General features: G+C 63.8%; 58 protein-coding genes and 1 tRNA gene (1 of these 59 running past the window's edge). 30 read left to right on the top strand and 29 right to left on the bottom strand.

All coding sequences use genetic code 11. From position 1 onward, the window contains the following. Window positions 1-97 precede the first annotated feature (97 nt). The 4 genes from GR167_RS01110 (at window position 98) to GR167_RS01095 (ending at window position 3,527) form a co-directional block, all read left to right on the top strand. The gene (locus tag GR167_RS01110; RefSeq protein WP_160971595.1) at window positions 98-1,237 is read left to right on the top strand and encodes a bifunctional 2-C-methyl-D-erythritol 4-phosphate cytidylyltransferase/2-C-methyl-D-erythritol 2,4-cyclodiphosphate synthase; all 1,140 of its coding nucleotides are present in this window, start codon (window positions 98-100) and stop codon (window positions 1,235-1,237) included. After that, window positions 1,234-1,725: a phosphatidylglycerophosphatase A family protein gene (locus tag GR167_RS01105; RefSeq protein ID WP_160971594.1), complete on the top strand. Its 492-nt coding sequence runs from the start codon at window positions 1,234-1,236 to the stop codon at window positions 1,723-1,725. Before GR167_RS01110 ends, GR167_RS01105 begins: the two co-directional genes overlap by 4 nt. Continuing rightward, window positions 1,722-2,198: a CinA family protein gene (locus tag GR167_RS01100; RefSeq protein WP_160971593.1), complete on the top strand. Its 477-nt coding sequence runs from the start codon at window positions 1,722-1,724 to the stop codon at window positions 2,196-2,198. The genes GR167_RS01105 and GR167_RS01100 overlap by 4 nt, the downstream gene beginning before the upstream one ends. A gap of 150 nt (window positions 2,199-2,348) precedes the next feature. Beyond that, the gene (locus tag GR167_RS01095) at window positions 2,349-3,527 is read left to right on the top strand and encodes an ammonium transporter (protein WP_160971592.1); all 1,179 of its coding nucleotides are present in this window, start codon (window positions 2,349-2,351) and stop codon (window positions 3,525-3,527) included. Between the two features lie 50 nt (window positions 3,528-3,577). On the opposite strand, the gene GR167_RS20390 is transcribed toward GR167_RS01095, so the two are convergent. Further along, window positions 3,578-4,879: an MmgE/PrpD family protein gene (locus tag GR167_RS20390; protein WP_370741211.1), complete on the bottom strand. Its 1,302-nt coding sequence runs from the start codon at window positions 4,877-4,879 to the stop codon at window positions 3,578-3,580. A gap of 37 nt (window positions 4,880-4,916) precedes the next feature. Continuing rightward, window positions 4,917-5,369 carry a type II toxin-antitoxin system RatA family toxin gene (locus tag GR167_RS01085; protein WP_160971591.1) on the bottom strand — a complete coding sequence of 151 codons (453 nt, stop codon included), beginning with the start codon at window positions 5,367-5,369 and terminating at the stop codon, window positions 4,917-4,919. Between the two features lie 69 nt (window positions 5,370-5,438). Here GR167_RS01085 and hpt point away from each other — a divergent pair, with 69 nt between their 5' ends. The 4 genes from hpt (at window position 5,439) to GR167_RS01070 (ending at window position 7,619) form a co-directional block, all read left to right on the top strand. After that, complete coding sequence (gene hpt, locus GR167_RS01080; RefSeq protein WP_160971590.1) at window positions 5,439-5,990, top strand: hypoxanthine phosphoribosyltransferase; 552 nt, start codon at window positions 5,439-5,441, stop codon at window positions 5,988-5,990. Window positions 5,991-5,997: 7 nt separating this feature from the next. After that, on the top strand, window positions 5,998-6,171 hold the full coding sequence (locus GR167_RS20085; protein WP_212769788.1) for a hypothetical protein: 174 nt from the start codon (window positions 5,998-6,000) through the stop codon (window positions 6,169-6,171). 84 nt (window positions 6,172-6,255) lie between these two features. After that, window positions 6,256-6,714 carry a c-type cytochrome gene (locus GR167_RS01075; protein ID WP_160971589.1) on the top strand — a complete coding sequence of 153 codons (459 nt, stop codon included), beginning with the start codon at window positions 6,256-6,258 and terminating at the stop codon, window positions 6,712-6,714. Between the two features lie 14 nt (window positions 6,715-6,728). Next, a complete protein-coding gene (locus GR167_RS01070; protein ID WP_160971588.1) occupies window positions 6,729-7,619 on the top strand; it encodes a c-type cytochrome in 891 nt (296 codons plus the stop codon). A 180-nt stretch (window positions 7,620-7,799) separates the two neighbouring features. On the opposite strand, the gene lipA is transcribed toward GR167_RS01070, so the two are convergent. Then, window positions 7,800-8,750 (bottom strand): lipoyl synthase, encoded by a 951-nt coding sequence (gene lipA / locus GR167_RS01065; RefSeq protein WP_160971587.1) that lies wholly within the window; start codon window positions 8,748-8,750, stop codon window positions 7,800-7,802. A gap of 253 nt (window positions 8,751-9,003) precedes the next feature. Between lipA and GR167_RS01060 the strand changes: the two genes are divergently transcribed. Continuing rightward, window positions 9,004-9,555: a peroxiredoxin gene (locus GR167_RS01060; protein WP_160971586.1), complete on the top strand. Its 552-nt coding sequence runs from the start codon at window positions 9,004-9,006 to the stop codon at window positions 9,553-9,555. A 57-nt stretch (window positions 9,556-9,612) separates the two neighbouring features. On the opposite strand, the gene GR167_RS01055 is transcribed toward GR167_RS01060, so the two are convergent. Continuing rightward, window positions 9,613-10,575 carry a hydrogen peroxide-inducible genes activator gene (locus GR167_RS01055; protein WP_160971585.1) on the bottom strand — a complete coding sequence of 321 codons (963 nt, stop codon included), beginning with the start codon at window positions 10,573-10,575 and terminating at the stop codon, window positions 9,613-9,615. 137 nt (window positions 10,576-10,712) lie between these two features. Here GR167_RS01055 and GR167_RS01050 point away from each other — a divergent pair, with 137 nt between their 5' ends. Continuing rightward, window positions 10,713-11,447 (top strand): VIT1/CCC1 transporter family protein, encoded by a 735-nt coding sequence (locus GR167_RS01050; RefSeq protein ID WP_370741210.1) that lies wholly within the window; start codon window positions 10,713-10,715, stop codon window positions 11,445-11,447. On the opposite strand, the gene GR167_RS01045 is transcribed toward GR167_RS01050, so the two are convergent. Further along, a complete protein-coding gene (locus GR167_RS01045; protein WP_235915805.1) occupies window positions 11,444-12,535 on the bottom strand; it encodes a DUF6456 domain-containing protein in 1,092 nt (363 codons plus the stop codon). The two genes, GR167_RS01050 and GR167_RS01045, sit on opposite strands and share 4 nt — an antisense overlap. 230 nt (window positions 12,536-12,765) lie before the next feature. Here GR167_RS01045 and GR167_RS01040 point away from each other — a divergent pair, with 230 nt between their 5' ends. After that, a complete protein-coding gene (locus GR167_RS01040) occupies window positions 12,766-13,068 on the top strand; it encodes a DUF6477 family protein (protein WP_160971584.1) in 303 nt (100 codons plus the stop codon). 6 nt (window positions 13,069-13,074) lie between these two features. Here GR167_RS01040 and GR167_RS01035 read toward each other — a convergent pair whose 3' ends face one another. Continuing rightward, window positions 13,075-14,619, bottom strand: coding sequence for a trimethylamine methyltransferase family protein (locus GR167_RS01035; RefSeq protein WP_160971583.1), 1,545 nt, complete (start codon window positions 14,617-14,619; stop codon window positions 13,075-13,077). Between the two features lie 270 nt (window positions 14,620-14,889). Here GR167_RS01035 and GR167_RS01030 point away from each other — a divergent pair, with 270 nt between their 5' ends. The 10 genes from GR167_RS01030 to GR167_RS00985 all read left to right on the top strand — a co-directional run bounded on the left by GR167_RS01030 (window position 14,890) and on the right by GR167_RS00985 (window position 25,369). Then, window positions 14,890-16,128: an OmpP1/FadL family transporter gene (locus GR167_RS01030; protein WP_306419538.1), complete on the top strand. Its 1,239-nt coding sequence runs from the start codon at window positions 14,890-14,892 to the stop codon at window positions 16,126-16,128. A gap of 139 nt (window positions 16,129-16,267) precedes the next feature. Then, window positions 16,268-17,839: a glutamine-hydrolyzing GMP synthase gene (gene guaA / locus GR167_RS01025; protein ID WP_160971581.1), complete on the top strand. Its 1,572-nt coding sequence runs from the start codon at window positions 16,268-16,270 to the stop codon at window positions 17,837-17,839. Window positions 17,840-17,933: 94 nt separating this feature from the next. Then, entirely contained in the window at window positions 17,934-18,800 is an 867-nt protein-coding gene (locus GR167_RS01020; RefSeq protein WP_160971580.1) for a DMT family transporter, read from the top strand. A gap of 178 nt (window positions 18,801-18,978) precedes the next feature. Next, a complete protein-coding gene (locus tag GR167_RS01015) occupies window positions 18,979-20,058 on the top strand; it encodes an OmpP1/FadL family transporter (RefSeq protein WP_160971579.1) in 1,080 nt (359 codons plus the stop codon). 134 nt (window positions 20,059-20,192) lie between these two features. Continuing rightward, window positions 20,193-21,053, top strand: a complete 861-nt coding sequence (locus GR167_RS01010; RefSeq protein ID WP_160971578.1) for an ATPase — start codon at window positions 20,193-20,195, stop codon at window positions 21,051-21,053. Between the two features lie 45 nt (window positions 21,054-21,098). Beyond that, the gene (locus GR167_RS01005; protein WP_160971577.1) at window positions 21,099-22,043 is read left to right on the top strand and encodes a homoserine O-succinyltransferase; all 945 of its coding nucleotides are present in this window, start codon (window positions 21,099-21,101) and stop codon (window positions 22,041-22,043) included. Window positions 22,044-22,055: 12 nt separating this feature from the next. Further along, window positions 22,056-23,006 (top strand): alpha/beta fold hydrolase, encoded by a 951-nt coding sequence (locus GR167_RS01000; protein ID WP_160971576.1) that lies wholly within the window; start codon window positions 22,056-22,058, stop codon window positions 23,004-23,006. Window positions 23,007-23,053: 47 nt separating this feature from the next. After that, the gene (ppk2, locus tag GR167_RS00995) at window positions 23,054-23,923 is read left to right on the top strand and encodes a polyphosphate kinase 2 (RefSeq protein WP_160971575.1); all 870 of its coding nucleotides are present in this window, start codon (window positions 23,054-23,056) and stop codon (window positions 23,921-23,923) included. Further along, window positions 23,916-24,536, top strand: coding sequence for a TetR/AcrR family transcriptional regulator (locus GR167_RS00990; RefSeq protein WP_160971574.1), 621 nt, complete (start codon window positions 23,916-23,918; stop codon window positions 24,534-24,536). Before ppk2 ends, GR167_RS00990 begins: the two co-directional genes overlap by 8 nt. Before the next feature lie 188 nt (window positions 24,537-24,724). Then, window positions 24,725-25,369 (top strand): TorF family putative porin, encoded by a 645-nt coding sequence (locus GR167_RS00985; RefSeq protein WP_160971573.1) that lies wholly within the window; start codon window positions 24,725-24,727, stop codon window positions 25,367-25,369. A 143-nt stretch (window positions 25,370-25,512) separates the two neighbouring features. Here GR167_RS00985 and rpsI read toward each other — a convergent pair whose 3' ends face one another. The 3 genes from rpsI to GR167_RS00970 form a co-directional block, all read right to left on the bottom strand. Then, complete coding sequence (gene rpsI / locus GR167_RS00980; protein WP_160971572.1) at window positions 25,513-26,001, bottom strand: 30S ribosomal protein S9; 489 nt, start codon at window positions 25,999-26,001, stop codon at window positions 25,513-25,515. A 3-nt stretch (window positions 26,002-26,004) separates the two neighbouring features. Further along, window positions 26,005-26,466 (bottom strand): 50S ribosomal protein L13, encoded by a 462-nt coding sequence (rplM, locus tag GR167_RS00975; protein WP_160971571.1) that lies wholly within the window; start codon window positions 26,464-26,466, stop codon window positions 26,005-26,007. A 178-nt stretch (window positions 26,467-26,644) separates the two neighbouring features. After that, window positions 26,645-28,021 carry an aminotransferase-like domain-containing protein gene (locus GR167_RS00970; protein ID WP_160971570.1) on the bottom strand — a complete coding sequence of 459 codons (1,377 nt, stop codon included), beginning with the start codon at window positions 28,019-28,021 and terminating at the stop codon, window positions 26,645-26,647. Window positions 28,022-28,117: 96 nt separating this feature from the next. Here GR167_RS00970 and GR167_RS00965 point away from each other — a divergent pair, with 96 nt between their 5' ends. Further along, window positions 28,118-28,351 (top strand): DUF1127 domain-containing protein, encoded by a 234-nt coding sequence (locus GR167_RS00965; RefSeq protein ID WP_160971569.1) that lies wholly within the window; start codon window positions 28,118-28,120, stop codon window positions 28,349-28,351. Window positions 28,352-28,391: 40 nt separating this feature from the next. Here the strand turns inward: GR167_RS00965 and GR167_RS00960 are convergent, their stop codons facing one another. Both GR167_RS00960 and GR167_RS00955 read right to left on the bottom strand, forming a co-directional pair. Beyond that, window positions 28,392-29,522, bottom strand: coding sequence for an acyltransferase family protein (locus GR167_RS00960; RefSeq protein WP_370741208.1), 1,131 nt, complete (start codon window positions 29,520-29,522; stop codon window positions 28,392-28,394). Between the two features lie 60 nt (window positions 29,523-29,582). Further along, window positions 29,583-30,002 (bottom strand): PaaI family thioesterase, encoded by a 420-nt coding sequence (locus tag GR167_RS00955; protein ID WP_160971568.1) that lies wholly within the window; start codon window positions 30,000-30,002, stop codon window positions 29,583-29,585. A 31-nt stretch (window positions 30,003-30,033) separates the two neighbouring features. Between GR167_RS00955 and GR167_RS00950 the strand changes: the two genes are divergently transcribed. The 4 genes from GR167_RS00950 (at window position 30,034) to gluQRS (ending at window position 34,554) form a co-directional block, all read left to right on the top strand. Then, window positions 30,034-30,846, top strand: a complete 813-nt coding sequence (locus GR167_RS00950; RefSeq protein WP_268894203.1) for an enoyl-CoA hydratase — start codon at window positions 30,034-30,036, stop codon at window positions 30,844-30,846. Between the two features lie 168 nt (window positions 30,847-31,014). After that, window positions 31,015-32,316: a cytochrome-c peroxidase gene (locus GR167_RS00945; RefSeq protein WP_235915804.1), complete on the top strand. Its 1,302-nt coding sequence runs from the start codon at window positions 31,015-31,017 to the stop codon at window positions 32,314-32,316. 40 nt (window positions 32,317-32,356) lie between these two features. Then, a complete protein-coding gene (gene trmFO, locus GR167_RS00940; protein ID WP_160971565.1) occupies window positions 32,357-33,700 on the top strand; it encodes a methylenetetrahydrofolate--tRNA-(uracil(54)-C(5))-methyltransferase (FADH(2)-oxidizing) TrmFO in 1,344 nt (447 codons plus the stop codon). Next, window positions 33,700-34,554 (top strand): tRNA glutamyl-Q(34) synthetase GluQRS, encoded by an 855-nt coding sequence (gene gluQRS, locus GR167_RS00935; protein WP_160971564.1) that lies wholly within the window; start codon window positions 33,700-33,702, stop codon window positions 34,552-34,554. Before trmFO ends, gluQRS begins: the two co-directional genes overlap by 1 nt. Before the next feature lie 75 nt (window positions 34,555-34,629). On the opposite strand, the gene hisI is transcribed toward gluQRS, so the two are convergent. Then, a complete protein-coding gene (gene hisI, locus GR167_RS00930) occupies window positions 34,630-35,007 on the bottom strand; it encodes a phosphoribosyl-AMP cyclohydrolase (RefSeq protein ID WP_160971563.1) in 378 nt (125 codons plus the stop codon). A gap of 48 nt (window positions 35,008-35,055) precedes the next feature. On the opposite strand from hisI, the gene GR167_RS00925 reads away from it, so the two are divergent. Beyond that, window positions 35,056-35,511, top strand: a complete 456-nt coding sequence (locus tag GR167_RS00925; protein ID WP_160971562.1) for an iron-sulfur cluster assembly scaffold protein — start codon at window positions 35,056-35,058, stop codon at window positions 35,509-35,511. 219 nt (window positions 35,512-35,730) lie between these two features. On the opposite strand, the gene GR167_RS20330 is transcribed toward GR167_RS00925, so the two are convergent. From GR167_RS20330 to sciP, 5 genes are all read right to left on the bottom strand, one after another. Beyond that, complete coding sequence (locus GR167_RS20330) at window positions 35,731-35,853, bottom strand: hypothetical protein (RefSeq protein ID WP_268894202.1); 123 nt, start codon at window positions 35,851-35,853, stop codon at window positions 35,731-35,733. A gap of 153 nt (window positions 35,854-36,006) precedes the next feature. Continuing rightward, entirely contained in the window at window positions 36,007-38,097 is a 2,091-nt protein-coding gene (gene recG, locus GR167_RS00920; protein WP_160971561.1) for an ATP-dependent DNA helicase RecG, read from the bottom strand. After that, window positions 38,094-40,502 carry an NAD-dependent DNA ligase LigA gene (gene ligA, locus GR167_RS00915; protein ID WP_370741206.1) on the bottom strand — a complete coding sequence of 803 codons (2,409 nt, stop codon included), beginning with the start codon at window positions 40,500-40,502 and terminating at the stop codon, window positions 38,094-38,096. Before ligA ends, recG begins: the two co-directional genes overlap by 4 nt. 76 nt (window positions 40,503-40,578) lie before the next feature. Beyond that, window positions 40,579-41,307, bottom strand: a complete 729-nt coding sequence (gene ctrA / locus GR167_RS00910; RefSeq protein WP_160971560.1) for a response regulator transcription factor CtrA — start codon at window positions 41,305-41,307, stop codon at window positions 40,579-40,581. Window positions 41,308-41,429: 122 nt separating this feature from the next. After that, window positions 41,430-41,708: a CtrA inhibitor SciP gene (gene sciP / locus GR167_RS00905; RefSeq protein ID WP_160971559.1), complete on the bottom strand. Its 279-nt coding sequence runs from the start codon at window positions 41,706-41,708 to the stop codon at window positions 41,430-41,432. Window positions 41,709-41,830: 122 nt separating this feature from the next. On the opposite strand from sciP, the gene mnmA reads away from it, so the two are divergent. Beyond that, entirely contained in the window at window positions 41,831-42,970 is a 1,140-nt protein-coding gene (gene mnmA, locus GR167_RS00900) for a tRNA 2-thiouridine(34) synthase MnmA (RefSeq protein ID WP_160971558.1), read from the top strand. Window positions 42,971-43,023: 53 nt separating this feature from the next. On the opposite strand, the gene olsA is transcribed toward mnmA, so the two are convergent. The 3 genes from olsA to GR167_RS00885 all read right to left on the bottom strand — a co-directional run bounded on the left by olsA (window position 43,024) and on the right by GR167_RS00885 (window position 44,945). Then, complete coding sequence (olsA, locus tag GR167_RS00895; RefSeq protein ID WP_160971724.1) at window positions 43,024-43,836, bottom strand: lyso-ornithine lipid O-acyltransferase; 813 nt, start codon at window positions 43,834-43,836, stop codon at window positions 43,024-43,026. Between the two features lie 14 nt (window positions 43,837-43,850). After that, window positions 43,851-44,630 carry an L-ornithine N(alpha)-acyltransferase gene (gene olsB / locus GR167_RS00890; RefSeq protein WP_160971557.1) on the bottom strand — a complete coding sequence of 260 codons (780 nt, stop codon included), beginning with the start codon at window positions 44,628-44,630 and terminating at the stop codon, window positions 43,851-43,853. Between the two features lie 132 nt (window positions 44,631-44,762). After that, window positions 44,763-44,945 carry a DUF3553 domain-containing protein gene (locus tag GR167_RS00885; RefSeq protein WP_160971556.1) on the bottom strand — a complete coding sequence of 61 codons (183 nt, stop codon included), beginning with the start codon at window positions 44,943-44,945 and terminating at the stop codon, window positions 44,763-44,765. A gap of 31 nt (window positions 44,946-44,976) precedes the next feature. On the opposite strand from GR167_RS00885, the gene GR167_RS00880 reads away from it, so the two are divergent. Next, window positions 44,977-45,576, top strand: a complete 600-nt coding sequence (locus GR167_RS00880; RefSeq protein WP_235915803.1) for a histidine phosphotransferase family protein — start codon at window positions 44,977-44,979, stop codon at window positions 45,574-45,576. A 21-nt stretch (window positions 45,577-45,597) separates the two neighbouring features. Here the strand turns inward: GR167_RS00880 and GR167_RS00875 are convergent, their stop codons facing one another. The 8 genes from GR167_RS00875 to GR167_RS00840 all read right to left on the bottom strand — a co-directional run bounded on the left by GR167_RS00875 (window position 45,598) and on the right by GR167_RS00840 (window position 52,453). Beyond that, a complete protein-coding gene (locus GR167_RS00875) occupies window positions 45,598-46,857 on the bottom strand; it encodes a glutamate-5-semialdehyde dehydrogenase (protein ID WP_160971555.1) in 1,260 nt (419 codons plus the stop codon). A gap of 41 nt (window positions 46,858-46,898) precedes the next feature. Further along, window positions 46,899-48,005, bottom strand: coding sequence for a glutamate 5-kinase (gene proB, locus GR167_RS00870; protein ID WP_160971554.1), 1,107 nt, complete (start codon window positions 48,003-48,005; stop codon window positions 46,899-46,901). Beyond that, the gene (obgE, locus tag GR167_RS00865) at window positions 47,993-49,030 is read right to left on the bottom strand and encodes a GTPase ObgE (protein WP_160971553.1); all 1,038 of its coding nucleotides are present in this window, start codon (window positions 49,028-49,030) and stop codon (window positions 47,993-47,995) included. Before obgE ends, proB begins: the two co-directional genes overlap by 13 nt. 186 nt (window positions 49,031-49,216) lie before the next feature. Then, window positions 49,217-49,714 carry a GNAT family N-acetyltransferase gene (locus GR167_RS00860; protein WP_160971552.1) on the bottom strand — a complete coding sequence of 166 codons (498 nt, stop codon included), beginning with the start codon at window positions 49,712-49,714 and terminating at the stop codon, window positions 49,217-49,219. A 55-nt stretch (window positions 49,715-49,769) separates the two neighbouring features. After that, complete coding sequence (locus GR167_RS00855) at window positions 49,770-50,306, bottom strand: GNAT family N-acetyltransferase (RefSeq protein ID WP_160971551.1); 537 nt, start codon at window positions 50,304-50,306, stop codon at window positions 49,770-49,772. 249 nt (window positions 50,307-50,555) lie between these two features. After that, complete coding sequence (gene rpmA / locus GR167_RS00850; RefSeq protein ID WP_160971550.1) at window positions 50,556-50,825, bottom strand: 50S ribosomal protein L27; 270 nt, start codon at window positions 50,823-50,825, stop codon at window positions 50,556-50,558. Window positions 50,826-50,846: 21 nt separating this feature from the next. Beyond that, on the bottom strand, window positions 50,847-51,434 hold the full coding sequence (locus GR167_RS00845) for a 50S ribosomal protein L21 (protein ID WP_160971549.1): 588 nt from the start codon (window positions 51,432-51,434) through the stop codon (window positions 50,847-50,849). Window positions 51,435-51,634: 200 nt separating this feature from the next. Beyond that, window positions 51,635-52,453, bottom strand: coding sequence for a DUF2059 domain-containing protein (locus tag GR167_RS00840; RefSeq protein WP_160971548.1), 819 nt, complete (start codon window positions 52,451-52,453; stop codon window positions 51,635-51,637). A 251-nt stretch (window positions 52,454-52,704) separates the two neighbouring features. Between GR167_RS00840 and GR167_RS00835 the strand changes: the two genes are divergently transcribed. Further along, window positions 52,705-52,794, top strand: a tRNA-Ser gene (locus GR167_RS00835). 69 nt (window positions 52,795-52,863) lie between these two features. On the opposite strand, the gene GR167_RS00830 is transcribed toward GR167_RS00835, so the two are convergent. After that, on the bottom strand, window positions 52,864-55,207 hold the 3' portion of the coding sequence (locus tag GR167_RS00830; protein WP_160971547.1) for a hybrid sensor histidine kinase/response regulator. The gene runs 212 nt beyond the window's last position; only the last 2,344 of its 2,556 coding nucleotides appear in the window; its start codon lies off the right edge, out of view — the gene reads right to left on this strand; its stop codon occupies window positions 52,864-52,866.

The raw sequence follows: 55,207 nt of genomic DNA, 5'->3' as shown, positions 1-55,207 counted from the left end.
CACGCAACCCGGTGAGATGCGGCGGATTGCCCTTCCCGGCCCCAGGGCCTATGCACAAAGACGAACAATTCCTAATCAGCCGAAAGGGCCGCCCGAGATGAAAACCGCCGCGCTCATCGTCGCCGCAGGCCGCGGCAGCCGTGCCGGTGGCGGCCTGCCCAAGCAATGGCGCCCGCTGGCCGGGCACCGGGTGGCGGACTGGACCCTGCGGGCCTTTGCCGATCACGCCGCGGTCGATGTCGTGATGCTGGTGATCCACCCCGACGATCATGACTTTCTTGGCGACTGGGCAGATCACCCCAAGATCCGTATCACCCATGGCGGCGCGACGCGCGACGCTTCGGTGCTGAACGGGCTGGAGGCGCTGGCGGGTGACGGCATCGGCAAGGTCCTGGTCCATGACGTGGCGCGCCCCTGCGTCGGTCCGGTACTGATCGACGCGGTTCTGACGGCTCTCGACACCCATCGCGGCGCGGCCCCCGGGTTGGCCGTGGTCGATGCGCTGTGGTGCGGCGAGGATGGGATCGTGCAGGGCGTGCAGGACCGCGAGGGGCTGTACCGGGCGCAGACGCCGCAGGGCTTCGATTTCGCCACGCTGCTGGCGGCCCATCGCGCCCATCCCGTCGGCGCGGCGGACGATGTCGAAGTGGCGCGGGCCGCCGGGGTTGAAGTGGCCATCGTTCCGGGCGAAGAAAGCAATCTGAAAATCACCCGGCCCGAGGATTTCGCGCGGGCCGAACGCATTCTGGGGGGACAGATGGATATCCGTCTTGGCAATGGTTACGACGTGCACCGGTTCGGTGACGGCGACCACGTTATCCTGTGCGGCGTGCAGGTGCCGCATGATCGCGGGCTGCAGGGGCATTCGGATGCCGATGTGGGCATGCACGCGGTCACCGACGCGATCTATGGCGCGCTGGCCGAGGGCGATATCGGCCGCCACTTCCCGCCGTCCGATCCGCAGTGGAAGGGTGCTGCGAGCGAGATCTTCCTGAAACACGCCGTCGATCTGGCCGCGTCAAAAGGCTTCACCATCGGCAATGTCGATTGCACGCTGGTCTGCGAATACCCCAAGGTTGGGCCGCATGCCGATGCGATGCAGGCGGAAATGGCCCGGATCATGGGGATGGACCCCGACCGTGTATCGGTCAAGGCCACGACCAGCGAACGGCTGGGCTTTACCGGGCGCGGCGAAGGCATCGCCGCATTGGCAACCGCAACATTGGTGAAACCATGACAAAACTGATCGCGACCTTCTTCTATGTCGGCCTTCTGAAACCGGCCCCGGGCACCTGGGGATCGCTGGCCGCCCTGCCCGTCGCTTACGCGCTTTACATGCTGGGCGGCGTGCCGCTGTTCCTGATCGCCACCGTCGCGGTGTTCGTGCTGGGCTGGTGGGCCACCGCGAAGGAAACCGAAGGCAAGGACGACAAGGACCCCAGCGAGATCGTCATCGACGAGGTCGCGGGCCAGTGGATCGCGCTGGCCCCGGCGCTGATCGGCGCGGCCCATGCGGGGGCGGATGTTCTGGCGCTCTGGCCCGGTTGGATCACCGCCTTCCTTGCCTTCCGGCTGTTCGACATCTGGAAGCCCGGCCCCGTCGGCTGGGCCGACCGGCGCGGAGGCCCGATGGGGGTGATGCTGGACGACGTGATCGCCGGTGTCTTCGCGGGCATCGTGGTGGTGATAGGCGCCGGCATCTCGCACGGGGTGCTGGGGTTGTGACCGGTCCGGCCGATATCCTGGACCGCTACCGGGCGCTTGGGTGGCGCATTGCCGCCGCCGAAAGCTGCACCGGCGGCATGGTGATGGCCGCCCTGACCGATGTGCCCGGGTCCTCGGACGTGGTCGAGCGCGGTTTCGTCACCTATTCCAACGCCGCCAAGGTCGAAATGCTGGGCGTAAAGGAACAGACGATTTACGCCGTCGGCGCGGTGTCCGAGGAAGTGGCGCGCGAAATGGCCGAAGGGGCGCTGGAATTTTCCAACGCCGACGTCACCGTTTCGATCACCGGCATCGCCGGACCGGGCGGGTCGGAACACAAGCCCGAGGGCCGGGTGTGCTTCGGATTGGCGATGAACAATAAGCCAACGCATACCGAAACCGTCGAATTCGGGCCGCTCGGGCGCGCCAATGTCCGCGCCAACTCTGTTCAAAAAGCACTCGACTTGCTCAAATATGCAGCAGACATGATGTGATGCGTAATGCGCCATAGGTACAATATAGCGCCTATCTATTAGTCATTTTGCAAACTGACGCCTTTTTAAACGCCCATTCGGCCTATTGTTGCTTTCTTTTGCATCCGTTTCACGATTGATCCGCGCCAACCAAAAAGGAAGGAAGGATCAATGAACGGAGCGGATACCGCCTGGATCATCGTCGCGACGGCCCTTGTGCTGTTCATGACATTGCCCGGACTGGCGCTGTTTTACGGCGGCCTGGTTCGCGCGCGCAACGTGCTGAGCGTTTTCATGCATTGCTATGCCATCGCCTGCCTGATGAGCGTCCTGTGGTTCGCGCTTGGCTATTCGGTGGCCTTCGGCGACGGCGGCGCGCTGTGGGGTGGCCTGGGCAAGCTGTTCCTCAACGGCATCACCGCCGATACCCTGTCGGGCACCCTGCCCGAGGTGCTGTTCTTTGCCTTCCAGATGACCTTCGCCATCATCACGCCGGCGCTGATCGTCGGCGCTTACGTGGAACGGATCGGTTTCGGCTTCGTGCTGCTGTTTTCGGCGCTTTGGATGCTGATCGTCTACGCGCCGGTGACGCACTGGATCTGGGGCGGCGGATTTCTGGCCGATGGCGGCATCTTCGGCGACACCGGCGTGAAGGATTTCGCGGGCGGCATCGTGGTGCATGAAACCGCGGGCATCGCGGCGCTGGTTCTGGCCGTCATGCTGGGCGCGCGCCGCAACAAGACCACCCCGCCGCACAATCCCGGCTACGTGATGATCGGCGCGGCGATGCTGTGGGTCGGCTGGTTCGGCTTCAACGGCGGATCGCAACTGGCCGCCGATGGCGGCGCCGCGATGGCGCTGACCGTGACCCATATCTCGGCCGCCACCGCGTCGCTCACCTGGGCGCTGTGGGAACGGATCAAATACGGCAAGGCGTCGCTGGTGGGTCTGGTCACCGGCACCATCGCCGGTCTGGCCTCGATCACCCCGGCCAGCGGTTTCGTGGGCCCGGTCGAGGCGCTGATCATCGGTGCGATCGCCGGTGTACTGTGCCAGGAAATGGTCAACGTGATCCGCAACAAGCTCGATATCGACGACACTTTGGACGTCTTCGCGGTGCATGGCGTCGGCGGCATCTTCGGCACGATCATGATCGCGGTGTTCGGCGCGGGCAGCTGGGCGGCGCAGCTGGGCAGCCTCGCCATCGTCGGGGCCTTCACCCTGGTGGCTTCGGTCATCATCGCCAAGCTGGTCGCCATGATCACCCCGCTGCGGGTGGATGCGGAAACCGAAACCAACGGTCTGGACCTCAGCGTTCACGGTGAACGGGCCTACGATCACCGGTCGTAAGGACGGCGCAGGTCGGAAAACAAACGGGCCCCATCGGGGCCCGTTTTGCATCAGGAGGTCAGAAAGCTGGCGATACTCGATGCAGGCGCCTCGGCGCAGATGGCAGCCCAGGCTTCCTCTGGCCGGTCTTCCCCTATCAGGCTGCGCGATTTCGCCCGGACCTTCGCCTCGCGCTCCGCCAGCGGCATCGGCGCGTTCAGGTCGTGCGTCGCCTGCATCTTGCCGCCATCGCTCAGCTCGACCTCCAGCACCGCGCCGGTTTCGCTGACGCTGTCGTCCGCGGTCACCTCGACCAGCTTCCGCAACCGTTGGATCGCGGCATCGGCGCAAAGCGCATCGGTATAGCTGTCCAGCGCGCCTGTATCGTGGCCGAGGAAGTGCATCGGCAGCACGGTGGCATAGCTGAATTTCGCCCCCAGCCCGGTCATCGGTTCCGGCTGATTGCACACAGTCATCCAGCGCGGATGGGTACGCACCCGTATGGCGGCGATCCGATCCGGATCGACGGCATCGAGCGTTCGTGCCGCTTCCAGCACCGCGTGCAGTCCGTGGCAGCAGGCGTGGAACTTGTGGCTGACCTGCGGGAACACCCAGGTCGTGCCCAGCCCGTCCAAGGCAGACATGTCGGCCTGCCCCATATGGGTCGGCCCAAATCCCTGCGCCGCCTCCAGCCCCAGCGGATTGGCGACGAAGCCGCGCGCCACCAGCGTCGCGGCCTCCACCCCGTTCGACGCGGCCAGACCGGCGTTATAGGGTTTCGCCATGGTGCCGAATTGCGATTTCAGCCCCGAGGCGCGGGTCGCCGCCAGCCCCAGCACCATTTCGCATTGCGCGGCATCCAGCCCCATCAAACGTGCCACCGCCATCGCCGCGCCGAAGGTTCCGGCGGTGCCGGTCTGATGGAACCCGCCCTGGTAATGATCGCGGCCCAGCCAGATGCCTATACGGGTGGAACATTCCACCCCGATCAGGCAGGCCTGCTGAAACGCCGCGCCATCCGCCCCGGTCTTTTCTGCCACCGCCAGGGCCGCCGCGACGACCGGCGCCGAGGGGTGGCCGATGTTGGCGAAATGGGTGTCGTCGTAATCCAGCGCATGGGCGATGGTGCCATTGGCCAGCGCCGCCGCCCGCACCGGAACCATAACGCCGCCAAACACCGTGGCCTGCGCCGCGCCCGCTTCCTCCGCCACCATGTCCCGCACGATGGCGGAAACCGGCTCGTCCCGCCCGGCGATGCCCACCGACAGCCAGTCGAGCAGCGACAGGCGCATCACCGCCATCGCCTCCGCGTCGATCCGGTCCGCTGCGGTGCCTGCCGCGAAATCCGCGATCTGTTTGGTGATACCTGACACAGAATCCTCCCCCTCTGATCGGGGGAAGGTTAGCGCCTCAGGCGGCGCCGTAAAGGTCCGCCGCCCGGTTTTCGAAGGCGCGCACGATGCGGTGCATTGCTTCGTTGAACACCACCCCGATGATCCCCTGCAGCACGGCGTTCTTGAATTCGAAATCGACGAAGAAGGACACGTCGCAGCCCCCTTCGGCATCGGCGAAGGACCAGGTCGATTTCATGTATTTGAACGGCCCGTCCAGGTATTCGGTGTCGATCTTCAGCCCTTGCGGATCGAGGATCACCCGGCTGCCGAACCGTTCGCGGAACACCTTGAAGCTGATCACCAGGTCGGCCTCCATCACCTCGCGCCCGTCACCCTCCGGCGTCACGCTGCGGATCCGCGCCGCGGCGCACCAGGGCAGGAATTTCGGATAGGCCGCCACATCGGCCACCAGATCGTACATCTGCTGCGCCGTATATGGCAGGCGGCGGGTTTCGGAATGGGTCGGCATGTCGCCCCTTTTTCGCGTGACAGTGGGGGCTGATTTCGTAGACTGAGCGCGAAATTGCAAGGGGGTGTCATGCCAGAGCGTCCATATGTCATCGACGAAATGATCTCGGCCAAGCAGATCGCAGCGCGGATCGAAGCCTTGGCGCGCGAGATCGAAGAAGAATTCGCCGATACCGGGAAACTGGTCGTGGTCGGGCTGTTGCGCGGCAGTTTCGTCTTCATCGCCGATCTGGTGCGCGAGTTGGACCTGCCGGTGGAGGTCGATTTCCTCGAAGCCTCGTCCTATGGCAACGCGATGGAAAGCTCGCGCGAGGTGCGTATCCTCAAGGACCTGCGCGGCGAAATCGAAGGCCGCGACGTGCTGGTGGTCGAGGATATCGTCGATACCGGTTACACCCTGACCCACGTGCTGGGCCTGCTGAAATCGCGCAGCCCCGCGCGGCTGAGAACCATCGCCCTGCTGGACAAGCCGTCGCGCCGGGAAACCGATGTGAAGGCCGACTGGATCGGGTTCGAGATTCCCGACGAATTCGTCGTCGGCTACGGCATCGATTTCGCGCAGCGCAACCGCAACCTGCCCTATATCGGCAAGGTCCGTTTCACCGACGAAGACAAGGCGTGAGCCCGCGATGCACTGGCTGTTCCGGATGTCGAAATGGGCGCGCAACCCGCCCTCGGCGGGCCGGGTCAGGCTGGTGCTGGCGGTGATCGTGATCTGCCTGGCGATCTATGCGGTGGAACGCTGGATCGGCTGGCCGGACTGGTTGACGCTGGACGGTCGCGCCCGCTTCCTGCGCCCGTAAGTGGTTCTGACGAAGTTGTGAATTCCCTCCGGTGGTCCCATGGTTAAGCTGCCCTTGAATAGCAGCCAAAGCGGAGTTTCACTGATGAAAGCCATTACCAAGTTCACCCTCGCTCTCACCCTCGCCGCCGGCGTCGGCAGCGCAGCTTACGCCAATGAGGCCGCCATCAAGGCGCGCCAGGGCCAGATGGAGCTCTATGCCCATTACCTGGGCCTGCTGGGCGGCATGGCCAAGGGCGCCGTGCCCTATGACGCCGACAAAGCCGGGGCTGCCGCCGCCAGCCTGGCGTCCCTGACCAAGCTCGATTCGTCGCGCCTGTGGCCGGAAGGGTCCGATGATATGTCGGCCGAGGGCACCCGCGCCCTGCCCGCGATCTGGGACAATCCCGACGACGTGATGAAAAAGGCGATGGCACTGGGCGAAGCGGCTGCCGGCATGGAAATGGCCGCCGGTCAGAGCCTCGAGTCGCTGCAGGGCGCGATGGGGCCGCTGGGCGGCGCCTGCGGTGCCTGCCACAAGGCCTATCGCGCGCCCGATAGCTGATCCGGGCGAGCAGGATGTACAGGGCTGCAAGGTATTTCGTCTTCCTGATCATTCTGGCGGGCGCGGTGTTCTGGTGGATCACCGCGCCCAAACGCGTCAGCGAAACGGACATTGCCGGTCTGACCGGCGATGCCGTACGGGGCGAAACGGTGTTCTGGGCCGGCGGCTGCGCCGCTTGCCATTCCGCCCCGGGGGCCGAGGGCGACGCGCGGCTGGTGCTGTCGGGCGGGCGCGGTTTTGCCAGCGATTTCGGCACGTTCCACGCGCCCAATATCTCGCCCGATCCGACCCACGGCATTGGCGGCTGGCAGGCGGTCGACCTGGTCAACGCGATGCGCCACGGCACCGCGCCGGATGGCAGTCATTATTACCCGGCCTTCCCCTACACCTCCTACGCGCGCGCAGACCTGCAGGACATGGTCGACCTCTGGGCCTTCCTGCAAACCCTGCCCGCTTCGGACCTGCCCGACACCGCGCATGAGGTCGGCTTCCCCTTCTCCATCCGCCGCCTGCTGGGCGGTTGGAAATTCCTGTTCAGTGGGCCGGATCAAGTGGTCACCGCCGATCTGCCGCCCGAAGCCGCCCGCGGCCGTGCCCTCGTCGAAGGGCTGGGCCATTGCGGCGAATGCCACAGCCCGCGCAACGCCTTGGGCGGGATCGATTACGCCCGCTGGCTGGGCGGCGCACCCAACCCGGCCGGGCGCGGCACCATCCCCAATATCACCCCGGGCAAGCTCACCTGGTCCGAACCCGATCTGGTGGAGTATTTCACCTCCGGCTTCACCCCGGACTACGACAGCGCCGGGGGCGAGATGGCCGAGGTGGTGCAGAACCTCGCAAAACTGCCGGTCGAGGATCGCCGCGCCATCGCCGCCTATCTCAAGGCGGTCCCGGCGGTGGAGTGATCCGATTGTGCGCCCGTGCCAGGCGCGCTTGGTATCTCAAGAAAACGCCTGCGGCCTTTTCTTTCGGGCTGCCTCCGGCGGGAGTATTTCGACCAAGAAGAAACAAGGAACTCACTTGCCCTTCTTCTGTTTAAAAATATCCCGGGGGTCTGGGGGCAGCGCCCCCAGCCTTCACTGAGATCAGGCCCGGCCCAGCTTTTCCAGACGCGCCGCGCGCAGCCGGGCGAAATCGTCGCCCGCGTGGTAGGACGACCGGGTCAGCGGCGTCGCCGAAACCATCAGGAATCCCTTGCCATAGGCCGCCTTTTCGTAAGACGCGAATTCATCGGGATGCACGAACCGGTCCACCGCGTGGTGTTTCGGCGTCGGCTGCAGGTATTGGCCGATGGTGAGGAAATCGATATCGGCGGCGCGCATGTCGTCCATCACCTGATGCACTGACTGGCGGTCTTCGCCCAGGCCCACCATGATGCCAGATTTGGTGAACATCGTGGGGTCCAGTTCCTTGACCCGCTGCAACAGCCGCAGCGAATGGAAATAGCGCGCGCCGGGGCGCACTTCGGGATAGAGGCCCGGCACGGTTTCAAGGTTGTGGTTGAACACGTCGGGTTTCGCCGCGACCACCACTTCCAGCGCCGATGCGTCGCATTTCAGGAAATCCGGGGTCAGGATTTCGATCGTGGTGTCGGGCGAGCGGTGACGGATGGCGCGGATGGTCTGGGCGAAATGTTCCGCGCCGCCGTCGTCCAGATCGTCACGGTCGACCGAGGTCACCACCACGTGGTTCAGCCCCAGCTTCTGCACCGCGTCGGCGACCCGGCCCGGTTCGAACACGTCGAGCGTATCGGGCCGCCCGGTGGCGATGTTGCAGAAGGTGCAGCCACGGGTGCAGATGCCGCCCATGATCATCATGGTGGCGTGGCCCTGGCTCCAGCATTCGCCGGCATTGGGGCAGCCGGCTTCTTCGCAGACGGTGACCAGCTTGTGGTCGCGCATGATCTTGTGGGTCTGTTTGTAGCCCTCCGACACCGGCGCCTTGACCCGGATCCAGTCGGGTTTCTTGGGCTGGGCATTATCGGGGCGATGGGCCTTTTCCGGGTGGCGTTGCTCGGGGATTTTCAGATCACGCACGGGACTGTCCTGCTGTTTTGGCTGCTTCTACTATAATTCGCCGCTCAAGGAACCGCCAGCGCTGCATAACCGATATGCGCGCCCGCCCGGCGGCGATGCCGCAAGTGCAACATTTCCCTGAAAAACAAGGCGCTTCGACCTTCAAGCCCCTGAAATAATGCAACAACGGCAATGCTGCACATGCAGAAACGGGATTGTCCCCCCGGCTGAAACCCTTAAAAGGTGCCGCGACCCCAACAAAAAGGATGCGCCAATGCAAGCTGGCCTGAAACTCCCCGACGTCACCTTCCGCACCCGTGTGCGTGACGAATCCGTCGGCGGCCCGAACCCGTTCCGCTGGCAGGACATGACCACCGATGATTACTTCGCCGGCAAGCGGGTGATCCTGTTTTCGCTGCCCGGCGCCTTCACGCCCACCTGTTCGACCTACCAGTTGCCCGGTTTCGAAGATAACTTCGGCGCGTTCCAGGATCTGGGCATCGACGAAATCTACTGCATGTCGGTGAACGACAGCTTCGTGATGAACAAATGGGCCGAAGCCCAGGGCATCAAGAACGTCAAGGTGATCCCGGACGGGTCGGGCGAATTCACCCGCAAGGTCGGCATGCTGGTGGCCAAGGACAATCTGGGCTTCGGGATGCGGTCCTGGCGCTATGCGGCGATCGTCAATAACGGCATCGTCGAAGCCTGGTTCGAAGAACCCGGCCGCGCCGACAACCACGGCGAAGACCCCTATGGCGAAAGCGCGCCGGAAAACCTGCTGAAATACCTGCAAAACGCCGGCGCCGAAGTGGCCGCCGAATAAGCGCGATATCAGCGATCCGACGGAACCCGCGGCGCCACCTGGCCCGCGGGTTTTTCTTTACGCGGCCGGCTTCTCCGCGGCGCCGCTTTCTCCGACCGTCTGGTCCGCGCCGTCGATCTGCTCCAGCCCCGATTCCTTGAGGATTTCGACCAGTTCCTCCAGCCAGGGGCCGCCCTGGGTGGATTTGCGAAGCACCAGACCGACCTGCCGCCCCGGCTGGGGATCGGCGAAGCGGACCATTCGTAACCCGGGGCAGGCTTCGGATTCGGCGCTGACGGCGATTTCGGGGATCAAGGTCAGCCCGAACCCCGCCGCTACCAGCCGCGTCAGCGTCGCCAGCGACGACGCCCCCATGTTGATCTGGGCATGGCCGCGATTGCGGCCGCAGATTTCCAGCGCCTGGTCGGTCAGGCAATGGCCATCTTCCAGCAGCATCAGCTGACTGTCGCCAAGTGTGTCGGGGCGCAGGTCTTCGCGCATCGGCCCAAGCGCCTGCAGCCTCTTTTCGGTGCCCGCCAGCACGAAGCGGTCCTCGAACAGCGGCAATTCGGTCATGCCCGGTTCCAGCGTCGGCAGCGCCATCAGCGCCACGTCCAATTCGCCCGAGCGCAGCCCGTCGATCAGCCGGTCGGTCTTGCCTTCCTGCACCTCGACGTCGAGCCGGATATCGCGCGACCGCAATGCCGCCAGCGCGGCGGGCAGGATGTAAGGCGCGATGGTGGGGATCACGCCCAGCCGCAGCTTGCCCGACAGGCCGTCGCGCCAGCGCGCCTGTTCCTTCAGCGATTGCATGTCGCCCAGCACCCGTTCGGCATGATCGAGGATGATGCGCCCGAACGGGGTCAGCGCCACGTCGCGCGCTTTGCGTTCGACCAGCGGCTGACCGAGCTGTGCTTCGAGTTCGCGGATCTGCACCGACAGGGCGGGTTGAGAAATATGCACGACCTCGGCGGCGCGGCCGAAATTGCGCTGCTCTGCCAGGGCGATGAAGTATTCGAGCTGCTTGAAGGTAATGTTCATAACTTATGATTATCGAATTCTGCCACATTCGAGAAGCGGAATTATAGCGATTGTCCTTTATCAGGCGGATTTTTTCGCACCCCTACCACAGGAAACCCTGTTCCTTTGGCCGCCAATTCCTATAGTTGGACCGAACAGTGAGCAGAATTACCCGCATGACCGACCGCAAATCCAACGGCACGCTCGACCGCGTGCGCGATTACCTCAAGCAGATCGTCTATGGCGGCAATGACGGCATCGTCACCACCTTCGCCATCGTCGCCGGATTCGCCGGGGCGCGGGCCGAGGGCGTGGCTCAGATCGGCGGCCTTGCGGTGGTGGTGTTCGGGCTGGCCAACCTGTTCGCCGACGCGGTCAGCATGGGGTTGGGCGAATTCCTGTCGGCGCGGTCGCAGCACCAGATGTATCGCCGCCGCCGGACCGAGCGGCTGGAGGCGATCCGCCGCGACCAAACCGACGCCACTACCCGGCTGGCCGATCATTTCGGCAAGCGCGGACTGCCGGCCGATGAGGCGCGTCAGGCCGCCGAGGCGATGGCGAAACACCCGCCGCTGATGGCCGACATGCTGCTGAGCCATGAAAAGGCGGGAACGGCGCCGGAAACCGAAAACCCGGCGCTGAACGGGCTGGTCACCTTCGGGTCCTTCGTCTGTTTCGGGCTGCTGCCGATTGCGCCCTACCTGTTCCGCGCCGCGGATCAGACCACCTTCCGGCTGTCGCTGAGCCTGACCCTGCTGGCGCTGGCGATGCTGGGCATTTTGCGTGGCTGGGCGACGCGGGAAAGCCTGCGCCGCGCGGTGACCGAAACGCTTGGCGTCGGGTCGACCTGCGCGGCGGTTGCGTTTTTCGTCGGCTGGCTGGTGGGCGGTTAACCGATCATCGCGGCGGTATCGCCCAGGCTGTCGTAATGCATCTTCAGCCGCTGCAGGGCGATGCGCAGTACGATCTTGCCCGACCGGGCCGACCACCCCATCCGCTTTTCCGCCGTTTCCAGCCCTTCGAGGTAGCAACAGCAACGCAGCGCGACATCGCCCAGGCCCGGCCCCAGATCGCGCAGCGCGTTGGCGACCCGTTCGCGCGCGGTTTCGGGCCCCTGCCCCGTGCCATCCCGGTCCGGCAGGGCTTCCATCCGCGACAGTTCGAAATCCTCGCGCAGCCTTTCGCCCGCCGCGACCAGATCGGCGCTGAGAAACGGATTGCCCTCGCGATCTTTGCGCCGCGCCAGCAGCATCATCGGCGATTCCGCCGCGTTGTAACGATTGCGCCGCGTCGATGACCGGACCGAGGCGGGATCGAAGACTTCCCGGTCACCGGGAGCCATGGCAAACCCCGCCGGAGCCTCGGCGAAACCGGCCTGCGCCCGGGTTTCGGCCTGCGCCATCAGCCGGGTCAGCGCCGCGCGCCCCTCGGCGGTGATGTGATAGCGCGAAATCCGCCCCGGATCAGTGCAATCGATCCAGTCCTTCAGCGCCATCGCCTCGGCAATGCCGCGATCGACCACGGCGGTGCGGGTGCTGTTGCCGCTATCGTCTTCGCGCACCACCACCGCCTTTTCCATCTCGGCCGCCACCGCCAGAACGGCGGTCGTTTCGCACAAGCGGGGCAGGATACGCAGCGCTTCGGCGGTCAGGCGGGCCTCGTTGGGCAGGGTGCAGGCAGTCGTTTTGCGAACAGTCATCTGGCATTCCTTTTGAGTTTCACGCTGAGGAAAACCAGCCCGCACCGCGCTGGCATATTGACCGCACAGACGTTTGAGCGCCTCGTCCACCAGCCGGTCGTCGCGGCGGTTTTCAAGCTTGCGGATCTGCCGCATCACGGTCGAGGCATGGCAGCCGGAGCGTTGCGCCAGCCGCCGCATCGACAGCCCCATTTCCGTGTGTTCCAGATAAAGCCGGACCGAACCGGGCACCCAATCGGGCAACCCTTTCGCACCGAATTCCATTCGCAGGCTGTCGGACATTTCTCTTCCCCCAGGTCAATGCTAATGTCCTGGTTTTGTTTGATTTTTATCCAGAACACCCACAACCGAAGCGTGCAAAGGCTAATCGTTGGTTAACGTTTTCCTCACCGAAAATCGTAGTTTCCAAAAGGTAAACAGCGCCGAAAGCGGCCGTTCGCTCGTCCGACGCTGTGCGCAACACCCTCATTGGTAGTGCTACTTTTTCCGGGTTTTTTCGGGGGAGTTCAGATATGACCGATATTTTCAGCCTGCTTAGCCGCTTGAAGCGCCCTGCCCTGTTGATACGCGCCGCCCGCTGCGGCGTCGATCAATACAATCGAAACGTGCACCTTCTGCGGCTACTGGCCGTGGCAACCCTGCCGCGCAGCGGCCCGGCCCTTATCCAGCTGATGGAGATCGAACAGGACCTGGACCTGCAGCGGCGAACCGACCGCTGCAGCTATTCCTGCGCCCGCCATGTCGAGGTGCTTATCGCGATCATGGGCGAGGCGCGGCTGTTGCGCGCCTCCACCCCCGATCTGACCGCCGTCTGAGCCGGTTCAACCCAGGGCGTCGGGCATCGACGCCTTCTTGTCGGCGACATAGCCCGCCAGCGCTTCGGCCCGGGCCGGGTCCATCGCCGGCTGCTGGTAATCGGCCAGCAGCCTTTCCACCCGCGCCGAAGCCAGGGCCATGGTGTCGCGGCTGCCTTCTTCGGCCCAGGTTTCGAACGGTTTGTAATCGAACAGGTCCGAACGCCAAAAGGCCGATTTGAAATGCGATTGGGTATGGGCGCAGCCCAGGTAATGACCGCCCGGCCCTACTTCGCGGATCGCGTCCATCGCCTGCGCGTCCGTATCCATCGGGATTCCGGCGGCGAACTTGTGCAGCGCGCCCAGCTGATCGGCATCCATCACGAATTTCTCATAGGACGCCACCAGCCCGCCTTCGAGCCAGCCGCAGGCATGCAGCATGAAATTGACCCCCGACAGCAGCCCCATGTTGAGGCTGTTGGCGGTCTCGTAAGCGGCCTGCGCATCGGGCAGTTTCGAGCCGCAGAACGATCCCGACGACCGGTACGGCAGGTTCAGACGCCGCGCCAGTTGCCCGGCGCCATAGGTGATCTGGCTTGCCTCGGGCGTTCCGAAGGTGGGGGCGCCGGAATTCATGTCGATCGAGGTGACGAAGGCGCCCATGATCACCGGCGCACCCTTGCGCACCAGCTGGCTGTAGGCGACGCCGGCCAGAACCTCGGCCAGAACCTGGGTCAGCGTTCCGGCCACCGATACCGGTGCCATCGCGCCACCGACGATGAAGGGCGACACGATGCAGGCCTGGTTGTTTTCGGCATAGACCTCCAAAGCGCCCATCATCACGTCGTCGAAGGTCATCGGCGAATTGATGTTGACCAGCGAGGTCATCACCGTGTGATCGCGCACGAAGTCCTTGCCGAACAGAATCTCGCACATCTCGACGCTGTCGCGCGCCCGGGACGGTTCGGTGACCGATCCCATGAAGGGTTTGTCCGACAGCGTCATATGGGCGTGCAACATGTCCAGGTGCCGCTTGTTCACCGCCACGTCGGTCGGTTCGCAGACGGTGCCGCCGGAATGGTGCAGCCATTTCGACATGTAGCCCAGCTTCACGAAATTGCGGAAATCCTCCATCGTCGCGTAGCGGCGGCCACCCTTGGCGTCATGCACGAAGGGCGGGCCGTAGACCGGGGCCAGCACCAGGGATTTGCCGCCGATTTCCACGTTGCGTTCGGGGTTGCGGGCGTGCTGGGTGAAGGACGACGGCGCGGTCTTGCACAGCTCCCGCGCCAACCCGCGCGGGATATGAACCCGTTCGCCCTGCACATCCGCCCCCGCATCGCGCCAGCGTTGCAAGGCACCGGGATTGTTGACGAAATTTACCCCGATCTCTTCCAGGATCGTTTCGGCGTTGGTTTCGATGATCTCCAGCGCCTCTTCGGTCAGCACCTCGAAATTGGGAATATTGCGGGTGATGTATTGGGCGGTTTCGAAAGACACCGCGCTACGCTGCGCCCGTCGCGCCGCGCCGCCACCCGTTCTTGCCCGCCGCCGTGCTGTTGTTTCGCTCATCGCTCGTGTCATCCTGTCCGTTGCGCGGGGCGCCTGCCCCCGGTCTCGATATGTGTAGGGCACAGAGCGGCCAAAACCTGTGCGGTTTGCGGCTTCCGGGGGAAAAATACGACATTGCGGAACACGCGGCGGTCGTCTTATATTCTGAAAAGCGCATTTTTGGTTTACATTTATACATCTGCATACAATTATATTTGATGAAGCACGTCAGGCTCACAATTAAGTGAGGCGACGAGCCTCAGGGCGTCATGCCCATTGGGAGGAGAAAATATGACAAGACAATTCGCCGGCCGGCGTCCTTTGGGCGTTCTGGCCACAACCTCGCTCGTTCTGTTGGCAGCCCCTGCTATGGCGACCACGGGCTATTTTTCCAACGGTACAAGTGTTGAATCAAAGGGGATGGCCGGTTCCGGCGTCGCCGTCGGAACGGGTGTCATGGGGATGACCGCGAACCCCGCCATGGGCACCCGGTATCCCAATCAGGCAGGCGCCTGCCTGAGCCTGTTTTCGCCCAAGCGGTCGACCACGATCACCGGCATGGGCACCTTCGAGAGCGGCAAGGAATTCTTTCCCGTCCCCTGCGGCGGCGCCAACTGGGAGCTGAAAAACGGTTCGACCCTGGGCGTGCTGATGTACGGCAACGGCGGCATGAATACCGAATACCAGACCAACTTCTTCGGCGGCGGTGTGATTCCCGGGCCGTTGGGGGTGAATCTGGAACAGCTGTTCATCCAGGTGAACTACGCCAAGGACATGGGCAACGGGGTGTCGCTAGGTTTTGCCCCGATCATCGCCGCGCAGCGGTTTTCGGCCACCGGGCTGGCCGGTTTCGGCGGCTTTTCGGCGGATGCCACGGCGCTGACCAATAACGGCGACGACTGGTCCTTCGGCGCCGGTGCCATGGTCGGCGCGGTGATCGACGCGGGCAACGGGTTCACCTTCGGCGCCAGCTACCGGTCGCGCATCTATATGGAACCGTTCGAGAAATATTCCGGCCTGTTTGCCGAGGGCGGCGATTTCGACATCCCGGCCACCGCCAAGGTCGGCCTGTCCTACACCCCGCAAGCGAACGCGGCCTGGACCTTCAGCGCGGAATGGGAACGGATTTTCTATTCCAAGGTCGCGGCCCTGGGAAATCCCTTCCCCACCGCAGCACCGCTGGGCGCCGATGACGGCCCCGGCTTCGGCTGGGACGACATGGATGTGATCCGCATCGGCGCCGAATACCGCGCCAGCGACAAATGGACGGTGCGTGGCGGCGTGTCCTACAACACCAGCTTCACCGATTCTTCGCAGGTGACGCTGAACACGCTGGCCCCGGCGACGCCGCAATGGCACGTCGCGATCGGCGGCACGATGAAGATCAACGACCGGCGCGAATTCCACGTCTCCTACAGCCATGCCTTCGACAATTCCCTGTCGGGCGTGATGGCGCTGGACGGGGTGACGCCGATTTCCACCCAGATGAGCCAGGACGAACTGTCCGTCGCGATGACCTGGAAATGGTAATCGTCTGAATATCGGATGATGCAGCGCGGGGCCTTGCGGGGCCCCGCGTTTTCGTTCCGGTGACCGTTTCGCAGGCAGTGAATGCATCCCGGTGCTGTCCTGCATTGACCTTGCGCGGCTTCGGCCCTACTAGGCAAACATGACACAGACATCGCATGACCGCCTCCTCATCATCGACTTCGGCAGCCAGGTGACGCAGCTGATTGCGCGTCGCCTGCGCGAACTGAACGTCTATTGCGAAATCCACCCCTATCAGAACGTCACCGACGCTTTCCTGGCCGAATTCGCGCCGAAAGCGGTGATCTTCTCGGGCGGGCCCGACAGCGTGATGCGCGAAGGGTCGCCGCGGCCGCCGAAAACGGTCTATGACCTGGGCGTGCCGATCCTGGGCATCTGCTATGGCCAGCAGGTGATGATGCACGATCTCGGCGGCAAGGTGGAAGCCGGCGAACACGCCACCGCCGAATTCGGCCGCGCCTATGTGACGCCGACCGAGGACCGCACCGATCTGCTGACCGGCTGGTTCCTGGACGGATCTGGCCGCGAACAGGTCTGGATGAGCCACGGCGATCATGTGTCTGAAATCGCACCGGGTTTCGAAGTCTACGGCACTTCGCCGGGGGCGCCCTTCGCGATCACCGCCGATCTGGACCGCCGCTTCTACGCGGTGCAGTTCCACCCCGAGGTGCACCATACGCCGAACGGCAAGACGCTGTACGAGAACTTCGTGCGCGCGGCCGGGTTCAAGGGCGACTGGACCATGGGCGCCTATCGCGAGGAAGCGATCAAGCAGATCCGCGAACAGGTGGGCGACAAGAAAGTGATCTGCGGTCTGTCCGGCGGCGTCGACAGTTCGGTCGCGGCCGTTCTGATCCACGAAGCGATCGGTGATCAGTTGACCTGCGTCTTCGTCGATCACGGGCTGCTGCGCAAGAACGAGGCCGAAGAGGTCGTCACGATGTTCCGTGACAACTACAACATCCCGCTGATTCACGCCGATGAATCGGAGCTGTTCCTGGGCGAGCTGGAAGGCGTTTCCGACCCCGAGACCAAGCGCAAGACCATCGGCCGGCTGTTCATCGACGTGTTCCAGAAATACGCCGACCAGATCGAGGATGCCGAATTCCTCGCCCAGGGCACGCTGTACCCGGACGTGATCGAATCCGTGTCCTTCTCGGGCGGGCCCTCGGTCACCATCAAGTCGCACCACAACGTCGGCGGGCTGCCGGAAAAGATGGGCCTGAAACTGGTCGAGCCGCTGCGCGAGCTGTTCAAGGACGAGGTCCGCGCGCTTGGTCACGAGCTGGGTCTTCCGGCCTCTTTCATCGGCCGGCATCCCTTCCCCGGGCCGGGCCTGGCGATCCGCTGCCCTGGCGAGATCAGCCGCGACAAGCTCGACATCCTGCGCGAGGCCGATGCGGTTTATATCGACCAGATCCGCAAGCACGGGCTCTATGACGAGATCTGGCAGGCCTTCGCGGCCATCCTGCCGATGCGCACGGTGGGCGTGATGGGCGACGGGCGCACTTATGATTATGCGCTGGCGCTGCGGGCGGTGACCTCGGTCGACGGGATGACCGCGGATTATTACCCGTTCAGCCACGAATTCCTTGGCGAGACCGCGACGCGGATCATCAACGAGGTGAAGGGCGTGAACCGGGTGTTCTACGACTGCACCTCGAAACCGCCGGGCACGATCGAGCTGGAATGACGCTTGGCTGAGGGGCGTTATAGGGGGCTCTGCCCCCGTCGACCCTTGGGCGACTCCCCCGGGATATTTTAGAAAAGAAGAAGCGAGCGGGAAGATGACGGCCGGGGCGGATGTTTTGAAGGCGGCGCTGTGGATGAGCGGCGCGATTGCGTCCTTCACATCGATGGCGGTGGCCGGGCGCGCGATCAGTTTCGAACTCGATACCTTCGAGATCATGATGTATCGCAGCTTCGTCGGCATCTGCATCGTGATGAGTGTGGCGCTGGCGACAGGCAAGCTGGGCCAGGTCCGGCGCGACAATCTGGGCCTGCACCTGATCCGCAACCTGTTTCATTTCACCGGTCAGAACCTGTGGTTCTACGCCATCACCGTGATCCCGTTGGCGCAGGTCTTCGCGCTGGAATTCACCTCGCCGCTTTGGGTGGTGGTGCTGTCGCCGCTGCTGTTGGGCGAACGGATCACGCCGGTCCGGGCCACCGCCGCACTGATCGGGTTTATCGGCATCCTGATCGTCGCCCGCCCCGGCGCCGCACCGCTGGAATTCGGCCAGGCCGCGGCGGCGATGGCGGCGATCGGATTTGCCTGCACCGCGATCTTCACCCGCAAGCTGACGAAGCGGGAATCCATCATCAGCATCCTGGTCTACCTGACCGTGATGCAGGCCGTGTTCGGCGTGGTCTGCGCCGGGTACGACGGCGATATCGCGCTGCCCTCGATGCAATCGGCGCCCTGGCTGGTGCTGATCGGCTGCGCCGGGCTGCTGGCGCATTTCTGCCTGACCACGGCGCTGTCGCTGGCGCCCGCCAGCGTGGTGATGCCGATCGATTTCACCCGGCTGCCGATCGTGGCGGTCGTCGGGATGCTGGTCTACGGCGAGGTGATCGATATCTGGGTTGCCATCGGCGCACTGGTGATCTTTGCCGGCAACTACCTGAATATCTGGGGCGAAACCCGGCGCTGAGACGCGCAGGGAGCTGAGCCAGAAAGCCCCCAATCCCCCCGAAAAAACCGAAACGGTGCAAAACCGGCCCGAATGGCACGTATTTACAGCCTTGACGTGTGGTCATTGACGTTTGGTCAATCATTGACCGGTGGGTTTCCGCCGATACCCTGTCCGGCACGATAAGGGAGGAAAATCAATGAAGACTATTACAGCTGCGGTCGGCGCGATGGCGTTGACCGCCGGGGCAGCCTGTGCCGGCGGCGTGGACCGCTCCGGCCAGGGCATCGGCATCCTGTTCGAAACCGGCACCAACGTGATCGACTTTTCCTATGGCTACGCCTCGCCGAGCGTGTCGGGCGTATTCGGCGGTGCCGTCGGGTCCGGCGACATGACCGACGCGTTCAGCCAGTTCGGGCTGGGCTACAAGCGCGACCTGAACGATCAGTGGTCGATGGCGCTGATCTTCGATCAGCCCTTCGGCGCCGATGTCGCCTATCCCGCCGGCACCGGTTACCCGCTGGCCGGATCGACCGGCACGATCGACAGCAATTCGATCACCGCCGTGCTGCGCTACAAGGCCAGCGATCGGTTCAGCGTTCACGGCGGCCTGCGTGCGATCCGGACCTCGGGCAAGGTGGGGCTGACCGCCTCGGGCTATTCGATGAGCACCGACACCCAGACCGATTACGGGTTCCTGATCGGCGCCGCCTATGAGATCCCCGATATCGCGCTGCGCGCATCGCTGACCTACAATTCCGAAGTGACCCACGATCTGAACGTGGTGGAAACCGTCGCCGGCCTGGGCACCCTGCCCGCCTCGCCGATGACGACCGAGATGCCGAAATCGGTGAATTTCGATTTCCAGACCGGGATCGCGGCCGATACGCTGCTGATGTTCTCGGCCCGCTGGGTCGACTGGACCTCGTTCAACATCTCGCCCGCCGTCTATTCTTCGGTAAACGGCGCGCTGGTGGATTACGACAGCGACACGATTTCCTACAGCCTCGGGATCGGGCGCAAGTTCAACGACAAGCTGTCGGGATCGGTCATGGTCGGTTACGAGGATCAGAGCGGCGGTCTCTCCGGCAACCTCGGCCCGACCGACGGGTACACCTCTGTCGCACTGGGGCTGAAATACCAGGTCACCGACAGCACCTCGATCAGCGGCGGCGTGCGCTATGTCTGGGTCGGCGATGCCACCACCGAAACGCTGTTTTCCGACTTTTCCGGCAACAGCGCCGTGGCGGCCGGGTTCAAGATCAGCCACTCGTTCTGAGCGGTTTGAAATGCGAACAGGCAAGGCCCCGTCCAACGGCGGGGCCTTTTCCTTTGCCCCGGGTCAAAGCCATAATGATTTGACCCCCTCCGCCGTCGAAGTTAAGCCATCTGACAGGTTAACGGGGTGATGGGATGATCTATCAGAACGCAAAAGATTGGCGGGACGCGCCGAAGAAGCGGGTGCTGTTTTTCGGCATGTCGGGGCTGGGCAAGACCTATGTGTCCAACATCCTGCGCGATCACGGCGATTGGTTCCATTATTCCATCGATTACCGCATCGGCACCCGCTACATGGGCGAATATATCGCCGACAACGCCAAGCGCGAGGCGATGAAGGTGCCGTTCCTGCGCGAGCTGCTGATGTCGGATTCGATCTATATCGGGTCCAACATCACCTTCGAGAACCTGACCCCGGTGGCGGCCTATCTGGGCAAGCCGGGCGATCCGGCCAAGGGCGGGCTCACCTACGCCGAATTCACCCGCCGCCAGGACCAGTTCCGCCAGGCCGAGATCAAGGCGCTGATGGATACGCCCTATTTCATCGAACGCGCGGAAGCCCTGTACGGCTATCCGCATTTCATCTGCGATACCGGCGGGTCGATCTGCGAATGGGTCGATCCCGAGGATTCCAATGACACGGTTCTGAAAGCGCTGGCCAATGCGACGCTGATGATCTGGATCAAGGGCGACGAGGCCCATACCGAGGAACTGATCCGCCGCTTCGACAAGGCGCCGAAACCGATGTCCTACCAGCCCGCCTTCCTCGACCGGGTCTGGCACGAATACCTCGACCTGTTCAAGAAGACCGAGGAACAGGTCGATCCCGACGATTTCATCCGCTGGACCTATGCCCAGGCGCTGGCGCACCGGCAGCCGCGCTATGCGGCGATGGCGGAAAACTGGGGCGTCACCGTCAGCGCCGACGAAATCGCCCGGGTCAAGACCGCCGAAGATTTCGATGACTTAATTGCGAGCGCACTTGAGCGCAGCTGACCCCGCCCTAACTGACCCTTTCCAACCCCCTACCGGAGCCTGAAAATGCCGATCAAACTTCCTGCCGACCTTCCCGCCTACGACGTGCTTTCGCGCGAGGGCGTGATGGTCATGCCGGAAAGCGCGGCGGAAAAGCAGGATATCCGACCGATCCGCATCGGGCTTCTGAACCTGATGCCGAAGAAGATCCAGACCGAGAACCAGTTCGCCCGTCTGATCGGCGCGACGCCGCTGCAGATCGATTTTCACCTGATCCGGATGAGCGAGCACCAGACCAAGAACACCGCCGCCGACCATATGGAGGCCTTCTACAAGCCCTTCAGCGAGGTCGAGGAAGCAGGCACCAAGTTCGACGGGCTGATCATCACCGGCGCGCCGATCGAACATCTGGAGTTCGATGAGGTCACCTATTGGGACGAGCTGACCCGGATCTTCGACTGGACCCAGACCCATGTGCATTCCACCTTCGGCGTCTGCTGGGGCGGCATGGCGATGATCAATTACTTCCACGGCGTGCCGAAACATATCCTCGATCACAAGGCCTTCGGCTGCATCCGGCACCGCAACTGCGCACCGGCCTCGCCCTACCTGCGCGGATTTTCCGACGATATGGTGATCCCGGTCAGCCGCTGGACCGAACTGCGCCGAGACGAAATCGAGGCCGCGGGCCTGCCGATCCTGATCGATTCCGACGAAACCGGCCCGGCGCTGGTCGAGGACCCGAAGCACCGGGCGCTTTATGTGTTCAACCACTTCGAATATGACAGCAACACGCTGAAGGAAGAATACGACCGCGACGTCGCTAACGGCACCCCGATCAACGTGCCGGCCAATTATTACCCCGACGACGATCCCAGCAAGCAACCGCAGAACCGCTGGCGCAGCCATGCGCATCTGCTGTTCGGCAACTGGATTTCGGAGATTTACCTGACCACGCCCTTCGACATGGATCAGATCGGTCAGGCCAGCACCGACTGGCGGAACAAGTAACCGGGGGCGCGCATGTCCGCCCTGGCCTTCACGCTTGCGCCGCTGGCCGCGCTTGGCTGGGGCGCGGTGCTGCGCCGGGCGGCGCGCAACGAGGCGCGGGCCGAGGCCGATTATCCGCCCGAGGGGGAACTGCTGACGATCGACGGGCACCGGGTGCACGCGGTGGTCCGGGGCAGCGGCCCCGACCTGGTGCTGATCCACGGCATGTCGGGCAATACCCGCGATTTCACCCATGCTCTGGCCGGACGTCTGGCGCGCGATTACCGGGTCATCGTCTTCGACCGTCCCGGCCTGGGCTACAGCGATCCGGTTGAGGTCAAAGGCGTCGGCCTAGACCGGCAGGCACAACTGCTGCAGAGGGCGGCGTCGGAGCTGGGGGCCGAGCGCCCCATCGTGTTGGGCCAGTCCTATGGCGGCGCGGTGGCGCTGGCCTGGGCGGTGCGCCATCCGGGCAATGTCGCCGCCCTGGTGCCGGTGTCTGCCCCGTCGCAGACCTGGGACGGCAAGGCGCCGCTGCTTTACCGCGTCACCTCTTCGCCGCTGCTTGGCCCGGTGACGATCCCGGCGCTGACCGCCTTCGTGCGCGAGGGGCTGGTGAACCGGCAAATGGCCGCGATCTTCGGCCCGCAGCAGCCGCCCGAGGGGTATGGCGCCCATGTCGGCGCGGGGCTGACCCTGCGGCGCGGGTCGATGCGGGTCAACGCGCAGCACCGGATGGCGCTGAACGAAGACATCCGCGCCCTGGTCCCGCATTACGGCGACATCGCGGTGCCGGTGGAAATCCTGCATGGCGATGCCGACACCACGGTGGGGATTGATATCCATTCCACCCCACTGGCACGGCAAATCCCCGGCGCACGGCTGACCGCCCTGCCCGGCGTCGGCCACATGCCCCACCACGTCGCCCAGGACGAGGTGATCGCGGCGATCCACCGGGCCGCGGCCAGAGCCGGATTGCGCTGATCCCCATATCCCCCCATATTGAATCTAAAGAATAAAGGAGAGGCGGGATGGACTTGCCCTTTGACGGAGCGATCAGCGCGTTTTTCGAACACGAAGCGCCCAAGGACATTCGCAACGCCATCAAGCGCGGCGACAAGGATGATATCCTGAACCCCGATTACCCCCATCTGGAACGGATGCGGCGCAAGCAATACGAAAAGGACCTGCTGGCGCTGCAGATCGAACTGGCGAAAATGCAAAGCTGGGCCAAGGAATCGGGCGCCCGCATCGCGCTTTTGTTCGAAGGCCGCGACGCCGCCGGCAAGGGCGGCACCATCAAGCGGTTCCGCGAAAACCTCAACCCGCGTGGCGCCCGGTTGGTGGCGCTGCCGAAACCCACCGAAAAAGAAGCCAGCCAGTGGTATTTCCAGCGCTATGTCGATCACCTGCCCGCGGGCGGCGAAATCGTGTTCTTCGACCGCAGCTGGTACAATCGCGGCGTGGTGGAAAAGGTGTTCGGGTTTTGCACCGACGATCAGCGGGCGCATTTCTTCAGCCAGGTGCCGGAATTCGAAAAGATGCTGGTGGATGAAGGCATCCTGCTGTTCAAGTTCTGGCTCAATGTCGGTCGGGCCGAGCAGCTGAAGCGGTTCCTGGCGCGCGAACGCGATCCGCTGAAGCAATGGAAGCTGAGCTGGATCGATGTCGAGGGGCTGAAACGGTGGCACGACTATTCCACCGCGATCAGCGAAACCCTGTCGCTCAGCCATACCCTGCACGCGCCCTGGACCGTGATCCGGTCCGATGACAAGAAACGCGCCCGGCTGTCGGCGATGCGCCACGTTCTGCGCGCCATCGATTACGACCGCAAGGACGTCAAGGCACTTGGCGAGCTGGACAAATCGATCTGCGGCGGACCGGAAATCTGGGATGCGTAAGAAACGCGGATATCACCACGGCAACCTGCGCCAGGCGCTGGTCGACGCGGCGCTGGAGCTGATCGAGGAAAAGGGCCCCACCGGGTTCACCCTGTCCGAGGCGGCGAAACAGGCGGGCGTGACCCCGGCGGCCGTTTACCGCCATTTCGCCGGGCGCGAAGACCTGATCGCCGAAGCGGCGCGGCAGGGATACGAGATTTTCGGCGACGTGATCCAATACGCCTATGACACCGGACAACCCTCGGCCCTGGCCGCGTTCGAGGCGACGGGCCGCGCCTATCTGGCCTTCGCGCGCAAATATCCCGGCCATTACATCGCGATGTTCGAAAGCGGTATATCGGTCAACCGCACCCCGGAACTGGCGGCGGCGGCGCATCGTGCGCGCGGTGTGCTGGAACGGGCGGCAAGCGACCTGTCGCAGCATATCCCGCCGGAAAAACGCCCCCCCGCCAGCATGTTTTCCGCCCATATCTGGGCGATGAGCCATGGCGTGGTGGAACTGTTCCTGCGCAATTCCCCGGGCACGCAATCGCCCTTCCCCGCCGATGAGCTGCTGGAAAGCGGCATCGGGATCTACCTGCGCGGGCTGGGCCTGATCGAACCCGATCGCTGATTTTTTTCGCAACGATGCCAAATTCTTACGCCCGGGGCGGTTCCGCTATGGACCTTCCCGGGCATCTTAACTAATAAATTCACTCGGGTTTATTAGCCAGCTTCCTTGCCAGCAAGAAACGAACCGAACACCGCGCGGCCCCGGCCGACGCGGGTGAATGATATTTGCCTGAACAAAGGGACAGGATAATGAACGCAAAACTGACCATCGCCGCCGCTTCGGCGCTTGCATTGCTGCCGTTCGCGGCTCAAGCCGACGGGCTGGCACTGACCGCCGGCGTCGCCGCCACCGCCGCTTTCGACACCACCGACGGGCTGGAGCACGTCGAGAACACCGTCGAGGGCTATATCGAAGCCGAACTGAACGGCTTCCACGGCGGCATCTGGATCGGCTCGCTCTATGACGATCCGACCGATGACTTCGAATACGAACTGTCGCTGGGCTATGGCGCCGACATCAACGACACCTTCGCCTATGACATCACCGCGACCGGCTATTACCTGGATGACGGTGGCTATCAGAACTACGACATCGCCGTGGAACTGGCGGCGGCGCTGAGCGACAACGCAGGCGCGGCCTTCGGCCTGGCCTGGGACCCGGACGCGGAAACGCTCGAAACGACCCTGGGCCTGGAATACGCGCTGACCGACAAGATCACCATCGCCGGTGAAGTCGGCCACAGCGAAGCCGACGACAACAACTTCGGCGAAATCGGCGTCAGCTACGCGCTGACCGACAGCGCCGCGGTCGAGCTGCTGTATGAAGACGCAGACGACGACGACGGCACCCTGTCGCTGACCGTGTCCTACGACTTCGGCCTGCTGGGCGGCTGATCCCTGCACGGTTCCGATCAAGCTCAGGCGGGTCCCTCGGGCCCGCCTTTTTTCATGGCGTCATGGCCGATGCGCAGAGCGGCCAAAGAAAAAGGCCGCCCCAAGGACGGCCTTTCCCAATTCTGTGTTCCGTAGGAAGCGGATTAACGCTTCGAGAACTGGAACGAACGGCGGGCTTTGCGCTTACCGAATTTCTTACGTTCCACAACACGCGAGTCGCGGGTCAGGAAACCGGCGGCTTTCAGCGGCGCGCGCAGCGACGGATCGTACAGCTGCAGGGCCTTGGAAATGCCGTGCTTCACAGCACCGGCCTGACCGGTCAGACCGCCGCCCTTGACGGTGGCGACCACGTCGAATTCACCTTCGACGCCGGCAATCTGGAACGGCTGACGCAGGATCAGCTGCAGCACCGGACGTGCGAAATAGGTGTCCTGGTCCTTGCCGTTGACGGTGACCTTGCCGGAACCCGGCTTGATCCAGACGCGTGCGACGGCGTCCTTCCGCTTGCCGGTGGCATAGGAACGGCCCAGTTCGTCACGAACGGGTTCGCGGGAGATTTCGATTTCAACGGCGGGGGCGGCTGCACCGGCCACGGCACCCAGCTCTTCGAGCGAATTGATTTGATCGGTCATCGATTAGCTCCGGGTGTTTTTCGAGTTCATGACTTTGACGTCCAGAACTTCGGGGTTCTGGGCTTCATGCGGGTGCTCGGCACCGGCATAGACGCGCAGGTTGGTCATCTGCTTGCGGCTCAGGCGGTTGCCCGGCAGCATGCGCTTGACGGCTGCGGTCACGACGCGCTCAGGGTATGCACCTTCCAGCAGCTGGCCTGCGGTACGGCTCTTGATGCCGCCCGGGTGGCCGGTGTGCCAGTAGTAGTTCTTGTCCGAACGTTTCTTGCCGGTCAGCTGGATCTTGTCAGCGTTGATGACAATCACGTTGTCGCCCATGTCCATATGGGGGGTGAAGGTCGCCTTGTGCTTACCGCGCAGGCGCATGGCAACGATCGAAGCGAGACGGCCCAGAACGACGCCTTCCGCGTCGATCACGATCCATTTCTTCTCGATGTCTGCCGGAGTAGCAGAGAAAGTTTTCATCGCGGGATTACCCTTGGTTCAGTGAAGGAGACGGGCAAACGCCCGCATTCCGAATTCGATTGCGGGGTTATACAGGGCGGAATTTTCCCGTCAAGCGGCACAATCAGCAAATAAATACGCCATTTCAATAACTTATAAAATAGGTATTATTTTACCCCACGATTTCGACCGAATTTTCTCAAACGCCGATCTCATCTCTCGGATTGTCCAGCAGCCTGCGCAGACGGATGATCCCGGCTTCATAGCATTCCTGGTCGACCAGGCCGTTCACCGCGATCCGCACCGCATGGGGGGCACGGGCATCGCGCAGGGTGAATTCCTCGGCCCCTTTCAGAATGACATTCTGTTCCTCGGCAGCCCGCAGGAAGGTCGAAGCCCGCCAGCCCTGCGGCAATTTCAGCCACAGAAACGGCACGTCTTCGTTCCAGGTCACATCATAGCCGCCCAGATGATTGACGGTCATCCGCACCAGTTCGTTGATCCGCGCCCGCACCCGCGCGGCGACGCTCAGCAATCGCGGATCGGACATGATGTTCAGGCTCAGTTCGGTCAGCGGCCGCGACATGCCGAAATGGTTGAAGGCGGCGGTGCGGGCCAGATCGTTCACCCGGTCGCGCGGCGCCACCACGTAACCGACCCGGAGCGATGGCGTCAGCGTTTTCGACAGCGACGACACGTACCAGCCGAAATCCGGCACCAGAGAGTGGTAGCTTTCGGCGCGATGCGCCCCGATCGCATAGCAATCGTCATCCAGCACGTTCAGCCCAAGCCGCTGCGCCAGCGCGGCGATTTCGCGGCGGCGCCGGTCGCTGGTGAAGCGCAGCGTGGGATTGTTCACCTCGGAAGAGGTACAAAACAATTGTACCCCCTGATCGCGCACCGCCTGCTCCAGGCAATCGACGATCGGGCCCTCGTCGTCGCATTCGACACCCACAACCCGGGCGCGGCTCAATTCGGCGGCGCGGCGGAATCCGGGATAGGTCATGCATTCCACCGCCACCGCCGGATCGGGGCCGCGCAGAACGGTCTGCATCACCAGCGTCACTGCGCTTTGCGCGCCATGGGCCAGGACCATGTCCTCGGCGGTGAAGTTGCCGATCGGCAGGTCGGTCATCCAGCGCCGCAAGGCCCGCCGCAACGGCAGGTCCATCGCCCGGTTCGGATAGGTCAGCAGATCTTCGGCCGCGATTGAATCGGCGGTTTCCCGCATCGCGTCCCGCAGCATCTTGCTTTGGCCGACATCGGGCAATTGCGGGCTGCGCAGATTCAGCATCTGCGGCCAGGAATGGGCCGGATCGGTCGTGGCCTGGGGTTCGGCGACGAAGGTGCCGCGCCCGACCCCGGCCTGCAGCACGCCTTCGTCGGTCAGGGTCGAATAGGCCCGCGCCACCGTGCCCGGGGTGACCGACAGCTGATAGGCTAGTTCGCGCACCGGCGGCAGCCTTTCGCCGCTGTTCAGCAATCCCTCGGCCACCGCGTCGCGGATATTGTCGGCCAGCGCCTTGTATTTCGATTTGCCAGTCGCGCTCAGATCAGGCGCCCAATTTGTACCCATAACAATGTTTTTCTGGACCGATTGTTACACCAATTGTATCCATGCACCAGTAGCAATCCCGCTACATTGTGTCAATACATTTGAAGGAGTCGCTCCATGACACAGCAACAGCCGATCCTCGCCGCAGAAATTCTCAACTACGACCTTGGGCTGAACGCCCCTGTCGTTGCACGCTTTGCGCTTGTATTTGCTGTGACTGTCACTAAATGGAACATGCGACACCGCACCCGCAAAGCGCTGGCCGATATGCCCGACAGCCTGCTTCGCGATATCGGGATGACACGTGACGAGGCTTATACGGAGGCCCGTCGCCCGTTCTGGCGCGCATGACGTCCCCGTCCACGCCAGGGCGTACTGGAAGCCGGGGTTCTTACCCCGGCTTTTTTTCCGCCCGGCCAAGCGCCAGGAAGCGGCTCTCGAAACCCCTGAAGCTCAGATCGGCGATCAGCACCGACAACGCGCTGTAGCAGGCCAAGATCGGCCAGCCATTGCCGATCCCGAGCGCACCAAGCGCAAGCGTTGCGAAATGCAGCGCGAAGAGGTGGTACAGGTAGATGCCATAGCTCACCTGCCCGACGCGCCGGACCGGCGGCCAGCTCAGCAATCCGTGCATCCCGTTATCTTCACGCACCACCAGCGCGGCCAGGGCCAGCGCCATGGTCAGATGCAGCGCCAGGTTGGGCCATCCGTTCAGGTCGAAGGGCAGCAGCTGCAACACCACGATGACCGCCAGCATCCACAGCACCGCCGCCGGCCGGGCGCCGCAGATTGCATGGATCGCCGCGAAACCGCGCGGCACATGCATCACGACCGCCAGCAGCGACCCCAGCAGGATCGGCGCATAAGTCGCTGTCGGCAGGGCGATATGCAGGATGCCGATATCGAAGGGCACGATCCCCACAAGCGCCAGCACCCCGGCCCCGCCCGCCACGTTGGCCGCGATGGCCAGCACCAGCACCGGCACGATCCAGCGCCGCGGCAGGACCATCAGGACCAGCGGCCAGATCAGGTAATATTGCTCCTCCACCGCCAGCGACCATGTCGGGTCGAGCAGCGGAATGTCCCCGACCAGGAAATTCGACAGGAACAGGTAATAATAGGGCAGCAGTCCGGCCCATTGCCCCTGCCCTTTCCAGCCGATGAAATAGCCAGCCGCCAGTGTCACCACCAGGAAATAGACCGGCACGATCCGCAGGATGCGCCTTTTATAGAACCCGCGCAGGGAAAAGCCGCCCGTTGCCGCCTCTTCGCGCAGCAGCAGCGTGGTGATCAGGTAACCGCTGAGCACGAAGAAGAAATCCACCCCGGCAAAGCCGCGCCCGGCCAGTTGCAGATGATCCAGATAGGCTGGCGTCAGCGGCGAATGGTGCCACAGCACCGCCCCGATACACAGGGCGCGCAGCCCATCGAGGCTGCCGAACCGGGTGGTGGCGCGATAGGCCTGAAAGGCGCGAAAGGCGGCATTGCGATCGTTTCTGTCCGCGATGTCGGTTCCCGTCACGGCATATCCCTTTCACTGCCTGCAGGGCTGTCCTAGCACGTTTTATCCCGCCCGCCCATCTCAGCGCGGCGGGATCGAATAGGTCATCGAGGCGCGCGCCACCGGCGCCTCCACCCCCTCGGAATAGATCAGCACGTCGCCCACCGCCAACACGCGCCCCAGTTTCAGCAGCCTGCAGTCGGCGATCAGGTCGGTTTCGGCGGCCGGTTTGCGCATGAAATCCATCGAACAGTTGGTGGTCACCGCCAGCGCCTGCGGCCCGATCATCGCCAGCACCGCCATGTAGACGGCGCAATCGGCCAGCGCGAACATCGACGGGCCCGACACGGTGCCGCCCGGGCGCAGGTGGCGGTCCGCGATCTTCATCCGTACCCGCACCCGCATGTCGCCGATCTCCTCGATCTCGAAGTCGTCCTTCACCTGCGGAAATACCGTTGCCAGGAACTCCATCAATTCGGGCGCCGTCATTTTTGCCGCCATATCTTCCCTCCCTCAATTTCTGCGCCTAGAGTTGCCCGCGAGGAATGAGGAGGACAAGATGGCATTACTGGAACGTCACGACACGGGCGCGGTTGCGCGGCTGACACTGAACAATCCCGACAAGCTGAACCCGCTGAGCGACGCGATGCTGGCCGCGCTGCAGGACGAATTCGACCGGCTGGCCGGGGACACGTCGATTCGCGCCATCACCCTGGGCGGCGCGGGCAAGGTGTTCTGCGCCGGGCACGACCTGAAGGAAATGACCGCGGGCCGCCAGGCCGAAGACGGCGGCAAGGCCTATTTCAAGGACCTGTTCGACCGCTGCGCGCGGATGATGATGACGATCCAGAAACTGCCGCAGCCGGTGATCGCCCAGCCGCACGGCATCGCCACTGCAGCCGGGTGCCAATTGGTCGCCGCCTGCGACATGGCCGTCGCTGCCGAGGGCACCCGTTTCGGCGTCAATGGCGTCAATATCGGGTTGTTCTGTTCGACCCCGATGGTGGCGCTGTCGCGTAACATCCCGCGCAAGCAGGCGTTCGAGATGCTGACCACCGGGCAATTCATCAACGCCGAAAAGGCAGAGGCGCTTGGCCTGGTCAACAAGGTCGTGCCGCATGACGACCTAGACGCCGCGACGCTGGAACTGGCCGAACTGGTCGCATCGAAGCTCGGCGCGGCGGTGAAGATCGGCAAGGAGGCGTTTTACAACCAGATTCAGATGCCGGTGGCCGAGGCCTACGATTACGCGGGCGACGTGATGGCGCAGAACATGCTTTATCGCGACACCGAAGAAGGCATTTCCGCCTTCCTGGAAAAACGCCCGCCGGATTGGGATCAGTGATCCCGATCCGGGCGCGGTGCCCGGAGTTTCGGCAAACTCCCGAATAGGGATTCATTTCTGATTCATCATGATTCTGTAGCCTTACGGCGCAATCTGCGATCTGCTACTCTCACCGGCAAGCCCGGCCGGGATTATTTATAAATGGGATTTTTAACCATGCGGAATTTGATGACCCTCGGTGTGTTCATGCTTCAGGCCGGCCTGTCCCAGGCGGCCAGCCTGCCCGATCCCGTGAACCAGGAATCCTTCCCCGAACCTGACATGGCCCGGGTCGAACTGGGCCAGCAGCTGTTTTACGATCCCATCCTGTCGGGCAACAAGAACATCGCCTGCGCCACCTGCCATCACCCCAGGTTCGGCAGCGCCGACGGCGTGTCGCTGGCGATCGGCGAAGGCGGCGTCGGGTTGGGCCCCGACCGGGTGCTGCCCGTTGGTGCCACGGTGGACGACCGGGTGCCGCGCAACGCCCCCGCCCTGTGGAATGTCGGCGCGCGCGAATACACCGTGCAGTTCCATGACGGCCGGGTCGAGGTCGACGAGGATGAAATCTTCGGCTTCCTGACGCCCCGGGACCGGCCGCTGACCCGGATGATGCCGTCATCGCTGTCGGTGCAGGCGCTGCTGCCCATGCTGTCGGCCGACGAAATGGCCGGGCAGGAAGGCGAAAACCCGGTCGCCGACGCGGTCGAAATGGGCAACGAGAAGAAAGCCTGGGCTCTGCTGGCCGCGCGGGTCGATGCAATCCCCGAATACCGCCGCCAGTTCGACGCGCTGATCGGGGCCGACAAACCGGTCCATGCCACCGATATCGCCATCGCCATCGGCGAATTCATCAATTTCGAATTCCAGGCCTGCGAAAGCCCGTTCGATTCCTACCTCGCCGGTGACAAGACCGCGCTGAACGCGGCGCAGCTGCGCGGGATGGAGCTGTTTTACGGCGATGCCGGTTGCGTCACCTGCCATGCCGGCACCTTGCAGACCGACCATAAGTTCCACGTCATCGGCATGCCGCAATTCGGCCCCGGCAAGGGCGACGCCGAACTGGACGACCGCCCCTTCGTCGATCTGGGCCGTTTCAAGGTCACCAACGATCCCGACGACCGCTACCGGTTCCGCACGCCGTCGCTGCGCAATGTCGCGCTGACCGCGCCTTATGGCCATTCCGGCGCCTATCCGACGCTCGAAGCGATGGTGCGCCATTACCTCGACCCGGTGAAATCGCTGGTCACCTATGACCGCAGCCAGGCGATCCTGTCCAAGGCCGATGTGGTCGACGACTGGCAGGCGATGAACGAGGGGTTGGAAGTCGCCTTCATCGCCTCGGCGATCGAGGTGGATCCGATCGACATGACCGATGCCCAGATCGACGATATCCTGGCCTTTCTGAATTCCCTGACCGACGAAATGGCGGCCAAGGGGCGGCTGGGCATCCCCGAAACCGTGCCCTCGGGGCTGCCGGTCGATCGCTGAGGTCTTCCCAAACCGCTCCGCTTGCCCTACATCGCGCGGCATGGATAAGAAATTGCATATCGTCGGCGGCGGCATGGCCGGTTCCGAAGCGGCCTGGCAGGCCGCGAACATGGGCGTGGACGTGGTGATCCACGAAATGCGCCCCGAGGTCGAAACCTTCGCGCACCAGACCGGCAACCTGGCCGAAATGGTCTGTTCCAATTCGTTCCGCTCGGACGATGACGAACAGAATGCCGTCGGACTGCTGCATTGGGAAATGCGCGCCGCGAACGGGCTGATCATGGCGATGGCCGACCGCCACCGCCTGCCCGCCGGTGGTGCCCTGGCAGTGGACCGCGATCCATTTTCCGAAAGCGTGACCAAGGCGTTGCTGGACCTGCCCAACGTGACGGTGGAGCATGGCGAAATCACAGACCTGCCCGACGAGGGCCATTGGATCATCGCCACCGGCCCGCTGACCTCCTCCGCCCTGGGCGCGGCGATCCAAGCGGAAACCGGGGCCGAACGGCTGGCTTTCTTCGATGCCATCGCCCCCATCGTCTATGCCGACACGATCGACATGGACGTCGCCTGGCTGCAGTCGCGCTATGACAAGGGCGAAACCGAGGAAGAGCAAAAGGCCTATCTCAACTGCCCGATGACCAAGCCGCAATACGAGGCGTTCATCGACGCGCTGCTGGCCGCCGACAAGACCGAATTCCACGAAGGCGAAACCGCCGGGTACTTCGACGGCTGCCTGCCGATCGAGGTGATGGCCGAACGCGGCCGCGAAACCCTGCGCCACGGGCCGATGAAGCCGGTGGGCCTGACCAACGCCCACAAGCCCGAGGAAAAGGCCTATGCCGTGGTGCAGCTGCGCCGCGATAACGCGCTCGGCACGCTCTACAATATCGTCGGGTTCCAGACCAAGATGAAATACGGCGCGCAGACGGATGTGTTCCGCATGATCCCGGGGCTGGAAAACGCCAGCTTCGCCCGGTTGGGCGGCATCCACCGCAACACCTTCCTGAATTCGCCCACCCTGCTGGACGACCAGATGCGGCTGAAATCGAAACCCAACATCCGTTTCGCCGGTCAGGTGACCGGGGTCGAGGGCTACGTGGAAAGCGCCGCGATGGGGCTGCTGGCGGGCCGACTGGCGGCGGCGGAAATCCTCGGCAAGCCCTTGGACACCGCACCGCAGGACAGCGCCATGGGCGCGCTGATCCACCACATCACCGGCGGCGCCGAGGCCAAGACCTTCCAGCCGATGAACGTGAATTTCGGCCTGTTCCGCCCGCTCGAAGGTCTGCGCGGCGGCCGCAAGGGGCGCAAGGACCGCTATAAGGGCTACACCGACCGCGCAAAAGCCGTTTTTCAGGAATGGCTTGACGGGCAAAGCTGATGCAATTCAGGACCCGGTTCGCCCCCAGCCCGACCGGGCCCTTGCATCTGGGTCACGCCTATTCGGCGATGCTGGCCCATGACATGGCGCGCGCGGCGGGCGGTGACTTCCTGCTCAGGATCGAAGACATCGACCAAAGCCGCGCCCGGCCTGAATGGGAATCGCAGATTTACGACGATCTGCACTGGCTCGGGCTCAGCTGGCTGGACCCGGTGATGCGCCAGTCCGACCGCCTGTCCACCTATCGCTCAGCCTTGCAGGGCCTGTGGGATCGCGGCCTGCTCTACCCCTGTTCGTGCAACCGTCGCGACATCCTCGCCGCGCTGTCGGCGCCGCAGGAAGGGGCCGAGCTTCCAACCGGCCCCGACGGCCCGGTCTATCCCGGCACCTGCCGCCGCCAGCCCGCCCCGGGAACGCCGATGCCGGATCAGGCGCTGCGGCTCGATCTCGCCCGCGCGGTGGCTGCAATCGGCCCCGATCCCTTGCGCTTCTCGGAAACCGGCCAGCACCCGCAACAGGTCGTCATCGACCCCAAATCGCTGATCGACACGGTGGGCGATATCGTGCTGGCGCGGCGCGGCATGGGCACCTCCTATCACCTGTCGGTGGTGCTGGACGACGCCGCCCAGGGCATCACCCATGTGATCCGCGGCGCCGACCTGTTCGAGGCCACGCCGCTGCACGTCCTGCTGCAACGCCTGCTGAAGCTGCCGACGCCCATCTACCACCACCACAGGCTGATCCGCGACGACGCGGGCAAACGGCTGGCCAAGCGCGACGACGCCCGCGCCATCGCCAAATACCGCGCCGAGGGCGCTACGCCGCAGGATATCCGCGCCATGGTCGGGCTCTGATCTTCTTCTGTTCAACAATATCCCGGGGGAGTCGTTGAAAATCGTCTCGATTTTCTACGGCGGGGGCAGCGCCCCCTATTCCATCGGCTTCATCAGCTCGACTTCCTCACCGCCCCGCACCGCCGTGTAGAAACAGCTGCGTCGGTTGGTGTGGCAGGCCGGGCCGGTCTGATTGACCAGCACCAGGATGCAGTCGCGGTCGCAATCGACGCGCAGATCGACCAGTTCCTGCAGGTGGCCGCTGGTTTCGCCCTTGACCCAGAAACTCTGCCGCGATCGGCTCCAATAGGTGACCTTGCCACTGTCCAGCGTCCGCTCGACCGCCTCGCGGTTCATCCAGGCCATCATCAGAATCTCGCCGGTTTCGGCATCCTGGGCGATGGCCGGGATCAAGCCATTGTTATCATACTTTAGTGTCTCGGCGTCGAAGGACATGGCAAAAACCTTTTGCATCTGCGGGTCATGACCCTATTTATGGGGAACCTGCCGAAAGGAAAAGCCATGGGCGAAAACAACGACCTGATCAAACTCTATTCGGCTCGGATTCTCGAACTGGCGGCCGATATCCCGCATACCGAGCGGCTGGAAAATCCGGATGCGACGGCCAAGCGCCGCTCGCCGCTTTGCGGCTCGACGGTGACGGTGGACGTGGCGCTGAAGGACGGCCATGTCGTCGATTTCGGCCAGGACGTGAAAGCCTGCGCCCTAGGCCAGGCCGCGGCCTCGGTGGTTGGTGCCAATATCATCGGCTGCACCCGCGACCAGATCGAACGCGCGCGCGATGAGCTCAAGGCGATGCTGAAATCCGACGGCCCCGCCCCGCAGGCGCCGTTCGACGGGCTCGAAGTGCTGCGCCCGGCGCGGGAATACAAGAACCGCCACGCCTCGATCATGCTGGCGCTCGAAGCGACGCTCGACGCCATCGACAAGGCGCGCGAAGAAGCCAGCTGCGCCTGATCGCGCCGCGCCTTCCCCCGACACCCATCAGATAAAAGAACCGCCGCGCGCCCGTTGGGGCGGCGGCGGCAAGGTCGCACGGGTTCCGCTGCGGTCCGGCATCCCGTCAAAGGGGGAAGAGGCATTCCCGGTGACGTGGGACAGGCAGTGTCACATTGAGCATTCTGGGGAAGAACGCGGACGGGGCCGGCCGGAGCCCGTGCAGGCAGAAACTCTCAATCAGGCCAGAAGCGGCAGGTAGAGGCCGATCATGAACATGGTGATCAGGGCCGCCGCGCCAATGACATCGGCTAAAAGCGTATCCTGCGACCGGTCGATGATGGATTTGATTTCGCGAAACATCGGCGTCTCTCCTGCTGCAAATCTTTTGTTGCCACTTTGTTCTCATATCACCCGAGTCGAGTAAAGAACTTTTTGAGAACATTTGCGAACATAGGAGAACAGAAAGGTGGAACATCCCCGCCGCGAGCCGCGACCGGCAGGAAGAGGCGAGCGTTAACCCACTGAAATTAAACGGATCGCCTGGTCCTGCTCCATCAGCCACAGCAGGATGCGCGCGGCGCGGCCGCGTTCTCCTTCCAGCTTCGGGTCCTCGGCTAAAAGCTTGCGCGCATCCGATTGCGCCACCGCCATCAGCGCCGATTGCCGTTCCAGATCGGCCACCCGGAATCGCGGCAGGCCCGATTGCGCGGTGCCGATCAGGTCGCCCGCCCCGCGCATTTCCAGATCGACCTCGGAAATGCGGAACCCGTCCTCGGTATCGCGCAACGTGGTCAGTCGCTTTTCTCCGCCCTCGGTCAGTGGCGGCTGATACATCAACAGGCAGGTGGATTCGGCACTGCCGCGCCCGACCCGTCCGCGCAGCTGGTGCAGTTGCGCCAGGCCGAAATTTTCCGCCCGCTCGATCACCATGATGGTGGCGTTGGGCACGTTGACGCCGACCTCGATCACCGTGGTGGCGACCAGGACGGAGGTTTCGCCGGCAACGAACCGTGCCATCGCCGCGTCCTTTTCGGCCGGCGCCATCTGCCCGTGAACCAACCCCACGACGCCTTCGCCCAAGGCTGCGCGCAGGTGCTTGAACCGTTCCTCGGCCGCCGTCAGGTCGCTGACTTCGCTTTCGTCCACCAGCGGGCAGACCCAATAGGCCTGCCGCCCCTCGGCCACCGCGCGGCGCAGGTGGTCGACCAGTTCCTCCATCCGGCCCGCCGAAATCAGCACGGTCTTGATCGGCTTCCGGCCCGGCGGCTTTTCGTCCAGCACCGACACGTCCATATCGCCATATTGCGCCAGCGCCAGCGATCGCGGGATCGGCGTGGCGGTCATCACCAGCACGTCGGCGCCCTCGCCCTTCTTGCCCAGCTCCAGCCTTTGGCGCACGCCGAAGCGGTGCTGTTCGTCGATCACCGCCAGCCGCAGATCGTGGAATTCGACGTCTTTCTGGAACACCGCATGGGTGCCCACCAGCATGTGGATGTCGCCGCGCGCCAGCGCCGCCAGCTTGGCCTTCCTTTCCGATCCCTTGTCGCGCCCGGTCAGGATTTCCACCACCACACCCGCGTCTTCGGCCAGCGGCCGCAGACCTTCCAGGTGCTGCCGGGCCAAGATTTCGGTGGGTGCCATCAGCACGCCCTGCCCGCCCGCTTCGACCGCGAACAGCAGCGCCATGAAGGCCACCAGCGTCTTGCCCGCGCCCACATCGCCCTGCAGCAGCCGGTTCATCCGCAAAGGCGCGGCCATGTCGGCCTGGATTTCCTCGATCGCGCGGCTTTGCGCGCCGGTGGGCTTATAGGGCAGCGCGGTCAACACCCGGGCCTGCAACGCGCCGGTGCCCTTGGTCCGGTGCCCCTTGGCGCGGCGCAGGTTGCTGCGCGCCAGCGCCAGGGTCAGCTGATGCGCCATCAATTCGTCATAGGCCAGCCGTTCGCGCGCAGGGGCCGTCGCGGCGATGTCTTCGGGCCGTTCGGGGGAATGCGCGGCGCGGATCGCGTCGGCCCAGTCGGGCCAACCGGCCTGCCGCTTCTGTTCCGCATCGATCCATTCGGGCAGGTCCGGTGCGCGCGCCACGGCCGAGCGCACCGCCTTGCTCATCTGTTTCAGGCTGACCCCGGCGGTCAGCGGATAGACCGGTTCAAAGGCCGGGATTTCGCCCGCTTCCTCGACCGGCAGCATGTGATCGGGATGCACCATCTGCGCGATGCCGTCGAACATTTCGACCTTGCCCGACACCACCCGGCGCGATCCCACCGGCAGCACGGAATTCAGGTACTGGTCGCGGGCGTGGAAGAACACCAGCTGGAACGAGGTTTCGGCATCCTCAACCGTCACCCGGTAGGCGCCGCCGCGCGAGCGTGGCGGGCGATGGGCGCCCACCGTGACCTCGACGGTGATCACATCGGGCAGAACCGCACCGCGCACCGTGTCGCGCCGGGCCCGGTCGATGCCCGAATGCGGCAGGGTGAAGATCAGGTCGCGCGGCCGCGAAATATCGAGCTGGGCAAGGTTCTGCGCCGTCTTGGGGCCGACGCCCTCAAGCGTTTCCAGATCCGCGAAAAGCGGGAAAAGCTGTTCCGGCCGTCCGCTCATAGCCCCTCGATCAATTCCAGCCAGGCGTCTTCGTCGATGGTCTCGACCCCCAGTTCCGCCGCCTTCTTCGCCTTCGATCCCGCGCCGGGCCCCGCGACCAGCAGGTCGGTTTTCTTGCTCACCGAACCCGACACCTTGGCGCCAAGCGCCTCGGCGCGCGCCTTGGCCTCGGCCCGAGTCATTTTCTCCAGCGTGCCGGTGAACACCACGGTCTTGCCCGCCACCGGGCTGCCTGCGGTTTCCGGCGCTTCCACCGCCTGGATGTTCAGTTCATCCACTAGCCGGTCAATTGAAGCACGTTCGGCGGCTTGCGTGAAGGCGGTGACCAGCGCCACGGCGACGGTCATGCCGATGCCGTCGACACCGACCAGATCGTCCCAGGCCGCGCGCGCCTCGCGCGAAGGCGCGGGGTCTTCGGCCCAGACCTTGGCGCGGGTATCGGTGATACGGGCGCGGCGGCCATCGCGGGCGGCCTCGGCGCGCTCGGCGACAACCGCCTCTTCAGCCTTCAGATGCCGGTCGAGCGCCGGGCGCGCGACATCGAGCGCGCCGATCATCGCCTCCCAGGTCGAATAATGCTTGGCGAGGTCCGAGGCCACGACTTCGCCCACATGGCGGATGCCAAGCGCGAAGATCACCCGGTTGAGTGGGATCACCCGTTTCTCATCGATCGCGGCGAACAGGTTCTGCGCCGATTTTTCGCCCCAGCCCTTCACCTGCGCCAGCGGTTTGCCCGCCAGGTGGCGGACGCCCGCGATCACATGATCGACATCCTGATCGTCCACCGGCACGCCCGAGGCGCGCAGCATCTCGGCCAGTTTTTCCAACAGCTCGGCCCGGCGTTCGGGGTCGCTCATCTGCTGGAGGATGCGGTCGCGCGGATCGGCGGTCAGCTGTTCGGGATCGCCGTCGCGCGCCTGCAATTGGAAAATGTCGGCCGGTTCGGTGATCCGGCAGGTGTAATAGAAATATTCCACCTGCTTGGCGCCCAGCCCTTCGATGTCGAAGGCCGCACGCGATACGAAATGTTTCAGCTTCTCAGTCGCCTGCGCCGGGCAGATGATGCCGCCGGTGCAGCGGCGCACCGCGTCGCCCTCTTCGCGCACCGCTTCGGACCCGCATTCGGGGCATTTGTGCGGGAACACATAGGCCACCGCGTCTTCGGGCCGTTTCGACAAATCCACATCGGCCACTTTCGGGATCACGTCGCCGGCGCGGTACACCTGCACCCAGTCGCCCACCCGGATATCCTTGCCGCCGCGGATTTCCCCGCCCTTGGCATCGCGCCCGGCGATGTAATCCTCGTTATGCAGGGTGGCGTTGCTGACAACCACGCCGCCCACCGTCACCGGGGTCAGCCGCGCCACCGGGCTCAGCGCGCCGGTGCGGCCGACCTGGATGTCGATCGCTTCCAGCCGGGTCCAGGCCAGTTCGGCCGGGAATTTATGCGCGATGGCCCAACGCGGCGTGGTCGACCGGAAGCCAAGCCGACCCTGCAGCGACAGGTCGTTGACCTTGTAGACCACGCCATCGATGTCATAGCCCAGCGTGGCGCGTTTCTGTTCGATCATCCGGTAATGGTCGATCATGTCGCCGATCCCGTCGCACAGCCGGGTCAGGTCGTTGGTCTGGAACCCGAGCGTCGCCAGACGGTCGATCGCGCCCTTCTGGGTCTCGGCCAAGGGTTCCGACAATTCGCCCCAGCCATAGGCGAAGAATTTCAGCGGCCGTTCGCGGGTGATTTCCGGGTTCAGCTGGCGCAACGATCCGGCGGCGGCGTTACGCGGGTTGGCAAAGGGCTTGTCGCCCTTATCGGCCTGCCGTGCGTTCAGCGCCTCGAAATCTTCGTGACCCATGTAAACTTCGCCGCGCACTTCCAGAACCTCGGGCGCGCCGGTCAGCACCTGCGGGATATCGGCGATGGTGCGGGCGTTTTCGGTGACGTTTTCCCCCACCTCGCCATCGCCGCGCGTCGCCGCCTGGATCAGCCGCCCGCCCTCGTAGCGCAGCGACAGGCTCAGCCCGTCGATCTTGGGTTCGGCCGTATAGGAAACCGGATCGCCCCGGCCCAGATATTTACGGATGAAATCATCGAATTCCTGAACGTCTTCGTCTTCGAAGGCGTTACCCAGCGACATCATCCGCACCGCGTGGGTGATCTTGCCGAATCCCTCCGCCGGGGCGGCGCCGACCTGATCGGTCGGGCTGTCAGCGCGTTTGAGATGGGGAAAGCGATCCTCGATCGCCGCGTTGCGCAGTTTCAGCGCGTCATATTCGGCATCGGAAATTTCGGGCGCATCCTTGCCGTGATAGGCGATATTGGCCTGCGACAGCAGCCCCGACAGACGCTCCAGTTCCGCCTTGGCTTCCGCTTCACTCAATTCTTCGATGGCCTTGTCCGACACCCTGCTGCGCCCCCTGTTCAATCGCTGAAAGTGATAGGGGTGCGAAGGGGCGAGGTCCAGAGCGGAGCGTCAGATTTCAGGCGCTGACGGCGACGTATTCTTGCCCGGCCTCTGCCTCGGCGCTGAGCGGTTCGGGATCGCGCAGAACATAGCCGCGGCCCCAGACGGTTTCGATGTAATTTTCGCCGCCGGTGGCGGTGCTGAGCTTCTTGCGCAGCTTGCAGATGAAGACGTCGATGATCTTCAGCTCCGGTTCATCCATGCCGCCGTAAAGGTGGTTAAGGAACATTTCCTTGGTCAGCGTGGTGCCCTTGCGCAGCGACAGCAACTCCAGCATCTGGTATTCCTTGCCGGTCAGATGCACCGTCTTGCCGTCGACTTCCACCGTCTTGGCGTCGAGGTTGACCAGGATCTTGCCGGTGCGGATCACCGATTGCGAATGGCCCTTGGAGCGGCGGATGATGGCATGGATGCGCGCCACCAGTTCTTCGCGGTGGAACGGTTTGGTCAGGTAATCGTCGGCGCCGAATCCGAACCCCTTGAGCTTGCTTTGCATGTCGTCGGCGCCCGACAGGATCAGGATCGGCGTTTCCACCCGCGCCCGGCGCAGCTGTTTGAGCACGTCATGCCCGTCCATATCCGGCAGGCCCAGGTCGAGAAGGATGAGATCGTAGTCATAGAGCTTGGCAAGGTCGATGCCCTCTTCGCCGAGGCTGGTCGTGTAGACGTTCAGACTGGCGTGGGTCAGCATCATTTCGATGCTTTTCGACGTGGACGGGTCGTCTTCCACCAACAAAATACGCATTACGATTCTCCATTATCGGCAGTGATACGGGTCTTGATAGAATTAACCGTGAACAAAAAAGGTTAACCACACGTTATCATAGACCATCCGATAATGAAAATTACCTATGGGCGAGTTTCCTCCTATGGGTGTCGGAATTCCTGCAAGGAGGTGACCTTGAGCGCCTTTTCGCCATGGGTCGCCAGCGCTGCCTTCCAATCCTGGAACTCCTCTTCGCTCAGCGCATAGCGTTTCAGCGCCTCTTCCTTTGAAATCAGCCCGAACATCACGCCGCGCACCACCGCAGCCTTGCGGCTGGCCACCCATCGGCGCGTATTCGGCGGCGGCAGATCCGCCTGAGTCATCACCGTTCCGTCGGGAAGTTTAACGGCGCGCGGCCCTTCCACTTTCTTCAAATACATCGCCCTGCTCCTTCAAGAGATGCAAAGCAGTGTTGCGGTGGAGGTTTAACGGGAAGTGAAAGCGGCCCTTGAGAGTATCTTCAATTTACCTATATTGCAGGCTTTCCAGAGGAACCGCGCGTATGTTGGACGACAGCACAAAACTGAATTCGCTTGGCTTTGCCAAACCCCCGTCGGAAACCCGGGTGGTCGTCGCCATGTCCGGCGGCGTGGACAGTTCCGTGGTCGCCGCGCAACTGGCCGAGGAAGGCTATGACGTGGTGGGCGTGACGCTGCAGCTGTACGATCACGGCGCGGCACTGGCCAAGAAGGGCGCCTGCTGCGCCGGCATCGACATCCACGACGCCCGCCGGGTGGCCGAGGAAATGGGTTTCCCCCATTACGTGCTGGATTACGAAAACATCTTCCAGGACGCGGTGATCGACGAATTCGCCGACAGCTACCTGGCCGGGGCCACGCCCGTTCCCTGCATCCGCTGCAACGAGCGGGTGAAGTTCAAGGACCTGCTGGAAACCGCCAAGGACCTGGAGGCCGATTGCATGGCCACCGGCCATTACATCCAGCGCAAGATGGGTGAAAACGGCCCCGAGTTGCACTGCGCCGAAGACGCCAACCGCGACCAGAGCTATTTCCTGTTCTCGACCACGCCGGAACAGCTTGCTTTCCTGCGTTTCCCGCTGGGGCACCTGCCGTCGAAGGACGCCACCCGCGCGCTGGCGGCGAAATACGGGCTGGCGGTGGCGGACAAGCCCGACAGCCAGGATATCTGCTTCGTACCGAACGGCAACTACGCAAGCGTGATCGAAAAACTGCGCCCCGGCGCGGCGGAACCGGGCGAAATCGTGCATGTGGACGGTCGGGTCCTGGGCAGCCACAAGGGCGTGATCCATTACACGATCGGCCAGCGCCGCGGCCTTGGCATCGGCGGGCTGGACGAACCGCTTTACGTGGTCAAGCTCGACGTCGACAAGAAACAGGTCGTGGTCGGCCCGAAGGAAATGCTGGCGACCCGCACGGTGCCGGTGCGCGAAATCAACTGGCTCGGGGACGAGCCGTTCGATTCGCGCCCCGAATGGCACCTCAAGGTCAAGGTCCGCTCCACCCGGCCGCCGCGCGAAGCAATCGTCCGGCCGTTGTCGCCCACTACCGCCGAGGTGGACCTGCTGACGCCAGAGGAAGGCGTGAGTCCGGGCCAGGCCTGCGTGTTCTACGATCCCGACAGCAGCCGCATCTTCGGCGGCGGCTGGATCTGGAAGGGCTGAGGCGGGCGAAATCCGGCACGGATTGCGCGGGCGTTTTCTGTTCCGGAAAACGCCTAGCCGCGCCGCTCGGGCGGCATGCCCGAGCGCACCACCTCTTCGACATGGGCGGCCAGCGTCTTGCGGTTGGGGAAATCGTCGACCCGGATGGGTTCGTGGTAAACGACCTCGACCGATCCCTGTTTCGGCGCCGCCAGCACCTTCAGCAGATGCCCTCCGAAATCCATTTCGCCCCACCAGCCATAGAACCTGTCATCCGCGCCCTCGGGCGCGCGATAGATCACGGTGACCGGCTGGATATGCATTTCATGGCGCAGGTGATCGCTGAAGAACGCCTGAAAAAGCGTTGATTTAAATGGCAAAACCACCATCCCGTCGGTCGATGTGCCTTCCGGGAAGAACAGCAGCTTGTGACCGGCCAGCAAACGATCCTCGAAGACCTGCTGCTGGACCTTCGCCTCTTTGCGGTCGCGGTTGATGAACACGGTGCCGGTGGCGCGCGCCAGCCAGCCGATGCCGGGCCAGCCCGCGACCTCGGATTTCGACACGAAATAGATCCGCTTGCGCGCGTTCAGCGTGAAGATGTCGAGCCAGGACGAATGGTTCGCCACCACCGCGCCGCGCAGTTCCATCCGCTGGCCGTGGGTCTTGAACTCCATGCCGAGGATGCGGAAGGCCTTGCGGCAGACGAATTGGGTGATATGCGGCGTTACGGGGCGGTGCAGGCCGTAGATCGGCCGTTCCACCAGACGCAGCAGCAGCAGGATCAACAACCCGCCGAAGACCAGCAGCGCCAGCGTCACGCCGCGCAGCGCCACTCTGATCCAGCCGGTGAACGGGATCGGCTCAGGGATCGGTTCCGGCGGCATGTCCCAGCTTGCGTTCACCGCGCAACCTCTTTGGTATAAATGCTTTTCTGCTTTTCGTTCAGGCGCTCGGTATCCATGATCAGGCACACGTCGGTGGTGTTGAAATCATGGTCGATGAAAGCGCCGTCGCCGACGAACCCGCCGAGCCGCAGATAGGCCTTGATCAGCGCCGGCACCTGCACCATCGCCGCGCGCCGGTCGAGCTGATCCTTGGGCACGATATTCATGTCGGCATAGTGATCGGGCTGCGCGCGCACCCGCAGGTCGGGCGGCGCCAGGTGGTTGTGATAGAGCATCGACAGCGGCTGCGCCAGCGCCTGCAGGTCGGTGCCGTGAAAGCTCGCCACGCCGAACAGCACCTCGATCTCATGTTCGAACACATAGGCCGCCAGCGCGTTCCACAGGTGATACATCGCCGCCCCGCCGCGATAGTCGGGATGCAGGCAGGACCGGCCCAGTTCCAGCAGCTTGCGGCCGCTGTCCTTCAGCACGCTCAGATCGTATTCGTCCTCGGAATAGAACTGCCCCACCGCGCGGGCCTGATCGTCGCGCAGCAGACGGTAGACGCCCACCACCTGCTCCATCGCATCGCCCTCGCGGGCGTGATCGATCAGGATCAGGTGGTCGAAATAGGGATCGAAACGGTCCTTCTCCAGCCGGTTTTCGTGGTCTACCATCGCCCCGCCGGCGCCGAGTTCCTCGACAAAGACGGCGTAGCGCAGCCGTTGCGCTCCCTGCAATTCGGCCTCGTTCTCCGCCAGCTTCACAGAAAATTGCGGCGTGCTCTTGGCCATCAGGTCTTTCCAATCCCTCGTTTTTCAGGGGTTTTAGGCAAGCGATTGCCAATTGGCAACCTAGCGGATTCTTTCGCGTTTGACGCGATCGAAACTCCCCCTATGGTGGTGTTAGCGATTTACTAACTAATCCTATTCATCAAAGACCGGCACCAATTCGACGCGGGTTCCATCAATGACCACTTTGCCCGCTTCGCGGAAATTCACCGTGACCTTGCCGCCGATATTGGATTGCACCTGTCCGATGCCCCAATCGGGCTGTGTCGGATGGCGCACCAGCATGCCGGGTTCGAAGAAGGATGTAAGATTGGTCATGATCTTGGCCGCCTAGGGAGGGAGGATTCTTTTGAGGCATTCTAATCAAAGTCTGACCCAACTGGTAGGGTCGCGCATCTGTCACGACCTGATCAGCCCGATCGGCGCGATCGGCAACGGGTTGGAACTAATCCAGATGCAATCGCAATGGACGGACAGCCCGGAACTGGCGCTGATCGCGCAAAGCCTGCATCACGCCAGCGCGCGGATCCGGTTTTACCGGATCGCCTTCGGCCTGGCCTCGGACACGCAGCAGCTGGGCGTCGGCGAAATCAGCTCGATCCTGGCCGACATGACCCGCGACGGGCGGGTGTCCTATGACTGGCAGGGCGGCGAAGGCTGCGCGCGTAGCGAATTGCGGCTGGTTTTCCTCGGGCTGCTGTGCCTGGAAACCGCCTTGCCGCTGGGCGGCGGCATCGCCATCACCTCGTATGACGGGCGCTGGCAGCTGCGCGGCGCGGGCGACCGGATCAGGTGGGAAGACGGCGCATGGAGCGGCGATGTCATTAATACAGCAGGGGAAATCGGCGCCGACCGGGTGCAATTCGCCCTACTGTTGGACGAGTTGCAGCAGCAAGGGCGCGATTTGACGACCGAGGTTGGTGACACTTCGGCCCTCATTTCATTCTGACGCGGGGGGCGCTGCCCCGGATCAGGCCCGCGTGGTGCCGTCGCCTTCGACCAGGTATTTGAAACTGGTCAGCTGGGTCGCCCCCACCGGGCCGCGCGCGTGCATCTTGCCGGTCGCGATACCGATTTCCGCCCCCATGCCGAATTCGCCGCCATCGGCGAACTGGGTCGAGGCGTTGCGCATCAGGATCGCGCTGTCGAGCCGTTCGAAGAACTTGTCGGCGGCCGCGTCATCCTCGGTGATGATGCAATCGGTGTGGCTGGAACTGTAAGTTCGGATGTGATCGATCGCCCCGTCCAGATCGTCGACCACCTTGGCCGCGATGATGCTGTCGAGGAATTCCTTGCCCCAGTCCTCTTGCGTGGCCGGAACGGTGCCCTCCAGCGCGATCCCTTCGGCACGCACTTCCACGCCGCCGTCGATCAGCGCGCGGATCAGGTCGGCGCCCAGGGTTTCGGCGATGTCCTTGTGGATCAGCAGGCATTCGGCGGCGCCACAGATGCCGGTGCGGCGGGTCTTGGCGTTCATCACCACGCGCAGCGCCTTTTCGGGGTCGGCCGCCTTGTCGACGAAGATATGCACGATGCCTTCCAGGTGGGCGAACACCGGCACCCGCGCTTCGCGCTGTACCAGCCCGACCAATCCCTTGCCGCCGCGCGGCACGATCACGTCGACGTAATCGGTCATGGTCAGCAGCGCCTGCACCGCCGCGCGGTCGCGGGTCGGCACCAGCTGGATCGCGTCTTGCGGAAGGCCTGCGGCCTTCAGCCCCTCGACCAGGCAGGCATGGATCGCCTGCGAGGAATGGAAACTTTCCGAGCCGCCGCGCAGGATCACCGCGTTGCCCGATTTCAGGCACAGCGCGCCGGCATCGGCGGTCACGTTGGGGCGGCTTTCATAGATCACGCCGACCACGCCCAGGGGCGTGCGGACGCGGCGGATATGCAGTCCCGTGGGCATGTCCCATTCCGCCATCACCTCGCCCACCGGATCGTCCTGGGCTGCGACGGCGCGCAGGCCGTTCACGATGCCCTCGATGCGGTCCTCGTTCAGCAGCAGGCGGTCAAGCATCGCCGGGCTCAGCCCCTTGTCGATGCCGAATTGCATGTCCTTTTCATTGGCGGCGATGATTTCGGCCCGGTTGGCCCAGACCGCGTCGGCCGCCGCGTCCAGCGCCTTGCGCTTGACCTCGGCCGGGGCATAGGCCAGCTCGGCCGAGGCGGCCTTGGCGCGTTTGCCCAGATCGGTCATCAGGGCGGTGATGCTGTCGGTGTCTTTCATGTCTCGGCCCTCGAAGTTTCGTCTATTCTATCACGGCGCCGTCACAGCGCCATATCGTCCCGGTGGATCAGGGCCGCACGGCCCGGATAGCCCAGCAGGTCCTCGATCTCGTCCGACCGGTGGCCCTTGATGGTGAAGGCTTCCTTCGCGGTATAGCGTGTCAGCCCCTGCCCCAGCTTGTGCCCGTCCGGCCCCAGGATCGCCACCGGATCGCCGCGCCCGAAGACGCCGGTGATCCCCGACACGCCCGCCGGAAGCAGGCTCTTGCCGCTTTGCAGCGCCTTGACGGCGCCCGCATCCACCACGACCTCGCCCTTGGGCTTCATCGCCGCGATCCAGCCCTTGCGCGCTTGTTGCGGGTCGCCCTGGGCGCTGAACCAGGTGGCGTTGGCGCCTTCGTCGAGCGCCTTCAGCGGACGCATCACCGATCCTTCGGTGATCGCCATCGCGCAACCCGCGCCGGTGGCGGTCTTGGCCGCCATCAGCTTGGTCTTCATGCCGCCCTTGGACAGGCCCGACCCGGCATCGCCCGCCATCGCCTCGATCTCGGGGGTGATGTCGTCGATCACGTCATAGCGGTGGGCGTTCGGATCGTCGTTGGGGTTGGCGGAATAGAACCCGTCGACATCCGACAGCAGGATCAGCTGATCGGCGCCCACGGTGACGGCGACCTGCGCGGCCAGCCTGTCATTGTCGCCATAGCGGATTTCATCTGTGGCGATGGTATCGTTTTCGTTGACGATCGGCACCGCGCCCAGCGTCACCAGCGTTTCCAGCGTGGCGCGGCTGTTGAGATAGCGGCGGCGGTCGGCGCTGTCTTCCAGCGTGACCAGAACCTGCGCGGTGGTGATGCCATGCGGGGCCAGCACCTCCTCATAGGCGCGGGCCAGGCGGATCTGCCCGACGGCGGCGGCGGCCTGCGATTGTTCCAGCGCCAGTTCGGTGGCGGGCAGATGCAGCACACCGCGGCCCAAAGCGATGGAGCCAGAAGAGACCAGGATCACATCCGCCCCCTGCCCCTTGAGCCACGCCACGTCCTCGGCCAGTCCCTTCAGCCAATCGGCGCGCAGATCGCCGGTTTTGCGATCGACCAGAAGCGCCGACCCGATCTTGACGACGATCCGCCGGGCCTCGGTCAGGGTTGCCACGAGTCGTCTTCCTCTTCGGGGGCGTTGCGGCGCAGCCGGTCTTCGTCGATCTGCGCCCGCAGCGCGCGCAGCACGTTGTCGGTGCCTTCGCCCGACACGCCCGACATCAGCAGAACCTTTTCGCCGCAAGCCTCTTCCAGCTCGGATTTCAGGAATTCGCGTTCCTCGTCGTCCAGCGTGTCGATCTTGTTCAGCACGGTGACGCGCGGCTTTTCGGCCAGATCGCCGCCATAGGCTTCCAGTTCGCCGATGATGGTGTGGTAATCCTCGATCAGCGTGCCGGAGCTGCCGTCCACCAGGTGCAACAGCACCGCGCAACGTTCGACATGGCCCAGGAACAGATCGCCCAGGCCGCGGCCTTCGCTGGCGCCCTCGATCAGGCCGGGAATGTCGGCGACGACGAATTCCACCCCGTCGATGCCCACCACGCCCAGGTTCGGGTGCAGGGTGGTGAACGGGTAATCGGCGATCTTCGGCCGCGCGTTCGACGTCGCTGCCAGGAAGGTCGACTTGCCCGCGTTGGGCAGGCCCAGCAGGCCCACATCCGCGATCAGCTTCAACCGCAGCCACAGCGTGCGTTCGACGCAATCCTGCCCCGGATTGGCCCGGCGCGGCGCCTGGTTGGTGGCGGATTTGAAATGCAGGTTGCCCCAGCCGCCATTGCCGCCCTTGGCCAGCAGCACGCGCTGACCAACCTCGGTCATGTCGGCGATCAGAGTTTCTTCATCCTCGTCGAGGATTTCGGTCCCCACCGGCACCCGCAGCACGATGTCGTCGCCATCGGCGCCGGTGCGTTGCTGGCCGCGGCCCGGTTTGCCGTTACCGGCGAAGAAATGCTGCTGATAGCGGAAGTCGATAAGCGTGTTCAGCCCATCCACTGCCTCGGCCCAGACCGAGCCGCCGGTGCCGCCGTCGCCGCCATCGGGGCCGCCATATTCGATATACTTCTCGCGGCGGAAGCTGACACAGCCATTCCCGCCGGAGCCGGAGCGAATATAGACCTTTGCGAGATCGAGAAATTTCATCTGTTTGCTTTCTGATCGGTTCGGCTAGCGGATACGCTATTCCTTGGCGCTTCTCAAGCTGCGCCGGCGTTCCGCCAAAATTCCATAGGGTGAGTATCGGTTGCGCGGACGGGCCACAGGGGCCACCGGCCGCGTCAGTCTTTCAGCACGACCGGCTTTATGGTCGTGGCATCGTCATGGGCTGTTTCATGGGATTTGCCGCCCCGACAACCAATCGCCCCGGCCGATGGCGAAATCCACCGCGCCCAGATCGGCGTTGCGCGCCTTGCAGAACCCCTCGCTGCGGCCCAGTTCGCGCATGCCGCATTTGACCATCACCCGCATCGAGCCGGGGTTGTCGTCCCAGGCCGAGGCGGTGATCCGGTCGCGGGTTTCGTCCTGAAAGCCGCGTTCGATCATCATCGACACCGCTTTGGTCATGATCCCGCGGCCCCAGAAATCCTTGCGCAGCGTATAGGCCAGATCGCCGTCTTTCAGCCCGATCGTGCCAGCGAAATGCCCGTCGACCTCGATCACCTGGACCCGGCCGTCGCGCATCTCCGGCGCATTCATCCGCATCCGGGTGAATTCGGGATCGGCGGGCCAGGGCCATGTCGACGTCATCTTCACGGTGTCATAGTCGGACATCATGTCCTGCATGGACTGGAAGTCTGCGTCGCGAATCTGTCTCAGTCGAATAGTCATATCCTTCGCCCCTTGTCGCGCCCGAAGGCAAAGTACGGGCGCGACGGCGCGCCCGTTACAGACGTTTGCTATAGGTCCAGGTCGCAACCGTTGCGTTGCGCGCCACGGAAAAGGTTTCCGCATCCCCCAGATATTCGAAGCCGCAATTGGTCAGCACCCGGGCCGAGGCCGCGTTGTCCTGGAACACTTCGGCGAACAGCGTCTTGTTGCCTTGCGGATTGGCCTCGATCAGGGCGGTGACCGCCTCGGACGCGATGCCGGTATTCCAATGCGGCGGCGCCACCCAGTAGCCGATCTGCGACTGGTCGCGGTCCATGTGTTCCAGCGACACGATTCCCATCAGTTCGCTGCCCTGCGACTTGGTGCCGTCGATTGCCCAGACGTCTTCGTTGCGGTCCTCTGTGAGCGCGCGGGCGATGAACGCCTCGGCGGCGCCCGGCGGCAGCGGGTGCGGGATCGAGCGGGTGAAGCGCGACACGCGCAGATCGCCGCCGTGCAGTTCGATCATTCCCTTGTCCGATTTGCGCAGTGGGCGCAGATCGAACCGGTCCGTTTCAATCGCCGCTTGCTGCGGCACAGTCTCGAGCATCATGAACATACTCCTCCGAATATTTTCCCGAAGAATTCCGACCGAAACCCGTCTCCTCCTGCGGGTGGACCGGCAGGATAGACCTGCGGGATGTCAATCTGATGGCAATAGTGCGAACAAAACAAAATGGGCTGCAGGATCGGCGAAAACACGCGACCCAAGCGGAAAACCTTTCAGCCATAGGAACCTAAAACGGAAAAAGGGACCGGCTTTTCAGCCGATCCCCCTATTTCGTTTCGTGAAACGATCGGCTTACTCGGCTGCCTCCGCGACTGGCAGGACCGAAATGAAGGTACGGCCCTTGAGGCCCTTGTGGAAAGTTACCTTGCCTTCGACGGTCGCAAAGATGGTGTGATCTTTGCCCATGCCAACGTTTTCGCCCGGCCACCACTTGGTGCCGCGCTGACGCACGATGATGTTGCCCGGGATGGCCGCTTGGCCACCATAGAGTTTCACGCCAAGGCGGCGACCGGCTGAGTCGCGACCGTTACGGGATGAACCGCCAGCTTTCTTGTGTGCCATCTGGTGTCTCCTTTACCTGCGTTACTTAGCCAGTTCTTTGGCCTGTTCAACCCATTCGGGTTTCACTTTGACGTCAGCGGAATCGACGTCAACAGCGGCCAGCTGTGCGTAAGTGGTGATGCCGGCTTCGACCAGCTTCTTGGCGGCGGCGGGGCCGACACCGGTGATGGCGGTCAGATCGTCGCCTGCCGCGGCTGCGGGGGCTGCTGCCTTCGCTGCGGGCTTGGCTGCGGCTGCCGGAGCTGCTGCGACCGAACCTGCGCCGGCGGCTGCCTTGACGCCCGACTTGCCTGCGCCCGAGGCCAGGATGTCGGTGATCTTGATCAGCGTCAGCTGCTGACGGTGACCCTTGGTGCGCTTCGAGCTGTGCTTACGACGGCGCTTGACGAAGTGGATCAGCTTTTCGCCCTTGATCTGATCGACGACTTCGGCCTGAACGGCAGCGTCTTCGACCAGCGGAGCACCAACGACCAGAGTGTCGCCGCCCAGCATCAGAACTTCGTTGAATTGGATTTTTTCACCTGCGTCGGCAGCCAGCTTTTCAACGCGGAGCACATCGCCCGCCTGAACCTTGTACTGCTTGCCGCCGGTTTTGAGGACCGCAAACATTTGCTTTTCCTTCGTTTTACCGCGTTCTGTGGTCCCCCTTCCGGGGCGTTAGAGGCCGAGGCCACCGCGAACTGCGCGTCTTGTCAGACTGTCATTACAATAACAACGGGCAGAGAAAACCCTGCCCGAGATGCGCGCTTATTGTCGGATCGTGCCCATAAGTCAAGGCATTTCACTGGAAATCCCGGCATTTTCCGGGATCACAGCGATTCCCCCTGCATCTGCCGCGCCAGCGCCAGGCCCAGCGACAGCGAAATCATCTTGTACATCTCATCGAACCCGGCGAACAGCGCCTGGTTCAGCGCCTGTCCCGGACCGGTTTCCGACAGCGCCGCATAGGCGTCGATCTCGGCCACGCTCAGCGGGTCATAGGCGGTCATCAGATAGGCGTAGATCCATTCGCGGGTATCGGTGCGGGTGCCCTCCTCGGTCGCCCAGACCTCGCGCAGCATGTCCTCTTCGCTCAGATTGATCGCGCCGCCCTCGGCGAGGCCCAGAAAGAACATGTAATTGGCGTTCAGCGCCCCTGACACGTTGTATTCGATCAGGTCGTTGACCGCGATGAAGCGATCGATGGCGGCTAGGTGCGGTTCATAGGGTTCTTCCTGTGTCCGGAAGTTTTCCAGCGCGGCGTCGCTGAAATCGGCATCCAGGAAGGCGCGCCGCGCCTCCAGCTCCAGCCCGACGATGCGCTGGCCGCTGTCGCTGCCGAAGAATTCCAGCAGCGGCGCCGCATCGGCGCCGGTGAAACTGTCGTCGAAGCTGGCGCGCAACACCGCGCCCATCTTTTCGGTGTCATGGATGCGCTGGACGATGGCCTGCCAGCCGGGCCCGGTGCCGCCGGGCAGCATGTCGTCGGCCAGGTTGTCGCCATAGTCGATGCCCTCGTCGCGCATCACCTGCAGCATCTCGTCGATCCGCAGCAGGCCGAACAGGTTGTCGATTTCCGCCCGCGTCGCCGCCGCGGCCGATTGCACGGTGAGAACCAGCAAACCGAGTGTGAACAGGAAATGGCGCATACAACCTCCCAACAATCTGGGCCCGATGCGCAGTGGCCGGATGCGCGCCATCCGGAAACCGGGCAAATTCGACAAAATAACAAATCAGGTAATACTATCTAGCGCAGCTGCCGGTACGGCTCAAGCGCGGGCATATAAGGGCGTGTTTCCCGGCCCTGCCGGCAGCTCTCTGAAAAAGTTTCACAATTCGTATGAAACGCCCTTGCCACCCGTCAAAAGACCCATTAAACGCACCTCCCACAGACCCCCGCGGAGAGGTGCCGGAGTGGTCGAACGGGGCGGTCTCGAAAACCGTTGTGGGTGCAAGCCCACCCAGGGTTCGAATCCCTGTCTCTCCGCCATTCTTTCCCAAGAATGAGCCCATTCAACCGCCCCCAGGCGGTTGCTGGACGCCGCCCAGGCGGTTGCGTCTAGCCTTCCTTGCCCTGCTCGTGCGCCCAGAGGAAATCCTGCAGCGCGCCGCGGGTTTCCTGCCACAGCGCTTCCAGCAACTGGGCCCAGCCCCTGAGATCCTGCGGCTGTTCGTTGTTCAGGCTGTCTTCCAACCTTACCAGCGCGTTGCGGAATCGATGCGCGCCGATGATCGCCGCCGCCCCGGACAGCGCGTGGACGCGTTGGGAAATGTTGCCCGCGTCGTCCCAATCGGCATCCTCAAGCGCGGTCAGAACCTCCGGCGCCTCGTCGAGAAAGCCCGAAACCAGCCTGTCGGCCCGGTCCGGGCTCAGGTTGCGCAGCAGCTGCGACAGGTGGACCTTGTCCAGCAGTTCAGTCTTGCGCGGTTCGGCCACCACCTCGCCATCGCCGTTCAGCACCGCGCGGATGCTTTTGCGGCTGACCGGTTTCGACACCACCGCATCCATGCCCGCTTCGCGAAACAGCGCCTTGTCCTGTTCGAACACATGGGCGGTGACGGCGACGATTCGGCTGTCGCGCGACGCGCCGCCCTGCCGGATCAGCCGGGTCGCCTCGATCCCGCCCATCACCGGCATGTTGATATCCATCAGGATCACGTCGAACCGGGTGCCCTGCGCCGCCGCGACCCCCTTTTCGCCATTGACCGCCTCGGTCACGGTGTTGCCGTCGCGTTCCAGCAATTCGCGCAGCACGAAACGGTTGGTCGCGATATCCTCGACCACCAGGACCGACAGCCCCTTCACCGGACGCTCCAGGCCGGGGTCTTCCTCCTTGCGCACCGGCGCCGTCATTTGCGCCGGAATCAGATCGACATGGAACCAGAAGATGCTGCCCTCGCCGGGGATGCTTTCGACACCGATCTCGCCGCCCATCGCCTCGACGATGCGCTGCGCGATCCCCAGGCCCAGTCCGGTGCCTTCCTTGCGGGCGCGGCTGTTATCCTCGATGCGGATGAAATCCTCGAAGATCCGGTCGCGTTCCTCTTCGGCGATGCCGACGCCGGTATCCTGCACCTGCACTTCCAGGCTGACCTTTTCGCCGCCCGGCCGGTCCGTCGTGGTGACGGTGACGTTGACCTCGCCGTTTTCGGTGTATTTCACCGCGTTGCCGACGAGGTTCATCAGCACCTGATACAGCCGCTGTTCATCGCCGATGAACCAGCCCAGCCGGTCGGGCACGGTTTCAAGGTTCAACCGGTTGCCGCGCCTTTCCGCCGCGACCTGCATCGGCGCCATCAGCCGTTCCATCATCGCCTCGAAGTCGAACGGGGCTTCGGACAGGGTGACCCCGTCCGCCTCCAGATGGGCGATATCGAGAACGTCGTTGACGTGGTTCAGCAGGGTCTGGCCGGAATGCTGCAGCAGGTCGAGGTAATGATCGGTATCCTTCTGGCTGCGCGTCCCGTTGCCGCGCAGCAGTTCGACCAGGCCGAGGATGCCGTTCAGCGGCGTGCGCATCTCGTGGCTCATCACCGCGAGGAAGCGCGATTTCGCCCGCTGCCCGGCCAGCGCCTTGTCGCGCGATTCCTCTAGCGCGCGCGCGGCCTTCTGCCGTTCGCTGATATCGCGCAGGAAATAGACATAGAACCGGTCGGTTCCGACCTCGGCCACGCCTTGCGACACCTCGACCGGCACGATGGTTCCATCGGCGGCGCTGAGATCGAGTTCCAGCGCCGACACCCGCCCGGTCGTGACGAAGGGCAACGGCACCACATTGCCGGCCTGATCCAGCAGGTTCGTCAGGAAGGTCCGGCCGATGACCTTTTCGCCGTCTAGCTTCAGCAGATGCGCCGCCGCGGCATTGCAATCGTCGATCCGGCCGTCGCCATCGGTGACGATCAGCGCATCGGGCGTGGTGCCCAACACCTCGGCCAGCCGGACAGAGGTGGAGCGGTGTTTGCGGGCGCGCCGCGCGTTTTGCTGGCTGAGCCGGAAAAACAGCCCCGCCAGCATCGTCAGAAGCACCATCAGCACCGCCGTCACAACCGACAGCCGCAGCATGATGTCGCCGACTTCCTCGCGCGCCTTTTCGCCCTTGACCGACCCGACGATCGCGCCCTGCGACGACACGTGGCGGACGTCCCTTGCGATACCCGTCAGCGCCTCCAACAGGGGGCCGGCATTGGCGATCAGTTCGGCGTCTGGGGCGTCGATCATCGGCGCGAGCCTGTCGTTGCGCTCCTTCAGCGCGCCAAGCATCTCCAGCCCATTGGTTTCCTCGAACGCCGAGCGGTACAGCGGGCTGGCAAGCAGCGTTTCGATCCGGGTGTAATAGACGTTGAAACGTCGCCTTACGCTGTCTGCGGCCGCGGCCGGGTCGCCGGTGCCGAACCGAGCGTCC

This window comes from Thalassovita mangrovi (assembly GCF_009857745.1).
GTDB lineage: Bacteria > Pseudomonadota > Alphaproteobacteria > Rhodobacterales > Rhodobacteraceae > Thalassobius > Thalassobius mangrovi.
Note: the sequence above shows the minus strand (reverse complement) of the source record. Positions and strands in the feature narration are given on the sequence as shown.

Bases quoted from the DNA above. Each gene is read 5' to 3' on its own strand.
- GR167_RS20085 (WP_212769788.1), top strand. From the start codon at position 5,998: ATGCACTGGCTGTTCCGGATGTCGAAATGGGCGCGCAACCCGCCCTCG.
- GR167_RS01030 (WP_306419538.1), top strand. From the start codon at position 14,890: ATGACAAGACAATTCGCCGGCCGGCGTCCTTTGGGCGTTCTGGCCACA.
- rplM (WP_160971571.1), bottom strand. From the start codon at position 26,466: ATGAAAACTTTCTCTGCTACTCCGGCAGACATCGAGAAGAAATGGATC.
- olsB (WP_160971557.1), bottom strand. From the start codon at position 44,630: ATGGCCAAGAGCACGCCGCAATTTTCTGTGAAGCTGGCGGAGAACGAG.
- GR167_RS00860 (WP_160971552.1), bottom strand. From the start codon at position 49,714: ATGACTATTCGACTGAGACAGATTCGCGACGCAGACTTCCAGTCCATG.
- sciP (WP_160971559.1), bottom strand. From the start codon at position 41,708: ATGTATTTGAAGAAAGTGGAAGGGCCGCGCGCCGTTAAACTTCCCGAC.
- GR167_RS01035 (WP_160971583.1), bottom strand. From the start codon at position 14,619: ATGAGCGAAACAACAGCACGGCGGCGGGCAAGAACGGGTGGCGGCGCG.
- GR167_RS01015 (WP_160971579.1), top strand. From the start codon at position 18,979: ATGAAGACTATTACAGCTGCGGTCGGCGCGATGGCGTTGACCGCCGGG.
- guaA (WP_160971581.1), top strand. From the start codon at position 16,268: ATGACACAGACATCGCATGACCGCCTCCTCATCATCGACTTCGGCAGC.
- GR167_RS20330 (WP_268894202.1), bottom strand. From the start codon at position 35,853: ATGTTTCGCGAAATCAAATCCATCATCGACCGGTCGCAGGATACGCTT.
- hpt (WP_160971590.1), top strand. From the start codon at position 5,439: ATGCCAGAGCGTCCATATGTCATCGACGAAATGATCTCGGCCAAGCAG.
- GR167_RS01110 (WP_160971595.1), top strand. From the start codon at position 98: ATGAAAACCGCCGCGCTCATCGTCGCCGCAGGCCGCGGCAGCCGTGCC.
- mnmA (WP_160971558.1), top strand. From the start codon at position 41,831: ATGTTGGACGACAGCACAAAACTGAATTCGCTTGGCTTTGCCAAACCC.
- GR167_RS01075 (WP_160971589.1), top strand. From the start codon at position 6,256: ATGAAAGCCATTACCAAGTTCACCCTCGCTCTCACCCTCGCCGCCGGC.
- olsA (WP_160971724.1), bottom strand. From the start codon at position 43,836: ATGCCGCCGGAACCGATCCCTGAGCCGATCCCGTTCACCGGCTGGATC.
- GR167_RS01070 (WP_160971588.1), top strand. From the start codon at position 6,729: ATGTACAGGGCTGCAAGGTATTTCGTCTTCCTGATCATTCTGGCGGGC.
- ppk2 (WP_160971575.1), top strand. From the start codon at position 23,054: ATGGACTTGCCCTTTGACGGAGCGATCAGCGCGTTTTTCGAACACGAA.
- recG (WP_160971561.1), bottom strand. From the start codon at position 38,097: ATGAGCGGACGGCCGGAACAGCTTTTCCCGCTTTTCGCGGATCTGGAA.
- GR167_RS00990 (WP_160971574.1), top strand. From the start codon at position 23,916: ATGCGTAAGAAACGCGGATATCACCACGGCAACCTGCGCCAGGCGCTG.
- GR167_RS00840 (WP_160971548.1), bottom strand. From the start codon at position 52,453: ATGCGCCATTTCCTGTTCACACTCGGTTTGCTGGTTCTCACCGTGCAA.
- GR167_RS01060 (WP_160971586.1), top strand. From the start codon at position 9,004: ATGCAAGCTGGCCTGAAACTCCCCGACGTCACCTTCCGCACCCGTGTG.
- hisI (WP_160971563.1), bottom strand. From the start codon at position 35,007: ATGCAAAAGGTTTTTGCCATGTCCTTCGACGCCGAGACACTAAAGTAT.
- rpsI (WP_160971572.1), bottom strand. From the start codon at position 26,001: ATGACCGATCAAATCAATTCGCTCGAAGAGCTGGGTGCCGTGGCCGGT.
- GR167_RS01105 (WP_160971594.1), top strand. From the start codon at position 1,234: ATGACAAAACTGATCGCGACCTTCTTCTATGTCGGCCTTCTGAAACCG.
- GR167_RS01020 (WP_160971580.1), top strand. From the start codon at position 17,934: ATGACGGCCGGGGCGGATGTTTTGAAGGCGGCGCTGTGGATGAGCGGC.
- GR167_RS01045 (WP_235915805.1), bottom strand. From the start codon at position 12,535: ATGTCCGACAGCCTGCGAATGGAATTCGGTGCGAAAGGGTTGCCCGAT.
- GR167_RS01085 (WP_160971591.1), bottom strand. From the start codon at position 5,369: ATGCCGACCCATTCCGAAACCCGCCGCCTGCCATATACGGCGCAGCAG.
- GR167_RS00855 (WP_160971551.1), bottom strand. From the start codon at position 50,306: ATGATGCTCGAGACTGTGCCGCAGCAAGCGGCGATTGAAACGGACCGG.
- GR167_RS01055 (WP_160971585.1), bottom strand. From the start codon at position 10,575: ATGAACATTACCTTCAAGCAGCTCGAATACTTCATCGCCCTGGCAGAG.
- gluQRS (WP_160971564.1), top strand. From the start codon at position 33,700: ATGCAATTCAGGACCCGGTTCGCCCCCAGCCCGACCGGGCCCTTGCAT.
- GR167_RS01005 (WP_160971577.1), top strand. From the start codon at position 21,099: ATGCCGATCAAACTTCCTGCCGACCTTCCCGCCTACGACGTGCTTTCG.
- rpmA (WP_160971550.1), bottom strand. From the start codon at position 50,825: ATGGCACACAAGAAAGCTGGCGGTTCATCCCGTAACGGTCGCGACTCA.
- GR167_RS00965 (WP_160971569.1), top strand. From the start codon at position 28,118: ATGACACAGCAACAGCCGATCCTCGCCGCAGAAATTCTCAACTACGAC.
- GR167_RS00875 (WP_160971555.1), bottom strand. From the start codon at position 46,857: ATGAAAGACACCGACAGCATCACCGCCCTGATGACCGATCTGGGCAAA.
- trmFO (WP_160971565.1), top strand. From the start codon at position 32,357: ATGGATAAGAAATTGCATATCGTCGGCGGCGGCATGGCCGGTTCCGAA.
- obgE (WP_160971553.1), bottom strand. From the start codon at position 49,030: ATGAAATTTCTCGATCTCGCAAAGGTCTATATTCGCTCCGGCTCCGGC.
- ctrA (WP_160971560.1), bottom strand. From the start codon at position 41,307: ATGCGTATTTTGTTGGTGGAAGACGACCCGTCCACGTCGAAAAGCATC.
- GR167_RS00955 (WP_160971568.1), bottom strand. From the start codon at position 30,002: ATGGCGGCAAAAATGACGGCGCCCGAATTGATGGAGTTCCTGGCAACG.
- GR167_RS00885 (WP_160971556.1), bottom strand. From the start codon at position 44,945: ATGACCAATCTTACATCCTTCTTCGAACCCGGCATGCTGGTGCGCCAT.
- GR167_RS01040 (WP_160971584.1), top strand. From the start codon at position 12,766: ATGACCGATATTTTCAGCCTGCTTAGCCGCTTGAAGCGCCCTGCCCTG.
- GR167_RS01000 (WP_160971576.1), top strand. From the start codon at position 22,056: ATGTCCGCCCTGGCCTTCACGCTTGCGCCGCTGGCCGCGCTTGGCTGG.
- GR167_RS00845 (WP_160971549.1), bottom strand. From the start codon at position 51,434: ATGTTTGCGGTCCTCAAAACCGGCGGCAAGCAGTACAAGGTTCAGGCG.
- GR167_RS01095 (WP_160971592.1), top strand. From the start codon at position 2,349: ATGAACGGAGCGGATACCGCCTGGATCATCGTCGCGACGGCCCTTGTG.
- GR167_RS01010 (WP_160971578.1), top strand. From the start codon at position 20,193: ATGATCTATCAGAACGCAAAAGATTGGCGGGACGCGCCGAAGAAGCGG.
- GR167_RS00970 (WP_160971570.1), bottom strand. From the start codon at position 28,021: ATGGGTACAAATTGGGCGCCTGATCTGAGCGCGACTGGCAAATCGAAA.
- GR167_RS00925 (WP_160971562.1), top strand. From the start codon at position 35,056: ATGGGCGAAAACAACGACCTGATCAAACTCTATTCGGCTCGGATTCTC.
- GR167_RS00985 (WP_160971573.1), top strand. From the start codon at position 24,725: ATGAACGCAAAACTGACCATCGCCGCCGCTTCGGCGCTTGCATTGCTG.
- GR167_RS00945 (WP_235915804.1), top strand. From the start codon at position 31,015: ATGACCCTCGGTGTGTTCATGCTTCAGGCCGGCCTGTCCCAGGCGGCC.